The following is a 45,425-nucleotide window of genomic DNA, read 5'->3' as shown; positions in this document are numbered from 1 at the left end:
TCTATAGGGTACATTTTATTGCGGCAATCCTTTTTTCTTTTTGATGTATTTTATTTAGACTAGGAAAAGATTATTAAAATGCTCACTAATTGACCCAACACAAATAATAAAAAGACATATTAGTTTCTTTATTTAGTAAAATAGTTTACAATTTAGTAGTTGAATTGTAATTTAAGTAATATACATAAAATTAAATGACCATAGATCGCTGAGTTTTGGTTGAGTGTTTCTTCTATATTTAGAGAGACAGTTCAATTTTAAGCGGGGGAACCAATTTTTGTACAAATTGTACTTTGGGGTGAATCCTTTTTAGGTAGGGCTACTTTTTAGGTCCGAATCCGACAGCTAACCTCGTAGGCGTGTAGGGAGAAGGTTTCCAAAATGATGTCTTAATAAGGCACTGGAGATTTTCCCGGTGTCTTTTTTGTGTTCATTTTTGATAAACGAAGAAGTAAGTGGGGGTTATGAAGTGCTAGAAATGTATATATTTGGTGGGATTCTTATTGTAACTATGCTAATAGCAGTATTTATGACTCGTAAGGATTCTGTAGTAGATGAGGAAAACGGAAAATATAGATGTGGGAAGTCAGGTAATAAGAAGAGAATCGTTAGAGAGAGAAAATCAGGTAAAGTCGTAAGAATAGATTGATTAGTATTGCCTGTAGTTCACGAATTTAATTAAGTTGAAATAAAATTTAATCATAACTTTAGAGAGTGGTCAACTATGCCATTCTCTTTTTTATTTAGTTTAGGTTTCTTAATTCATATTTAGTTCATAATGAATTTATATAATATGTACATAATTATTTGTAAATGTAAGCAGGTGGATTTATTGAATCATGTAAACGTATTAGTTGTCGATGATGATGCAAATATTAGAGAGTTAATCTCTATTTTTTTAAGTGGTGAAGGCTATACGGTTATCGAGGCTGAAAATGGTCAAGAAGCATTAACGTTACTAGAAGAAAATAATATTCAAATAGTAGTAGTTGATGTGATGATGCCTGAGGTAGATGGGTATGAGCTGACAAAAGAAGTTAAAAAGTATTATGATATTCCAATTTTAATGGTGACAGCAAAAGGTGAATCTCAGGATAAACTAAAGGGATTTGATCTTGGGATAGATGATTATGTTGTAAAACCATTTGATCCTTTGGAAATCGTAGCCCGAGTAAAAGCGCTATTAAGAAGATTTCAATTACTATCTGATAAAAATATTTTTGTAGGTAATTTAACGATTCATCAAGATAAATATGAAATTTCTGCGAATGATCAGTCGATTACGTTACCGTTAAAAGAATTCGAATTATTGTTAAAGCTTGCAAGTCAAGCTGGAAGAATATTTACTAGAAATGATTTGATTGAGCAAATATGGGGACTTGATTATGAAGGAGATGAACGCACAGTTGATGTGCATATAAAGAGAGTACGTGAGAGACTTAGAGAGTTAAAGGCTACAGTTGAAATCGTAACAATAAGAGGTTTAGGCTATAAATTAGAGGTTAATCACACATGAAAAGCATGTATACAAGATTAGTTTTAATCTTTATTTCTGTTATTATGTTGAGTTTAGTTATCACTTTTTTTATCTCTTCAAAATATTTTATTAAACATGTTGAAACAGAAGTACAAAGTGATCTAATAGATGTTGGAGAAAATTTTATTTCGATCTACCAAAAGCAGGATAATCAAAATGGGGTAGATGCAACTCTCCAGATTCTTAGTAAAAATTTTTATCTATCACTGTATGATGAGTCCGGAAATATCGTTTTGAAAAATACAGCATTAAAAAAGAAAAATGTAAAAAAGGAACAAGTATTAAACGTACTAAACAAAAATACTGTTCAAACAAAAGGTTATCTTATAGGTCTACCTTTTAAAAAAGATGGTCATCAATATGCTTTATTTATTCACCCAAATATTGATCGTGGATTCTTTAAAATGCGGAGGGTATTATTTTTTAGTTTGCTTACAACCTTAATAATTGGATCAGTAACATTTTTATTTGTTGCGAAGTTATTAGTAAAGCCAGTAAAAGAGCTAATTCGTGCCACAAAGGAACTGGCTAAAGGTAACTACGGGGTTCAAGTAAAGACTAAACGTAAGGATGAAATTGGATTACTTGCTTCAAACTTTAATGTGATGACGAATAAATTAAACAAGCTAGAAGAGATGCGAAGTGAATTTGTTTCAAATGTTTCTCATGAAATTCAGTCACCGTTAACATCAATTAAGGGATTTGCAAAGGTTTTAAGGAATAAGCAATTAACTGAAGAGAAAAAGGAGCATTATATATCTATTATTGAGGCAGAGAGTGAACGTCTTTCGATGATGAGTGAAAGATTATTAAAGCTAGCTTCATTAGATTCTGAGCAACATCCATTCCAGCCTTCTACCTACAAATTAGATGAACAAATTCGAAAAATTATTTTGGCATTAGAACCACATTGGGAAAGTAAAAAGCTTCAATTAGTTTTAAATTTACCCCAAACTGAAATAGTAGCAGATCGTTTACTACTTGAACAAGTTTGGATTAATTTACTTCAAAATGCGATTAAATTCTCAAATATAGCTGGATATATAAAAATTGATATTTTGGAATTGAATCATAACGTTCACGTTCTCATTAGTGATAGTGGGCTAGGAATTAGTAAGGAAGATGTTGATCGGATATTTGAACGCTTTTATCAAGCTGATCGTTCTAGAAATAAAAAAGGAACGGGGCTTGGTCTTTCGATTGTACAAAAAATTATCGAAATACATCATGGGAAAATAGAGGTTGAAAGTGTTGTCGGCAAAGGAACTAGTTTTACGATTATCCTTCCGAAAAACTTGTTGAATTAAAAAATTCAATTATGTACTTAATTGTTCATAATCTGTTCATAAAGATTTGATAAACTAATCAGTAAATAGAGTTGTAATCAATCGAAAGGGGAAATAAATACATTATGTTTGCAGGTTTAACGAAATTAAGTTTGAAGAACACAATCTCCGTTATTATTTTAAGTGTTCTTGTTTTAATAGGGGGAATATATTCTTCCCAAAAAATACAAATTGAAACATTTCCAGATGTTTCATTTCCAGCTGTTGCAGTACAGGTAATATACCCTGGTGCATCATCTGAGGATATAGAAGCTGAGGTCACTAAACCAATTGAATCAGGTTTAATGAAGCTTGAAAAATATGATCAGTTAACAAGTACTTCAAGTGAAAATATGGCTTCAATTTTTATGATTTATCCATTTGGCACGGATATGGATAAAATTGAAAAAGATGTTGATAATGTGATCAATAAAACAAAGTTACCTGAAAAAGCAGAAGCGACAGTTCAACGTATTGCAATGGATTCTGCTCCAATTTACCAGGTTGCAATTGCAAATAACGGCCAAGTAAAGGATTTACAACAATCGATTGAAAAGGACTTACTTCCTAAAATTAAAAAAATCACTGGTGTTAGTGATGTAAGCCTACAAGGAACAAAGGCTGAAGAAATTCAAATCGTTGTAGATAATAAAAAAGCTGAAGAAAAAGGAATTTCTTTAGATACTATTAAAACGGCAATTCAAGGTCTAGATTATGCAGTACCATTAGGGTCTGTTGAGAATAATGGAAAAACAGTTTCTGTTCGAATGAAAGGTACGTTAAACTCGGTTGATCAAATCAAGAAAACAGTTTTATCTAGTGCAGCTGACCAAAGTACACAAATGGGTGCGATGAATCAAGGAGCACAACTAGGTAATGGCGCAGGACAAGCTCAATCAGTAATGCCCAAAAATGTAACTGTTGCTGACATTGCGGATGTAAAAGTAGTATCAGTTCAAGAGCAAATTTCTAGATATAATGGTAAAGAAAGTTATATTTTATCTGTTTCTCAAACACAAGATTCCAATACAGCGGATGTAGCAACATCTGTTAAAAAAGAAATTAAATCATTTAAGAAAGACAATAATGTCAAAACGCATGTCATTATGGATAACGGTAAAGAAATCGAAAAATCGGTTAGTTCTTTAATTAAAGAAGGTCTATTAGGTGCGCTATTTACAGTTGTTGTTATTCTATTATTCTTAAGAAATATTAGAGCGACAATCATTTCAATTTTATCATTACCAATTTCAATCTTTGCAACTATATCAGTATTAAATTCATTGGGTTATACATTAAACATTATGACTTTAGGTGGTCTAGTTGTTGCGATTGGACGTATTGTTGATGATAGTATCGTTGTAATTGAAAACATATACAGATGGAAACAACAAAAAGGTAATCAATATAAGAAAAAAGAGCTAGCATTATATGCAACTAAAGAAGTAATTGGTGCCATTGCATCATCTACATTTGCAACTGTAGTAGTATTTTTACCTTTAGCATTTGTAAGTGGTATTATAGGAGAATTCTTTAGACCATTTGCTATTTCAGTAGTAGTGTCGATTTTAACTTCTCTAATTGTTGCGATCATTTTAATTCCAACATTAGGTGCAAAATTCTTATCAAAACCATTAAAAGAGCATAGTAATGATACTCGTTTTATGAGAGGTTACGAAAAGTTACTTCGTTCGGCATTAAAACGTAAATGGATCGTGATCTTATTATCAATCGTTTTACTAGCTGGCTCATTATCAATGATTCCTTTATTAGGATTCTCATTTTTACCTGGTAGTGTAAATAAAACACTTCAAGTGACAGCAACCCTTCCATCAAATAGTACGGTGGAACAATCAAATCTAGTTGCAAAAGAATTAGAAAAATACTTTGCAGATTCAGATAAAATTGACAGTGTTCAAGCTACAGTTGGTGGTAAACGTGATTTTATGATGAATATGGATGGTGGCAAAAATAAAGCAATCTTACAAATCAATCTAAAAGACGGAAAGAACATGGATAAAGAACTTTCAAAAATCAACAAAGAAGTTCCATCAATTGTTGATGCGAAAGTAAAAGGTACAACAATCACAGCAAAAGAGCTTTCTCAAGATGGTCCTCCAACAGGGAACAATATTGATGTAAATTTATATTCTGCTAACTTTAATGAGTTAAAAGAAGCAGCATCAAAAATTGAAAAAGAATTAACTAGTGATGATCGCCTGAAAAATGTTTCTAATAATTTAAAAGATGTACAACCTAAATTAGAAGTTACATTAAACGATAAAGCACGCGATGAAAATATTTCAATGTTCCAAGTTATGGGAGCTATTAATGAAAAGATTAACGACGTTGAAATCGGTAATTACGATTTAAACGGAGAAACAAATAAGCTTACTGTGGGTTATAAAAATAAAGCAACTTCAAAAGAAGATATTGAAAAAATTAAAATCATGACTGCAACAGGTCCGAAAGAAATAAAAGATTATGTTACAATTTCACAAAAGGATGCACCTGTTTCAATCAACCATGAAGATGGAAAAATGTATGCATCAGTAAGTGCGGTTGTAAAAGGTAAAGACACAGCGGCAATTACAAAAGAAGTGACAAATCACTTAAATAAAATTGAATTACCAAAAAGCGTTGATATGAAAATCGGCGGCGGTTTAGATATGATTACAGATGGATTCAGTGATTTAGGATTAGCAATGGTAGTTGCTGTTGGACTAGTATTCTTAATCATGAGCATGACATTTGGTGGTTTAAGAACACCATTTGTTATTTTAACATCATTAATCTTTGTACCAGTCGGAGCTTTCTTAGCATTATTTATTAGCAAGCAAACACTATCAATGAGTGCAATGATAGGACTATTAATGTTGATCGGTATTGTAGTAACGAATGCGGTTGTATTGTTAGACCGTGTTGAACATAACCGTAAAAAAGGATTAGAAGTAACTGACGCATTAATTGAGGCTTCAAAGACAAGATTACGTCCAATCCTAATGACAGCATTAGCGACAATTCTTGCATTAGTTCCAATGGCCCTTTCAAATTCAACATCTGGTTTAATTTCGAAAGGATTAGCTGTAACTGTAATTGGTGGTTTAACAACTTCAACATTCTTAACACTAATCATCATTCCAGTTATTTACAAGTTAGTAAGCAAAAAGAAAAAGATTGAAGAATAATTAATGAAGAGTGCCTCACATAAATAGTGGGGCACTCTTTTGTATTTAACTCTGTTATATGAAAATAAAAAAGGCTGCCTAATTAGAGGACAACCTTTAAGAAATACACCTTTTATTATTTAGGCTCGTAATCAAAATGTAATTCATTATTTTCATTTACAATTACGCTTAAATTATAATCTTTAAAATACCATAAATCTGTCTCGTTTATAAAATAGACTACGCTATCAATTGTAATAGATTCTCCGATGTCAACAGGTTGTTCTTTCGTAACACCTAATGAATAGCCTTTATTTATTGTGCTATTTCCACCGTATCGAGCGAAAAAACGAATGGTATCTCCTTCTTTTACATTCATCTCATCTTGAAACCATTTTAATGCATCTTCGGAAATTGTAATTTTCATTTTTACCGACCTTTCTATATCTTATAAAAATATTATAGTATGAATGCGAAAAACTATACAGAAAAGTGATTTTAAAGTTAGTAAAATAAAGAAGAAAACCCTCAATTAGCGTTCAGGTTTTCTTCATTCATTAATGTGGGACAGACATGTTAGACAAACCCTAACTTATTTTTTGAAAAATGATAGAATGTTGTTTTTAAATAAAATAAACAGTGAAATAACGATAAATCCATAATAGACAATTTGTTCAACAAGTGGAGTAGCATCGATAAAGGAGAAAATGCCTTCGGTGAATACTTTGCCACCAAAGAAAACTAATAGAATACCTAGTAAAGTAAAGATCACTTTAATATTTAAATTAATTGTAGTTTTGATAAATAAATAAGCAATTAAGATCGCTGCGAATATTCCTAATAAAATTGATATTATACCAGCAAAGTCGATTGTATGTGCATTTGATAAGACAAATAGAACAAGCTCTAAGCCCTCCCGAATCACGAATACGCTTGCCATTAGAAATAATGAAATACTACTATCTTTAATTTTAACTTCTGATTTTAGTTTATCTGAAATATTCATGCTACTTTGACCACTTAGCCAGTAGATAAAATAGAAGATGAGCAATGCTGCAATTAATTGAATTACACCTTCGATTGTATGTTCAACATTTCCTTCTAGTTCACCGAAAGTTGTAAATATGAAAAATCCAGCAAAAATACTAACAACTACTCCAAGAATGGTACCGTAAACTACTGACTTAATTTTAGAAGGGGAAAAAATGGAATCTTTTACAAATAGAGCGATTGAAATTATTAAAAATATACCACAAGGAAAAGTAATGACATATGGTCAAGTTGCAAAATTAGCAGGAAGTCCTAGAGGAGCTAGACAGGTTGTAAGAATCTTACACTCGATGGGCCAAAAATATCATTTGCCATGGCACAGAGTTATAAATGCTAAAGGAGAAATAGGAATCCATGATGAAGAAGGATTTTTAATGCAAAAGAATCTCCTCCAAAACGAAGGAGTCAAATTTGAAAGTGAGAGGACTATTAACTTGAAGGATTATCAAGTAAATGTAGTTCTTGAGAAAGAAGATGTAGATTTAATTTAGGATGAATGAAAAGCTCATTCTAACGATAGTTTCGATCTTCGCCTAAAAAAACTCGTCAATCGACGAGTTTTCTTTATATGAAAATGTTTTTTATTAAAACATTGTTACGCAAAATATTGTTGTAAATTCGGATAGATGTTGTGTCAAAAAGTGTTGCCTTGGAATACTTTACAATAAAACATTGTTTTGTTATACTCGTGTCAGGAGGAATGTCAAATGAGTGAAGAATTAATTTCCAAAAAAGATTTACTACAACTGACAGGCATATCGTACGGACAGCTTTATAGATGGAAAAGGAAAAACATCATTCCTGAAGAATGGTTTATGAAAAAATCAAGCTTTACTGGACAGGAAACGTTTTTTCCAAAAGAGAAAATTTTGGATCGGATTGAAAAAATAAAAGAGTTGAAGGACGATCAATCATTAGATGATATTGCTAGAGTGTTTTCAAATAATGAAGAAATCGTTGTTGATCGTAGGAATATGACTATATCTTTGGAGCAAATTCCTAAACAAGTCTCACAAATATATCAATCACTTTTCCCAAATACTAAATTAGAGCATTTAAGTACGGTTCAACTTTGTTCCTTACTCTTTGTTAACGAGTGGCTTTCAAATGGAAGTTTAACAATAGATGAAATAAAGCAGTTTTTAAATTTGGTAGAAACTCATAAAAAACAAATTAACATAGATAAAGCAACTGTCATTTATATTCGTAAATTTGGTATGGGTACATGGATTATTGGAAATCAACATGAAACGTTTGTTGATCAAAAAGACTCAATATTAATCAATGCTACTCTCTCTAGCTATTTAAATAAATCGATTAAATAAATTATGAAGGAGAGATTATCGTGAGCGTGCAAACAAAACAAGATGCGATTATTAATGGTTCAGGAACAATTGGTTCTGGCAAATATGATGAAGTTAGAATTAGTGGAAGCGGACGTATACAAGGTGATATTTATTGTCATGAAGTGAAAGTTAGTGGTTCAGCAAAATTCAATGGAAATGTTGAAACTGATTATTTTAATTGCAGTGGGAGCGCTAAATGTCTCAGTGATGTTAATGCAAAAAAAATGAGTGTCAGTGGATCGGCTTCAATTGATGGAAAAGTTTCTGGTGGAGATGTGAATGTTAGCGGTAGCTTTAAAACAAAGGGAGACTTAAATGTTCAAAGTATTAATGTTTCAGGTTCAATGAAAACAACAGGAATCGTAAAGGCAGAAGTAATAACTGTAAAAGGGTCGCTTTCTACGGAAAAAGGTTCTGAATGTGAAGTATTTACTGCTAAAGGTCATTTGTCAATGAATGGTTTATTAAATGCAGAAAACGTAAAGATTACCCATGGAGGTTTAGGATATATACCTCATCATGGATATAGCTATATTCCTGAAATTGGTGGAGAAACGATAGAAATTAGCCGCTTCGATGGCAATAATCTATTTTTACGAGTTTTTTCTAAACTTTTTAGCCATCGATTGAACTTTAAATCAGATGTAATTGAGGGAAGTGCAGTAAAAATTGATTATACGACAGCGAGTGTAGTACGAGGCGATGCAGTAACAATTGGACCAAAATGTGTAATCGACCTTGTAGAATATACAGAAGATGTTCAAATTCATCCTTCAGCAAAGGTAAAGGATGTAAAGAAATTAGAACTATAAGCGGCTAAAAGGGGAGACCTTTAGTTGCTTTTTTTTTGCTTTCTGTAAAAACAAACATTTTATAAATAAAGCTGCAGATAGTAGTAGTTTTTGAAAGTTCTAATAAAGTGTAAGTGTGTTCTTTATTTCTGTTATTGAACATTAGTTAGTTGAATGTTAAGATAATAATGTGCAAACGGTTGCAATGAAATTGTACTTATTTTTATTTGAAGTCTACTTAAAACAGTTAATATTGTAAACGCTTTTATGAATTTGGAGGAGAGAGACTATGACAAAACAAAGTTGGTGGAAGGAAGCGGTTGCTTACCAAATTTATCCACGTAGCTTTATGGATTCAAATGGTGATGGAATTGGTGACTTAAGAGGTGTGATTTCAAAATTAGATTATTTAAAGGAACTTGGTATAGATGTTATTTGGATTTGTCCATTTTACAAATCACCAAATGATGATAATGGGTACGATATCTCAGATTATCAGGACATTATGGATGAGTTTGGCACAATGGCTGATTTTGATGAGCTATTAGAAAATGTACATGAAAGAGGAATGAAATTAATTTTAGATTTAGTAGTCAATCATACAAGTGATGAGCATCCTTGGTTTTTAGAATCTAAAAAATCTAAAGATAATCCTTATAGAGACTACTATATTTGGCGAGAAGGAAAAAAAACAGGATATGAGCCAAATAACTGGGAAAGTATTTTTGGTGGATCTGCATGGGAATATGATGAAGCAACAGATGAATATTTCTTACACTTATTCTCAAGAAAACAGCCAGATCTAAATTGGGAGAACAAAGAAGTAAGACAAAAAATATATGACATGATTAATTGGTGGTTAGATAAAGGAATCGACGGTTTCCGAGTAGACGCGATCAGTCATATAAGAAAACGACCAGGTTTTCCTGATATGCCAAATCCAAAGAAAGAAAAATATGTATCAAGTTTTGATATGCACATGAATCAAGAAGGGATTCACAAATATCTGGATGAACTAAAACGTGAAACATTTGATAAATATGATATCATGACAGTCGGTGAAGCAAATGGCGTCACAACGAAAGATGCACATTTGTGGGTTGGAGAAAAAGAAGGTAAGTTCAATATGATTTTCCAATTCGAAAGTTTGGATCTTTGGAAGAAAACCGATGAATCTGAAACTTCGATCGCCGATTTAAAAGAAGTACTTACGAAATGGCAAACTGGTTTAGAAGGATATGGATGGAATGCATTATTTATAGAAAACCATGATATACCTAGAGCAGTCAGTACATTAGGAAATGATGATGAAGCATTTTGGAAAATTTCAGCAAAAGCTATCGGAGTAATGTATTTCTTTATGCAAGGTACACCATTCATTTACCAAGGGCAAGAAATTGGCATGACAAATGTTCATTACACATCAATCAACGATTATAATGATGTAAGTGCAAAAAATATGTATAATTCAATGATTGAAAATGGTTCGACTGAACAAGATGTTCTAGATATTTTATGGAAAACTGGCCGTGATAATTCTCGTACACCTATGCAATGGAACAGTACAAAGAATGCTGGATTTTCAACAGGTAAACCTTGGCTGAAAACGAATGATAACTTTAATGAAATAAATGTTGAAATCCAAGAAAAAGATGCAGATTCAATTTTATCATTCTATAAAAAGATGATTATATTACGTAAAGAAAATAAGGCATTAGTTTACGCGCCATATGAATATCTAGACGTGAAAAATGAACCTGTTTATGCATACACTCGAAATGGTGAAAAAGAAACATTCTTAGTCATTACTAATTTATCTTCAGAGAAACAAAAATTTATTTTACCGAAAGAACTTACGAAAAAGAATGCACAATTAAGTTTAACTAACATTGAATGTACAGATCATCAATTAGTTGAAAACATGGAATTTAAACCTTTTGAAGCTAGGGTTTATCGCTTAACTTAATATAGTTGTATGGTATTAACTAAACAGACTGTCAAATGACAGTCTGTTTTCTTTTGTTTAGGATGTTCGCTTTCTAAGGGACATATCTGTTTTCATTTCCCTAAAAAATGGCTGTCGAATGATAGTCATTTTTTAATGCATCTATTTGCAAAAATCTACAAGGTTTTATAGTATTACAAACACTTCGACAATTTGTAACACTTTTGTAATGGCTTTCAAAATTGTATTTTGTTAGACTTACAATATCAATGAAGGGGGAGAAAGAGATGAAAAAGCAAGTCCTTATAGCTTTCGTATGCTTACTGAGCATGGTATTTTTTACGACTAAATCACAAGCAGCATCTACATATAACCCATACTCAAAGAAAAATCAAGTTACAAAAATCGCTAAACAATATACTGGAGTACCATATCGTTTTGGTGGTACAACTACTAAAGGTTTTGACTGTTCAGGTTATGTAGGCTTTGTATACAAAAAAGTAGGTACTAAATTACCTCGAACTGCTTCGTCTATGTATACTGTCAGCTCGATTGTTAAAAAACCTGTTCCTGGAGATTTAGTTTTCTTCAAAAATACATACAAAAAAGGTATCAGCCATGTAGGAATTTTCATGGGTAATAATAAATTTATCTCAGCGACTTCAAGTAAGGGAGTAGCTGTTGTGAGTCTTTCTAATTCATATTGGAAGCCGAAATTCGCAGGCTCAGGTAGTGTCATTAAATAAACATAATCATAAATGCAATTTACTTTCTTAAGAATGGTAGATTGCATTTTTTTTGCACTTTAAGAACGTATAAATTAGTAGGGGGATGAGTGTTGCAAATAGGCCACCATCACCGCCAATCGTAAAGTTTTCATAAAATATTCTTTTTTAATAAATAAGTAGATTATATTCCAATGATATAATGACCCTTAACTAAACTAAGGGGCTGGTAATCATCGCATTAGTCTACTTTACTTTTTTTGTATTAGGTCTAGTATTTGGTTCTTTTTTTAATGTTGTTGGGTTAAGAGTACCAATCAGGAAATCGATTATTTCACCGGGATCCTCGTGTTCTAATTGTGGACATAAATTGAGTCCCATCGAATTAATACCAGTATTTTCTTTTTTACTCCAAAGAGGGAAATGTCGAAGTTGCGGGATTCTAATTTCCAAACAATATGTATTCATTGAAATACTAACAGGTATACTATTTGTTTTATCCATCTATGAAGCTGGTTTTCATAAAGATTTAATGATTACGATTTCGATCATATCTTTATTAATCATTATTGTTGTTACGGATGTTAACTATATGATAATTCCTAATCGTATTCTACTATTCTTTTTATTCATTTTTAGTATTGAGCGAATCTTAATTCCATTAGATCCTTGGTGGAGCAGTATAGTAGGGGCGATCGGAGCATTCGCGGTTTTACTTTTAATTAATGTGATTACTAGAGGTGGTATGGGAGGAGGAGACATAAAGTTATTTAGTGTGCTAGGAATCATTTTAGGTTGGGAACTTACTTTTATTACATTTATGCTTGCATGTTTTTCAGGTAGTATTTACGGGTTAGTTGTCATATTGTCTGGAAAATTAAAGCGGCAAAATCCAATTCCTTTTGGTCCATTCATCGCGATTGGTGGATTAGTTAGTTCTTTTTATTCTGAAAATCTATTAGAACTCTACGATATTATTTTTCGTTAAGCAATAAAAAGGCTATTTAATTGAAAGTTCTTCAACTAAATAACCATTGTTATTCTTATGAGAATAATTTCTCTTCTACACTTTTAATAACTGAATTCCAGTATTTTTTGTCCTCAACGAAGTTTGTTCGAATCGCTTTAAAGACAGCAGTTTGTTTTTCTTGGAAGTTTGGATCATCTTTATCTGGAAGTTCTTTTTTCATTTCAACTACAATTTCTTCAATCTCCGCAGAACGTGGTCCCCATACGTTTACTTCATCCCCTTTTTCATCCATGAAAACAAAAATCGGAATAGAACGAGATTTACCATTTGTTAAATATTGATCCATTAATTCTAGGTTTTCATCTCGAATTAGGAATCTAGTATCTATATTAGCAAGTTCCATCATTTTCTGAATAACTGGTACATTCAGTAATGCATCGCCACACCAATCTGCAGTTAAAGTTACTACCTTCCAATGACGATTCTTTAATTGTTCAAGTTTTGCTTTTGTACTCTCAGGAATCGTAACTTCATTATAAATTTTTAGAAGTTCTTCTTTATTTACATTCATTGCTTCTACATATTCTTGAAAACTCATGCCTTTTTCGAACCAAGAATTTAATGACATGTCCATTCACTCCTTTAATGTTGATAAATAGTATTATACCCCATTCGCCATAAGAAGGAATGCAATAAGACTTGCAGAATAAATATACAGTATATGTTTTATATGCAGTTTAAGCAGGAGGGAAAAAAATGAGTGCGCAAATTGAGATTTCAAAAAATCGGAAGCGCTTTCCAAAGTGGATTAAAGTTACATCAACGATTCTAATTGTTATTGTCTTAATCGTTGCGGGAACCGGCCTGTACTTAACAAAAAAATCATTACCAAGCATTAAAGGAAATTTAAGGATTAGTGGATTAAGCCATAAAGTAGAAGTAGTAAGGGATGAAAAAGGAGTACCTCATATTAGTGCGAAAAATTTGCATGATTTGTATGTTGCGCAAGGCTTTGTAACTGCACAAGATCGATTATTTCAAATGGATTTAAGTAGGAGACAAGCGTCCGGGCAATTAAGTGAAATAATTGGTGATGCTACAGTAGAGCGCGACTCATATTTTCGAACGCTTGGTTTAAGAAGAGCTGCTGAAGCTTCTTACAGCAAATATAATAAAAATGGACAAAATGTATTAAATTGGTATGCAGAAGGAGTAAATGCGTACATAAGATCCGCAATAAAGGAAAATAAACTACCAGTTGAATTTAAAATTTTACAATATAAACCTTCTAAATGGACGGCAATTGACTCACTAGTAATTGGTAAGTATATGGCTTTTGATTTAGGTGGTCACTGGAATGAACAAGCATTTCGTTATTACGCTATGAATAAATTTCCAAAGGATAAGGCTTTAGAGCTATTTCCAGCAAATAATGATCTAGATCCGTATATTATTCCGAGTAATACTTCAAAAATAGACGTAGAAAAAAGCTTTGCAAGTGCAATTATTCCACCTGTTTGGAATGGAAGTAATAATTGGGTTGTTAGTGGCTCTAAAACCAAGTCCGGTAAACCATTATTAGCAGATGATCCTCATTTAGGATTAGCGACACCGGCAATTTGGTATGAAACACAATTAAAATCTGGTGATATGAATGTAAGTGGTGTCATTTTTGCAGGGGTGCCGGGAATCATTGTGGGTCATAATGAACATATTGCCTGGGGAGTAACAAACGTAGGCCCGGATGTGCAAGATTTATATATTGAAAAGCGAAATCCAAATAAGCCTGACGAATTTTTATATGATGGTAAATGGGAAAAGGCACAGGTTATAAATGAAACGATCAAAATTAAAGGTAAAAAGAATAAGGTTTTACCTGTTATGATAACGAGACATGGTCCGGTTATTTCGGAATTTGCAAGTGATGCCGGTAAAGATACTGTATTCTCTTTACAATGGACAGCACTACAACCGACAACGGAGCTAGAAGCCGTTCTAAAATTTGACGTTGCAAAAGATTGGAATTCGTTTAAAGAAGGATTGGCTTTATTTGAAGCTCCTGCGCAAAATTTCGTATTTGCATCGGATGATGGAACAATTGCTTACCGAGCGAATGGAAAAATTCCAATCCGTAAAAAAGGTGATGGTCTAATACCAGTACCAGGTTGGACGAGTGAATACGGTTGGAAAGGATTTATTCCATACGATGAACTACCAACGAGCGTTAATCCAAAGGAAGGATTCATTTCATCTGCAAATAATAAAGTAGTTGATGAAACATATCCATACCATATTTCAAACTCATGGGCACAACCTTACCGTCAATTACGCATTCAGGAAGTATTAAAAACGAATGATAAATTGACTGTTAAAGATATGCAAAAGCTACAAATGGACGAAATGAACTTACAGGCGAAGGAGCATGCACCGAAGTTTATAAAGTCAATAAAACAAAATAAAAACCAATTATCAACTGTTGAAAAAACAGCTTTAAAGGAACTTGAAAAATGGAATTTTATAGATGATAAAGATGAAGCTTCTCCTCTTATATTCCAAATGTGGATGGCTCAAATAAATAAGGCATTATTCAATCAACAAATCTCTAGTGATATGATGGATTTATTTGGAGACCGCAAAGTCGTAGTCGATCAAATGCTACGTGACAGCTTTAACGGGAAGAAAGTGATCTGGGTAGATGAACAAGGGGGAATTGATAAACTATTATTAAAAACCTTCAAAACAACCATTAAAAAAATTAGCAAAACAGACGGTGACAATGCAGCAAAATGGAAATGGGGTGATCACCATAAAGTTGCTTTCGAACACCCATTATCCAGTATTAAAATCTTAAGCTATTTCTTTAATGCAAGAGATCCAATCCCAGTAGGAGGTAGTTCAACTACAGTTAAAGCAGCAGGATATGATGCCCATGGGATCGTAGACCATGGTGCATCATGGAGAACTGTCGTAGACTTTGCAGATTTAAGTAAATCAGTAAACGTAGTCGGTCCAGGACAATCTGGAAGCCTCGGAAGCAAATGGTATAGTGACCAAATGGAAGATTGGGCAAATGGAACATATCATACTACTTCTTTGAAAAGTGTTGAAGGTGTAAAACAAATATTGGAACCTGGAAAAGCAAAGAAGAAGTAGAAAAGCAAGAAGCATGAGACAGACCTATAGAAGAAGGTCTGTTCAGACTATTGACAAACGCTCGCTTTCTTCGTTGCTTCGCCTGCCTGCGGTGCTCATTACCGTCTAGGGTAACTCCGCTCCTCACCAGGCTTCGCGCCTCGAAAGACAAGCGCTTGCAATCAGTCTGAAAATCAGATTTTTTGTACTCTTTGTCTACACACTGGACAGACCTATAGAAGAAGATCTGTTTTCTTTGTTTGAGGAGTGGTTTTTATAGCGGTTTTTAAACACCTTTTTTCACACGCAATCCTAATTTCTTCCTTTTCGTCATCTCTTATAATAAAATATTTAAATAGATTTTCCTAAACTAATTGAAAAAGGGGGGGCTGTGAAAATGGATGGAATGGGTTTAGTTCTCGAAGGTGGAGGAATGAGAGGGATTTATACTGCCGGTGTTCTTGATTATTTCTTGGAACAAAATATAGAAATTCCTTATGTAATAGGAGTTTCTGCGGGTGCTTGTATGGGAACTTCTTATCTATCAAAACAACATGGTCGTAATAAGCGAGTAAATACGGAATTTTTACAGCATCCAGATTATATATCTTTTAAAAATTTAATTCGCAATAAGCAACTTTTTGGTATGGACTTATTATTTGATATTATTCCTAATGAGTTAGATCCCTTTGATTTTGAATCTTTTTATAAAGCTGAGCAAAAGTTTGTAGTTGGTACGACAGATTGTATTACAGGGGAACCTGTTTATTTTGATAAAGATCAAATTGTAGAATCAACAGATATGTTAAATATAATACGGGCATCTAGTTCGTTACCATTAATGGCTCCAATCATTCAGTTTAATGATCATTTCTTAATGGATGGTGGCATTGCAGATCCGATTCCAATCGGTAAATCTGAAGCCGATGGTAATCGTAAAAATATAGTTGTTTTAACGAGAAATGCTGGTTATCGTAAAAAACCTTCAAAAGGAACTTGGTATTTGCAAAAAAAGTATAAAAATTATCCTGGACTTGTTCAGGCCGTACTAAAAAGATATGAAGTTTATAATAAACAGTTAGAATATATTGAGGAGCAAGAAAAATTAGGAAATATATTTGTCATTCGTCCTATTCAAAAGTTAAAAGTTAGCCGAATCGAACGAAATAAAGCGCGTTTATTAGAGCTTTATAAAGAAGGTTATGAAGATGCTAAGCGACTTCGTGAGCAAATTTTAGGTTTTATATCGTATGAAAAAACGACCTGTTAAATCAGGTCGTTTAAGTGTATAGAAAATTAAACTATTTTTTACTAATTCAAAAACGTTCGTCATTCTAAGTACGGGGGCTAAACAACTAAGAAAGGGAACGTTTGCATCAGTTTGATCAACCTGTTAAATTCAGGTTGTTTTTTTATGGGGGAGGGAGAAAATAGATTAATCCTTATTATTTTTATTGTTATTATTCATCATGTTTTTCATCATCATTTCAAACATTACCATATCGACACCTAAACATGGATTCATACATCCACAGTTACTTTTTCTTCTATGACAACAACATCTGCAATTGCAGTGACAATCATGAATATGACAATCACAACGATCTCGATGGCAATCATCACAATCACATTTTCGTCTACAATTACTTGAGTTCATGTTGACTTGATCTTGGTTGTTCCACATCGTAGAACACCTCCTTGTATAATCTACATAACAAAGTATGCATAGATGTCCCATCAAGGAAAGGCTAGTACCTAAATAAAAAATAAAAAAGCACATTAATCTTTTTAAGGATTATGTGCTTTAAGAAAATTATTATTAATGTGGGAAGAAAATCAATTGGATTAGGAATAAAACGCCAAATAGATAAATAACTGGTTTAACAGTTTTTGCTTTCCCTTTAACGATTTTTAATAATGGGTAGGAAATAAACCCAAGTGCAATCCCTGTAGCAATACTTGATGTAAGTGGCATTGTGATAATAACTAGAAATGCAGGGAATGCTTCTTCAAAGTGATCCCACTCAATATGACGAACACTACCCATCATTAAACAACCTACTACGATTAAAGATGGAGATGTAATTGCTGCTACACCAGAAAGTGAATTAACAAGTGGGCTAAAGAATGCTGCAAAAACAAATAGTAATGCAACAACAAGTGCCGTTAAACCTGTTCTACCCCCAGCTGCAACACCTGCAGAAGATTCGATATAAGCTGATGTAGGAGAAGTACCAAACATTGCTCCAATTGTCGTACCGAATGAATCTGAAAGCATCGCACGACCTGTACGTTTTTCATCTTTCTTATTTAATAAACCAGCCTGAGAAGCTACACCTAAGAAAGTACCTGTCGTATCAAAAATTGTCACTAATAAGAATGAAAAGACAACCGAATATAGTCCATAATGAATGACATCTGAAGCTGCTGTTATTGGATTAGCAACAATGATCTGTTCAGGCAATTTTGGGAAAGAAAAAATACTTCCTTTAATATGCAATTTTTCAGCAAAACCAGCAATGATTGCTGTTGAAGCCATTCCGAAGAATAGAGCTCCATTTACATTTAATGCAAATAAGATAACCGTAATTGCAATTCCGACTAGAGTAAGAACTACTTCAGGAGAATGAAGATCACCTAATCCAACTAGATTACTTTTATTCGCAACGATAATACCTGAAAGACGTAAACCTATAAAAGCGATAAATAAACCAATTCCAACACTAATGGCATGTTTTAATGTATTTGGAATTGCATCAATTAAATGCGTTCTAAATTTCGTTAAAGATAGAATGATGAATAGGATACCTGTAATAAATACAGCTGAGAAAGCTAATTGATAGGAAATACCATGTGCCTTTGAAACAACTGAATAGGCAAAGTATGCATTCATTCCCATTCCGGGAGCAATTGCAATTGGGTAGTTTCCGAACAATGCCATACATAGTGTCCCGACTAAAGTCGCTATGATTGTTGCAGTAAATGCTTGGTCAAATGGAACGCCAGCCCCGGATAATATGATAGGATTAACAATTATTATGTAAGCCATTGTTAAAAAAGTAGTAAAGCCAGCTATAATTTCTGTTTTTATCGAAGTGTTAGCTTCTTTTAATTTAAACATAAACGTTCTCCTTGTTAAAAAATACGAATGATTAACTCAACAGTTATTAATAATATTCGTTTTATTGTGAAAGTGCAATAGTTTTTTAGAATTTTACATCTTTTAACAAATTCACTTCTGTTTAGTATTCCTTAAAGTATAGTTTGGGTATGCTAAATCTGAATTATTTATAAGGAGGATGTAGAAATGAATAATCAGAAACAGTTTCCGACTAAATTTATTCCGCAACATCAAAATAAGCAACCAGGTATCGAAAAAGAAATGACTCCAATACCGATATCAGATGATCCTAACTACAAACCAAGTGGTAAATTAAAGGATAAAGTAGCCATTATTACTGGAGGAGATAGTGGGATTGGAAGAGCTGTTTCCATCCTTTTTGCAAAAGAAGGGGCATCAGTTTTTATTCCGTATTTGGATGAGGATGTTGATGCACAAGATACAAAGAAATATATAAATGATTTCGGTGGAAATTGTGAAATAATGAGATGTGACATTCGAACAGAGGAAGTTTGTAAACAAATCGTTCAAAATGCAATTCAAACCTTTGGCAAAATTAATATTTTAGTGAACAATGCTGCTGTTCAATATCCACAAAAGAATTTGGAAGACATTACTGAAGAACAATTAAAAAGAACATTTGAAACGAATATTTTTTCAATGTTCTATTTATCAAAAGCTTGCCTTCCACATTTGAAGCAAGGAGACTCTATTATAAATACTGCGTCAATAACTGCATATAAAGGACATGATCAATTATTGGATTACTCAGCAACGAAAGGAGCGATTGTCACATTTACTCGTTCGCTTTCTACAAATCTTGCTCAAAAAGGAATTCGTGTTAATGGTGTAGCTCCCGGGCCAATTTGGACACCATTAATCCCAGCAAGTTTTGACGAACAAGAAGTTGCGAAGTTTGGCAGTACAACTCCAATGAAACGGGCTGGACAACCAGTAGAGCTTGCACCAGCATATCTTTATCTAGCTAGCAATGAAGCTTCCTATATTACAGGACAAATAATTCATGTTAATGGTGGAGTAATTGTGAACGGATAAACTAATAAAATGGTGCCATATATCCAAAAATTGAATATGGCACCATTTCATTAATACTTAGGTCGAAACGTGTGACAGCAAGTTTCACCACTATGTACAGCAGAAGTAGTTATTTCACCGTCTAAAACGGCATTTTGAATCGTTAAATCAAAGTCATTTGAGTATTCATATGCTTCAGTTTGAACAAGAATTGAGTCTGCTTGGCAAAAGTTTCCTTGCCCCCAAAAATTACAATTTGCAACACTACATCTAATTTCTGGCATGAACTCGCCCTCCTTTTGTTTTATTTTCTACATACTTTTCAATCTCATTCAGATTAAACATGGTACATGATAGAAATTTTTCTGAGAATATTGTAAACTTTTATCAAGAAAGAAGGAGTTAGGAAGATTTTTATCGAAATATATTCAGATTAAGTATAGGAGGAGAACAATATGAATTGGAAAACAACTTATGAAAAATGGATTCAATCACCGACATTAGATCAAGAACTTAAAGAACAATTAATTAAACTTGAGAATAATCAGCTTATACTTAAGGAAAGTTTCTATCAAAATTTAGAATTTGGAACTGGTGGTATGCGCGGGGAAATCGGACCTGGAACGAATCGTATGAACATCTATACTATTCGTAAAGCCTCTGCTGGTTTTGCAAAATATATTGAAAGCTTTGGAGAAGAAGCAAAAAACCGTGGAGTTGCAATTGCTTTCGATTCTCGTCATAAAAGTCCTGAGTTTGCAATGGAAGCAGCAAAAACACTTGCGACACATGGTATTAAAGCGTATGTATTTAATGAATTACGTCCTACACCAGAATTATCATTTGCAGTACGTGAGTTAAACTGCTTCGGTGGTATTGTCATTACGGCAAGTCATAATCCACCTGAATATAACGGATTTAAAGTTTATGGTGATGACGGTGGTCAATTACCTCCAGCTGCTGCTGATCAAGTAATTGAATACGTTAATTCGTTTGAAAATGAGTTAGAAATTGAAGTATCTTCTGAAAAAGAATTGGTTGAAAAAGGATTAATACATAGATTAGATGAAAAAATGGACAAATTATATGTTGAGCAACTAAAAACAGTGGTTGTTAACAACGAATTAGTTCAAAAACATGGTAAGGATTTAAAAATTGTCTTTACACCTTTACATGGTACAGCATTAGTACCTGCAACAATGTCATTAAAAGCAGTTGGCTTTGAAAATGTAACAATTGTTGAAGAACAAGCAAAAGCAGATTCGAATTTTACAACTGTAAAATCACCGAATCCTGAAGAACACGCAGCGTTTGAATATGCTATTCGTTACGGTAAAGAGATTGATGCAGATGTATTAATTGCAACTGATCCTGATGCTGACCGTTTAGGAATCGCTACGAAAAATGAAAACGGCGAATATGTAGTCCTAACTGGAAACCAAACAGGAGCATTAATGCTGCATTATTTATTAAGTCAACAAGATATACCTAAAAATGCACTATTACTTAAAACAATCGTTACATCAGAATTTGGACAAGTGATCGCATCAAAATTCGGTGTTAAAACAATCGATACACTTACTGGATTTAAGTTTATTGGTGAAAAAATTAAAGAATATGAACAAACGAACGAATACTCATTCTTATTTGGATATGAGGAAAGCTATGGTTATTTAATTAAACCATTTGTTCGTGATAAAGATGCAATCCAAGCAACAGTACTTGCTGCTGAAATAGCTACTTATTACAAAACAAAAGGTATGACTTTATATGAAGGACTAAATAGCTTATATGAGCAATATGGCTATTACTTAGAAGGATTAAAATCATTAACATTAAAAGGGATTGAAGGTACAGAAAAAATCCAATCGATTTTAACAAATTACCGTCAAAACCCTCCTGTTGATATAAATGGCCTAAAAGTTGTTACGGTTGAGGATTATAAACTTCAAGAAAAAACAACGTTAGAAACAGGAGAAAAAGAACAAATTCTTCTACCGAAATCAAATGTATTAAAGTATCAACTTGAAGACGGATCATGGGTATGCTTACGTCCATCTGGAACTGAACCAAAAATCAAGTTTTACTTTGGAATTGTTGGACAATCCCGTCAAGATAGCATCCAAAAATTGGATCGTTTACAACAAGCATTTATGGAAAAAATTGAAGTATTAGTCTAAAAAAGAGCGACTATTTAGTCGCTCTTTTCATTTATTTTAGTTAAACCTCTAATGATGAAATAAAAGATTGTTCCTCGACGCTTTCTTCCCTAGTGGCATGCTCAATATGTTGGAACATACCTTTAAGTTTTTCATCGATGATCGCTAAGTCCCTCTCGTATTTAAAGGCATGTAGAAAATGTTCGATACGTTTTGAAAAAAGCTCATCTTTCGTATTTACCATTAACACGAGAAGCTTATCCCATTGACAACAATAAGTGTAATACAATGCTAAATCATAATCGGATTGTACTTGCATTGTGAACCTCCTTTTTAGAGGGTACACATAGTTTATGGCGAAAAAAATTAATTAGCCATGAGAGAATTTAACAAAAGGTTACGGTAGAGGTTAGGTAAAAAAAGGATGGTTAAGTACAGAAACGATAGGGTAAAAAGAAAGTATTAGGTTGTGATTTTTTACAATTAGTTTGGGATTACAGATAAAATTTTTTTCAAGACTTAAGAATAATTTTATAAGAAACAGGGATAATATGATTAAAATCATAAGAAGCAATACTAGGGAAACTATGTACTCCAAACTGAATTATGATTTTGCTTATTCAAAAATAAAGAAATAAATAGAATAAAGTTATATCGAACGAGTCGAAAAAATAACATAAACTAACGTATGAATTTTTTTCATACGTTTATTTGCGTTTAAGATTTCAAAAAAATCCGAATTGGGCATATGAATATAGTATAGAAGTGAGTATTTTTACATTAATTCAATTTTCAGTTCATAGAATAATATAAGAAGAGGACAGGAGGAGAGTGTGATGAAGGCGAGTGATTATAGAGCGTTAGAATATGCTATTGACGAAATAACAGAGATTGCGAGAGGATTTGGGCTAGACTTTTACCCAATGCGCTATGAAATCTGTCCTGCAGATATCATTTATACATTTGGCGCATACGGTATGCCTACAAGATTCTCCCACTGGAGCTTTGGAAAACAATTTTATAAAATGAAGCTTCATTATGATTTAGGGTTAAGCAAAATTTATGAATTGGTAATCAACTCTGATCCATGTTATGCGTTTTTATTAGATACAAACTCTCTCGTTCAAAATAAATTAATCGTTGCACACGTTTTAGCTCATTGTGACTTCTTTAAAAATAATATTCGTTTCTCAAACACGAAAAGAGATATGGTTGAAAGTATGGCAGCTACTGCTGAACGAATAAAACACTATGAACATATATACGGAAAACAAGAAGTAGAAAATTTCCTAGATGCAGTACTCTCAATTCAAGAGCATATTGACCCATCATTAATGCGGCCAAAACTGGCTTATGATTTAGAAACTGATTTCCCAATAAAAGAGAAAAAAAGAGTTACACCTTATGATGACTTATGGAATATGGATCAAAGTAAAGAAAAGAAAAATGACGCCAACCTGATCCCAATTAAACGAAAACAATTCCCACCTCAACCCGAAAAAGATATCCTATTATTTATCGAAGAATACTCAAGAGAACTAGAAGAATGGCAACGTGATATCCTGACTATGTTACGAGAGGAAATGCTTTACTTCTGGCCACAACTTGAAACGAAAATTATGAATGAAGGCTGGGCAAGTTATTGGCACATAAGAATAATGCGAGAACTAAATCTCGATTCAAATGAAGCAATCGAATACGCAAAGCTTAATGCAGGAGTAGTTCAGCCATCAAAAACAAGCATTAACCCGTATTATTTAGGACTAAGAATGTTTGAAGATATTGAAGAACGATATAATAACCCAAGCAAAGAGATGAGAGAGTTAGGTGTTAAACCTGGCAGCGGAAGAGAAAAAATGTTTGAAGTACGAGAGTTAGAGTCTGATAGTTCATTTATACGAAACTACTTAACGAAGGATCTTGTCATGCGTGAAGATATGTATTTATTCCAGCGACAAGGTAAGGAATATAAAGTTACTGATAAGGCATGGGAAAATGTACGAGATCAACTTGTAGTTAGTCGAGTAAATGGTGGATTCCCTTATATTGTAGTTCAAGAAGGGGATTATTTAAAAAATGGGGAGCTTTATTTGAAGCATTCCTATGAACATATGGAACTTGATGTGAAGTATGTTGAAAAGGTTATGCCGTATATTCATCAGTTGTGGGGTAGAGGGGTTCATTTGGAGACGAATATTGAGAATAAGTCTGTTTTGTTTAGTTATGATGGGAAGAATATTCATCGGAAGTATATTTAATACCATCTCTTTAGAGGTGGTATTTTTTCACCAAATACAAAGCTATAGTCATGCTTGATTTGTATGTAGTGCCTCCATAAAACGTTCAGCACTTTTAGAAAGTTGGCGATCCTTTGCCAGATAAATGTAGGGTCCGATTGGATGGGAAAAAAGAAAAGGTTGCGGAAGCAACCTTTTCTTTTTGATTGTTTAATTAAAGGATAGGACATAAAACTTAGATATTCCAGCCTTTTTCAAAAGCATAAAATTCTAGTATTTTTTTGTATTTTTCACCATATTTCTCTACAAGTTCTGTCTGAAAATCTTTTTCAATATGTTGCATGATTAGATCATGGTAAAAAGCAGTTTTTAACATTCCAACTACTGATGGATGGTCAGTCTCTAAGGCAGTGAGTCTTGTTGAATTTCCAAATCCACCGATTAAAGCTTTTTTTGAATCGCATAAGATGGAAAAATTTCTTAAATTAGAAATGCTCCAATCGTCACTTCGAATATGGACAAAAATGTTCTTAAGCGATGTTTGACATTCTCCAATTGTAATAAGTATCACGTTGACACCTCTATTTTCAGCATCAAGTAGGTCTTCTTCAACCCAATGTAAATCCTCTGACCATATGTCTATTACAATGAAATCTTTTGCGTTGGCAATTATTCGACGAATAGTTGTACTAAGTTGCTTATCTCCTTGCCAATTATAAAAAGAAGGTGCAATTATAGGGGGAGACTTTAGTTGGTTTACTAATACTTTTGTTACTTGTTCAAATTCTGTTTGTAAATGTTTCGTTAATTGTTCTATGGGGACAGCATCGTATTTAGCTGGATCTCCTTCTATGCATCGACAAGCACCTTTGTCCGTTAATGATCTCAAAGCAGAATAAACATTAGTACGTGAAACTGACACTCTTTTAGCTACTTCATAACCCGATATTCCAGGCTCTTCATGTAATGCCAAATAGCAACGTGCTTCAAGGTCAGATAATCCTATTTTTTTTAAAAGTTCGACCATATGTACCTCCTTTTACAATTATTATATTTATCTTTTTGTTGTTAATTGTAGATGAGTATATATAAATACTACTAGATTGAACAAAATAATCAAGCTATACAGCAATTCATAATTTTTAAATTTTTAATCTGTTTATGAATGATACATGATTGAATAGATATGATTAAGTTATAGTGGTACCAAAAAATACTTCTATTTTAAAATTAATATTGATAATATTCTGAAAAATAACTATAATAATTTAACAAGAGTAGTATCGTGTAATACTACTTATTTTGTTGAAGTGGTTTTTAATTTGTTTTACAAACTAAGAAATAGGAGGCGAGATGTAAGTTCAATAAGTTAAACATTAGTTATCCAAAAAAATGGAGGCGTTTACATGTCAGTTGATAATCGGATTGAAAAAACAAAAAAGATACGATTGACTTATGGTGAGGATCAATGGCAATATGGAGAATTACGTATCCCTGATGGACCAGGACCACATCCAGTAGTTGTTGTTATTCATGGAGGATTTTGGAAATCGATATTTGGGGCAGATTTAATGGATGCCGTTGCAGAAGACCTTACAAAATGTGGACTAGCAACTTGGAATATTGAATATAGAAGGGTAGGCAACATTGGAGGTGCATATCCTGGCACATTAAATGATGTTGCCAATGCTACAGACTTTTTAGTAACAATAGCGGAAGAATATTCTTTAGATTTAAAAAAAGTGGTTGCAATGGGTCACTCTGCTGGAGGACAGCTTGCTTTTTGGTTAGCGGGCCGTAATCATCTACATGAAGATAGTATATTAAAAACGTCCAGTGACCCTCTATTACTTAAAGGAGTAGTCAGTTTAGGTGGCATAATTGACTTAGAACTTATGAATAACTTGATCAATTACAAACAACAAATGGTAAAAAATATGAAAATTGATAACCCAGTAACTGACTTTGTAGGTGGTACGCCAAATGAAGTACCTGAAAGATATGCTGAAGTTTCACCAGTTCAATTGCTTCCTTTAAATATTCCCCAAATATTGATTCATGGTGATTTAGATGTAAATGTTCCAGTAAAATTAAGTGCCCTATATAAAGAACTTGCCGAAAAAGCAGGTGATCAAGTTAAGATGATTACGTTTCCTAATGTAGAACACTTTGAAATTATTGATCCAGATTCAAAAGTATGGGACAGCATTGTTAATGAGGTTAGGAATTTATTGAAAGATTAAAAAAAATAAAAGCCAATAAAGGAAGGGAAGTAAAAATATATGTCAAATGCAGTAAGGAAAGTATGGGGATATCGATACGTTATTTTGTTTATCGTTTGGCTACTATATATAATCAATTACTTTGACCGTGTGGCTGTGTTAACTTTCTTACCATTTATACAAAAAGATATGAACTTAACGCCAGTACAAGTTGGACAAATCGCTTCCGCCTTCTTTTTCGCGTATGCGGTTGGACAAGTTACTTCTGGATTTTTAGCAGATAAATTCGGACCAAAAAAGGTCATGAATGTTGCCATAATTGTTTTTACATTAGTAAGTGTAGTGACTGGATTTGTCAAAAATTTTACCCAGTTTATTGCTTTACGAATAGGTTTAGGGCTAGGAGAAGCACATCATTTTCCCCCTTCGGCTAAAGCAATTAGTAATTGGTTCCCATATTCAGATCGCGGTAAAGCCCTTTCAATTTTTAATACTTCCAATTATGTTGGCTTAGCACTTGTACCTATTATCTTAACTAATCTCTCTGCTTCTTTATTTGACGGTCAGTGGAGACCGGTATTTTTTACACTAGCTATTCCTGGTGTAATTGGTATATTACTACTTTGGTTGTTCTTTAAAGATACACCAGAAGAAATGTATAAAAAAGGCAGAATAAGTAAAAGTGAATTAGATTTTATTAATCAGAATAAAGGGGCAACTCTACAAGTAACTACGAAGGAAAAAGTTAACCACAAGATTTACTTGAAAGATCGTACCTTCTATGTGATTTGCCTGATGATGTTTTGTCAGATCGGTATTCTTTGGGGATTCACAACGTGGCTTAGCACTTTTTTAGTCCAACAACACAACTTTAATATTAAGGAAATGGGGTTTGTCTCATCATTACCTCCAATAATTAGTATCATCAGTATTTTAATGGGAGGTTGGTTGATGGATAAATTTAATAAAATGAAACCAATTGCTCTGATTGCTTATATTGGATGTATCCCTGTGCTTTGGATGCTCGGATCAGTTAATAAGGGAAATACACCTATGCTATTAATTTTGCTATTGGCGTCAGGATTTTTTGTAGCATTTAACTCTGGTTCTTTAACAGCTGCGCTTCAAAAAAGATACCCTAGTGGAGTGGTCGGTAGTGTAACGGGAATAGTTAATGGTTGTGGTCAGTTGGGGGCATTTGTAACCCCGTTAGTAGCCGGTTATCTAATAACAGTTCGTACAGGTGGAAGTTTTGATTTCACTAAAGTATTTATATTTTTCTCAGTACTTGCAGCGATAGCAGCAGTTAGTGCTCTATTCCTAAAAGAAAAACCAGTTCAAACCAGTGAAATAGTTAAAAACGCTGTAAATAATCAGATTGTATGAAATAAATCTTAGTTTAACAAATGGCTAAAGTAGAGGTGAAATAGCCTATTATGCAATTAATTAATAAAGGAATTGAAAAAATGAAAGGATATGGCATTTATCAAGTAACAATTCCACTACCTTTTTGGAATGATAATGTTCATTGTTACTTAGCCTGTAGAGAAGGAAAGTGGACAATAATCGATACGGCAATGAATCGCAATGAAACTCGCTTGGCCTGGGAAGCTGCGTTTAATAAATACAGTATTGAACCACTTCGAGATGTTGAGCGTATCTTGATAACCCATCATCACCCTGATCATTTTGAATATGCAAGAGAATTACAACAGCAGACTGGAGCGAATGTTTTTCTAAGTGAGAAAGAACAAGCAATCGCACAGAATAATCTAGATGTGGAATCACTTTCAAGATTTTATTTATCAGCAGGCGTGCCACAGGAACTAGTAAAGCAATTACAACCTGTGAACACATCAGCTAATAGATTTCCGAAGAACGTGTGTACCATAGAAACAAATAGGCTTTATCCAATTGGTGAGCTTCTTTTTGAAGCTATACCAATGCCTGGTCATTCGGATGGGCACATCTGTTTTTATAATAGTGAAGAACAGATTCTTCTGTCAGGAGATCATTTGACTAGAGAAACTATACCTTATATCTCATATCATGGCTACGGAAATCAAAATCCATTAAGTATCTATCTTGAGACATTAAAATCAATGCAATTAATGGGAATTTCATTAGTTCTACCAGGACATGGTCCCATTTTTATGGATGCACAAGAGCGAATTAACGAACTACTAAATCATTATGAAGATCGAATTGGTTTTGTACTCGAGCAGATTACAGGAGAGATGAGTGCGTACCAAGTATCAAATAGTTTATTTCCAATAGCTTCAAGTGTACTAGATAAGTGGATTGCACTCGGAGAGACTAATGCCTATTTAAGTTATTTAGTTGCAAAAGGTGAAATAAGTGAGTATAAAGATGGGCTTCAAAATAAATACGTAAGAAAGTAAATTATTTATGGATACTCTATATTTCTCTTAAATAAAGAAGAACATTTTAAGTTCTTTGAGAAAAACAAGGTTGGGCAAGTTATTGGCATATCCGTATCATGCGCGAACTAAACCTAGACTCAAACGAAGCAATCGAATACGCAAAACTAAACGCAGGTGTTGTACAGCCATCAAAAACAAGCATTAACCCGTAATATTTAGACTAAGAATGTTTGAAGATATTGAAGAGCGATATAATAATCCAAGCAAAGAAATGAGAGAGTTAGGTGTTAAACCTGGCAGCGGTCGAGAAAAAATGTTTGAAGTACGAGAGTTAGAGTCTGATAGTTCATTTATACGAAACTACTTAACAAAAGATCTTGTCATGCGTGAAGATATGTATTTATTCCAGCGACAAGGTAAGTAATATAAAGTTACGGATAAAGCGTGGGAAAATGTACGAGATCATTTGTTAGTAGGGTTAACGGTGGATTCCCTTATATTGTTGTTCAAGAAGGCGATTATTTAAAAAATGGGGAGCTTTATTTGAAGCATTCCTATGAACATATGGAACTTGATGTGAAGTATGTTGAGAAGGTAATGCCTTATATTCATCAATTGTGGGGTAGGGGAGTTCATTTAGAGACGAATATTGAGAATGTACTGACCCCATAAAGTTAGACTGGTAATTTTAATTAGGCAGCCTGTTGGGCATGAACTCGGTATTTTATCGGGCTCATGCCTTTTAATTTAGCCTTAATTCGTTTGTTGTTATAGTAATCTATATATTTAGCTAGTTCTTGTTTAAAGTGTGCGATGCTTTTAAATTCCTTAAGATAGAGTAGTTCAGATTTCATGATACTAAAGAAACTTTCTATTACTGCGTTATCGTAACAGTTTCCTTTTCGAGACATACTCTGTGTGATGCCATGCTCAATAAGGGCACTACGATACCGTTTCATTTGATAGTGCCACCCTTGATCTGAATGAATAAGCTATGTATCAGAAACTTTTAATCGTTCAAAAGACTGTTCTAACATAGTTGAAACAAGTGAATAGGTCGGTCTTGAACCGATTGTATAAGTAATTATTTCACCATTATATAAGTCCAACATAGGTGACAAATATAGCTTTTCTCCAAATAATTTAAATTCGGTTATGTCTGTAACCCATTTCTCATTTGGCTTAGATGCTTGAAAATTTCGATTTAAAATATTAGGAGCTGTTTTACCCACTTTGCCTTTGTAAGAGCGATATTTCTTTACCTTCACTAGTGATTTTATTCCCATTATTTTCATGAGACGTTGAACTTTTTTATGATTTACTGTATATCCTCGATTTGTAAGCTCATCTCGTATTTTACGATAGCCATAAATACCTTCGTGTTCATCGTAAATAGCTTTTATTAACACTTTTAGCTCTGCATCTGGATCTGGACGATCTAAATTTTTCACCCAATAATAATACGTACTACGTGGGATGTCTGCGAGTTGTAGAAGGGACTTTACCGAAAATTCATGCCTTAATTCGTAAACGTTCATTCTCAGCTCTTAAAGCTTCAATTGATCCTTTATCTACTTCCTTATTACTACTAGTGTTTGAATTATTTTTAGACAATGGTGGACGCCCCTTCTTCTTTAATTCAAGGGCATCTGTACCGATTATTTCTAACTGCCTTTTCCACTGAAAAAGAGTAGAAGGAGTAGGAATGTTAAAAATTGCAGCTGTTTCTCTGATCGATGTTCCTTGTTCGTTCATATAGTTAAGTACATCTAGTTTAAACTGCAAATCGTATGAAGTATATCTTTTTTGAAAACCTTGTTCACCATGATACTGAAATTTTTGTAACCATGTTTGAAAAACAGAATGGTGAACTCCGATAGAATTTGAAATCTCTGTTTGAGATTCATTCCCTTCCAAGTAACGTTTTACGGCAAATATTTTCTCATCAATAGTAAATTTTGTCATAAAAAATGCACCTCCAAAAGTTAGACTATGTCTAACTTTTGGGGTGCACTTCTATATCACGTGTTTTTTTCTTAAATAGATAAACTGACACCATTCGGTTTAGGCAATTTTTTTACGTCGTTTAAATACAAGATAGTGTCTTTTTTGTATTAAAATTTTTTCACATGTAATCGGTTCTTTTTTCAACTTATTTTTTTCTATCTCATTTAGGTAAGGTACGAGAATTAGAATCTGACAGCTCATTCATCCGAAACTATTTAACGAAAGAGCTTGTTATGCGTGAAGATATGTATCTATTCCAGCGACAAGGTAAGAAATATAAAGATACCGATAAGGCATGGGAAAATGTAAGAGATCAACTTGTTGTTAGTCGAGTAAATGGAGGTATCCCATATATCGTTGTTCAAGAGGGCGATTATTTAAAAAACGGTGAGCTTTATTTGAAACATTCCTATGAACATATGGAACTTGATGTGAAGTATGTTGAGAAGGTAATGCCTTATATTCATCAATTGTGGGGTAGAGGGGGCTATTACCTTTACTTAACTAATAGTTAATTATCGTTAATTATTATGTATTTTACATTAATGAAAAGAAAAAATAGAATGAAATAAATACTAATAATTTCAATTTACAGAATTTTCGGTCTTCTAATCAAACAGGTTGATTAATATTTTGGGTATTTAATTATTTACTTTTATAAGATTTTTAATTTGGAAGTAGACTTGATGATTCTCAATAGGCCATATGAGAACTGTATTTTATATTGCGCCTACTGATTTTCAATAATATGAAAAATAATTTTTAAAGAAAGGAAGGAGAAACACATGCGTGAAGTAGTAATTGTCGAAGCGGTAAGAACACCAATAGGGAAACATAAAGGGGCTTTAAGTGCTACTCATCCTCAAGAGTTAGCCGCACATACATTAAAGGAGCTTATTAAAAGAACTGGAATTTCTCCAAAGCTTGTCGAAGATGTGATTTTTGGTGTCGGAATGCAAGTTGGGCAACAATCATTTGACCTTGCTAGAGTAGCTGCGTTAATCGCAGATTTTCCAATTGAAGTACCTGGAGTTGTGGTAGAACGTCAATGTGGATCAGGTCAACAAGCAATCCATTTTGCAGCACAGGCAATATTAAGTGGTGATATGGATGTTGTTATTGCTGGCGGTGTTGAAAGTATGACACATGTTTTACCAATGGCGATTTCAGATCATAGTCAGGAGTACTTTAAAAGATATGAGGTCATTCATCAGGGTGTATCAGCTGAACGTGTTGCCGATAAATGGGGCATTAGTCGTACACAATTAGATGAATTTTCTATAGAAAGCCACAGAAAAGCAGTTTATGCACAAAAAGAAGGCCGCTTTGAAAGAGAGATCGCTCCTATCGAAGTTACGCTTCCAGATGGTACAACAGCAATTGTTTCCGTTGATGAAGGACCAAGAGGGGATACTAGTTTAGAAAAATTAGCAAAGCTTAAACCTGTTTTCCAAGAAAATGGAAAAATTCATGCCGGAAATTCTAGTCAAATAAGTGATGGGGCGGCTGCTGTATTAATTATGTCCCGTGATAAAGCTGAAGAATTAGAATTAAAACCTCGCGCTCGTATTATTTCACGGAGTGTTGTTGGTTCTGATCCAACATTAATGTTGACAGGTCCAATTGCAGCATCTAAAAAAGCTTTGGAAAAAGCAGGACTTACTCTCGAAGATATGGATTTATATGAAGTGAATGAAGCATTTGCTCCTGTTCCATTGGTGTGGGCACAAGAACTTGGTGCTGATTTGAACAAGCTAAATGTAAACGGTGGGGCGGTTGCTCTTGGACATCCAATTGGCGGTACAGGTGCTCGTATCATGACTACCTTACTTCATGAACTTGAACGTTCATGTGGAAGATATGGCTTAATGTCGATTTGTGAAGGTCACGGACAAGCTAATGCAACAATTATTGAGAGATTATAAATTTTTACAAAATTTAATAATTAAGGAGTGTTGAAAATGGAATTGAAAAATAGTGTAGTAGTTGTTACAGGTGGAGCTTCAGGACTTGGAGAAGCGACAGTAAGAAATACAGTAGCAAATGGTGGAAAGGCTCTTATTATTGACCTAAACGATGATAAAGCAACCAATTTAGTTGAAGAACTTGGATCAGATAATGTGCTTTATGTAAAAACAAATGTAGCAAATGAATCAGATGTTCAATCTGCATTAGATCAAGCGGTTGAAAAATTCGGTAAGATTACTGCAGCTATCAATTGTGCTGGAATTGGAATTGGGGAAAAAACTGTTGGAAAAAATGGTCCTCATTCACTTGAGCAATTTAAAAAAGTTATTAATGTAAACTTAGTCGGTTCATTTAATGTGATTCGATTGGCAGCTGAAAAGATGGCTCAAAACGAGCCAAATGAAAGCGGAGAAAGAGGAGTAATCGTCAACACTGCTTCTGTTGCAGCATTTGAAGGACAAATTGGTCAAGCTGCCTACAGTGCTTCTAAAGGCGGCGTTGTAGGCATGACACTTCCAATCGCTCGTGACCTGGCAAGCTACGGGGTTCGCGTTCTAACGATTGCACCGGGCATTTTCAAAACTCCAATCCTTGATGGTGCTCCTGAAGAACTATTAAATTCTCTTGGTGCAATGGTTCCATTCCCTAAACGTTTAGGGCGTCCAAGTGAATTCGCTCATCTTGTCCAAACTATCATCGAAAATCCAATGTTAAACGGTGAAGTCATTCGTATAGACGGTGCGATTCGCATGCAGCCAAAATAATAGAATAAGAGTTTTCTTGCAATTTTTTATCAAAATCTTTTAGAGGTGATACTAATGGCACTCATTAAAGTTGAAAAGCAAGACAGCATAGCGATTGTAATGATTGACAACCCACCTATGAACACATTGAGTGAAGCAGTTATTCAAGAATTAGGGGAACAATTCGCAAACCTAAATAATGATCTTGAGGTATTGGCAATTATTGTTACAGGTGCTGGGGAAAAGGCATTTATGGCAGGAGGAGACATAAAAGGGTTCCCTGAAAAAATTGGAAATCCTAATTTAATCCCAAGTTTTTCAAAGACACATGAGGTATTAAATAGCATTGATTTCTCTCCAAAACCTACGATTGCCGTATTAAATGGTTATACACTTGGCGGTGGATGTGAACTTGCACTAACTTGTGACATCCGTATATCAGAAGAGCAGGCATTAATTGGAGTACCTGAATCAACGCTTGGATTATTCCCTGGTGGAGGAGGGACACAGCGCTTACCACGACTTATTGGTGAAGCCAAAGCAAAGGAGTTAATGTTTACAGGTGAACATATTACCGCAGAAGAGGCTTTGCGAATCGGTTTAGTAAATAGAGTTGTCCCAAGGGGTGAAGGATTACAAGCTGGTCTTCAGCTAGCAAAGAAAATATGCAAAAACTCACCTACTGCAGTGAGAAATATAAAAAGGGCGGTAGATGAAGGCATTGAATTACCGTTTAATAAGGCTCTCGAAAAAGAGGCAGAATTGTTTCAAGAACTTTTCCTGACAGAGGACGTTAGAGAAGGTGTACAAGCATTTTTGGAAAAAAGGCGCCCTCAGTTCCAAGGGAAATAATATGAATCTACAGGTTATTGCATTGTAAGTTATATTCAAGAAAAATTAAAAGTTAGGCGGTGGTTCGCATTATTAGCAAAGATATGATAATTGCTTAATGTTGGTTAATTCATCGTCTGATTTTTTCGAAAACTCAGTTTTCAAATTGAAAAGTATTTGTCATAATTCCTACAATTATTTTCCGAATGTCTACTAATAAAATAGTGGACTATCTAGGAATTAAGAACTATTAATAACAACGCAATATTCTTTTGTTGAATTATAAAAATTAAAAAGAGGTTATTAAGGAAAATCACTGGGTAACTTAGTTAAGTGATCAGGTCTATTTCTGCTAAGCACCAGAAAATGAAATACAGTAGATTCATACAAAAAAAGCATGATTTGGAAATATCTGAGAAGAAGCAATTGAATGCAAATCATATACAAAAGAGGGGTAAGATAGATGGCAAAAACATTGACGGGAAAAACTAATATTACTCATAAAAGTTATTTGAAAGAAGAACACCATATATTCAGAAAAGCATTTGCAAAATTTTTAGAAAAGGAAGCAGCTCCTTTCATAGAAAAATGGGAAGAAGATCGATCAGTACCTTTAACATTTTTGAAAAAAATGGGGGAACAAGGATATTTATGCCCTTGGGTAAGTGAAGAATACGGAGGATTAAATGCAGATTTTGGTTATTCAGTCGTAATCAATGAAGAGTTAAATAAATTAGGGTTAGGTGCTGGTGGTGCTTCTGGCCTACATAGTGATATTGTTATGCCATACATTGAAAGCTATGGCACGGAAGAGCAGAAAAAACGTTGGTTACCTGGGGCCGTTTCAGGAGAAATTATATCAGGAGTTGCTATGACAGAACCAGGTACGGGGTCTGATTTAGCTTCAATTAAGACAACTGCTGTAAGGAAAGGGGACTATTTTGTCATAAACGGTGAGAAAACGTTTATTTCAAATGGTATTGTAGGGAATCTGTTTGTTGTTGCATGTAAAACAGATCCACATGCAGTTCCAGGCTATAAGGGAATTAGTTTAATAGTCGTTGAGGAAGGTACTCCAGGCTTTAAGAGAGGAAAGAAATTGAAAAAGATAGGATTGCATTCACAGGATACAGCCGAGCTTATATTTGAAGATGCGATTGTCCCAGTCGAAAATCTACTAGGAGATGAGAATAAAGGGTTTTATTATTTAATGTCTAAGCTTCAACAGGAACGACTATTAGTGTCGATTTCAGCTATTATTGGTGCTGAAAGAATGTTAGAAATTACATTAGACTATGTTAAAGAGCGTAAAGCATTTGGAAAATCAATCAGTTCCTTCCAAAACACACAATTTAAACTTGCTGAGCTTGCAACAGAGATCCAAATTGGACGTACGTTTTTGGATAATGTAATTGAGAAGCACATCGCTAAAGAGAATATTATTACTGAAATGTCCATGGCAAAATGGTGGACAACAGCATTGGCAAAGAAAACAGCCTCAGAATGTATGCAGCTTCACGGGGGCTATGGATATATGGAAGAGTACGAGATTGCTAGATGGTACAGAGATGTAGCAGTACTATCGATCTTTGCAGGTACTAACGAGATTATGAAAGGAATTATTGCTAACAACTTAGGATTAAATTAGTAAAGTATAAGAGGTTCAAATTGAAACTACAATTGAATGCATTAGTCTTGAACAAAACGGCTCAGTATTGGAGAACATTTAAATTACTCACTGCAACTTGTAGCTATGGCCCAAGATTATTTAGACACTCCCCTTTACAAGTTCAAAGGAAAGGGTGAATTTTTAGTCAAACTAATTCCGAAATTTGAGTACTATTAAATTCTGAAATATTACGATAGAAGATTGATAGAAAACAAGTTATGAGGATGGAGAGAAGTATATGACATTGCTTAAAGGATTAAAGATTTTGGATTTTTCTACTTTGCTTCCTGGTCCATATGCAACTATGATGCTAGCAGACCTTGGAGCTGAAGTTTTACGTGTGGAATCAGCTACAAGGCCCGATCTGTTGCGAGATGGGGTCCCACGAGATGGAAAAGATTCTGTAAATCATGGTTATATCAATCGTTCTAAAAAATCGATTACATTAGATCTAAAGAAAGCGGATGCAATTGAAATTATTAAAAAATTAGTTTTAGAATATGACATCGTATTAGAACAATTTCGTCCAGGTGTAATGGAACGATTAGGGCTAGGTTATGACACTTTAAAAGAAGTTAACCCAAAATTAATTTACTGCTCTATAACAGGTTATGGGCAAACTGGTCCGTACCGTAATCGCCCCGGACATGATAATAATTATTTGTCTATTTCCGGCATAGCAAGTTATTCAGGTCGTCAAAAAGGAGGACCTGCACCTACGGGAATTCAAATTGCGGATGTAGCTGGCGGCTCCTTGCATGGGATTATTGGAATCTTATCTGCTGTTATCTATAGAGGACGTACGGGTGAAGGTCAATGGATTGATATCAGTATGACGGATTGTAGTTTTGCCTTGAATGCTACTGTTGCAGCTGGTTATTTGATGGGGGGAATTAATCCTGAGCTTGAGAAGACGATGTTAAATGGTGGTACCTTCTATGACTATTATGAAACAAAAGATGGCCGGTATTTTTCTGTAGGAAGCATTGAGCCAAAATTCCGTAAGCTTTTATGCGAAGGAATTGGACGCACAGACTTACTTGAACTTAGCTTTAGCGAGAAGCCGGATGATATTCATGCCTTTAAGAAGGAAGTACAGACTGCTTTCCTTGAGAAAACATTTACTCAGTGGCAAACGATCTTCGGTAAAATCGAGGCTTGCGTGGAACCGGTCCTTACGTTTGCCGAGGCCTGTGAGCATCCGCAAATTGCGGGTCGCGGAATGATTGTAGAAGTTCCTAAGTCAAATAGGGGCTATCAAAAACAAATTGCCTGCCCGATTAAGTCAACTGTCTTTAAACCCGAGTATAAACATATCGGAGTCGAACTGGGTGAGAATAACAAAGAAATATTAATACCTCTTGAACAACTACAGAAATAACCTCAAAACAAATGAATCATCCTATTTTAATATAAGATCATAAAATATTTCGTCAAACGTCAATGATTAAAAAAAGTTCTAAGCAAAAAAAACTTGTTTTTTTGGAAGAGAATGGTGAAAGTAGATTTTTGTGGCCGCGGAGAAATGAATACGCTTTCACTAGAATGCCATTCTGGTTTGAAAACAAATGTGTGAAGCTATGGTATTTTGAATAACACCATTATATAGCGTTTAAGTTAAAACAATCATTCAATAAAAGAGTAGTGTTTGTGTACTAATGAATGGGAGATGTTAGCATGAATAAAGAGTTAGATGCCAATACGATATTAGTAGGTGGAATGGACGAATTGAACTGGGAGGCAATTAGAAAATATTTGCAAAAACATATAGATGGGATCCCGGATCAACCATTGACAGTTAGGCAGTTTCAGGCAGGAGCATCCAATCTCACCTACTTGATTCAATGCGGAGACTGGGAGGCGGTTATGCGCCGGCCTCCTTCTGGTCCGCTTCCACCAAAAGCCCATGACATGGGGAGAGAGTCGAAAATTATGTCCCGACTCTATCCGTTTTTTTCGTATGTACCTAAACCATATGTAATTTGTGAAGACGAAAGTATCATCGGGGTACCATTTTATGTGATGGAACGAAAGAACGGGTTGGTTCTGGATAAGGAATTCCCAAAGGGGAAAAGCTTTTCTGATGATGACTGCAAACAGGTGTCTTATTTGGCGGTAGATACTCTGGCGGAACTGCACTCGGTCGATATTAAAGAATCGAAGTTAGATGAATTTGGCCGTCCAGAAAGATTCGTGGAAAGGCAAATACATAGCTGGATTAAACGTTTCCAACTTTGCAAAACGGAAGAAATCTCACCATTTGACCAGATTTCCAAATGGTTGATCGAGAATATTCCTCCCTCAAGTGATGCTGTTCTTATTCATAACGACTACAAATTAAACAACATGCTGATTTCGAATGATCTTCAAAGAGTAGAAGCAGTGGTTGATTGGGAATTGGCAGCGATTGCGGATCCTTTATTTGATTTAGGAACAACACTTGGATATTGGATTCAACATGATGATCCGGAGTTAATCAAGCTGGGGATACCAAGTATTACAGCCCATTCAAGTTTTATTAGTCGAAGAGAGTTTGTCGAACGTTATGCAAAGAAAACAAAGCGTGATGTCTCAAATATCCACTTCTATTTAACCTTTTCTTATTTCAGGATAGCGATTGCTATGCAACAAATGTATTATCGGTGGAAAATAGGAGCCACTAAAGACGAGAGATTCGCCACCTTCAATCATACAGTTAAAGTTTTTATGGAGCATGCAAATGAACATTCACAGCAAAAAAGCGATTTTAGCTTGTAGTAACTAAACACTTTTTTAGTTTGAAATGTACGTGTACATAAATAGGAAAGTTCTACTTTGAACAACTTGTTCTATATACAAAAGATGAAAGAAAGGAAGGGGGATTTTGAAATGGTCGAAATAAATGAAAAAACAAGATTGTTAAGGGAAAAATTGCTTACTTTCATGGAAGAAGTTGTGTATCCGAATGAGAGGATTTATGAAGAACAACTAAATGAGGGCATCACCCGTTGGAAAACGGTCCCTATTATGGAAGAAATGAAATCAAAAGCAAAAAAGGCGGGTTTGTGGAATCTCTTCTTGCCGGATAGTGAACACGGTGCTGGATTAACGAACCTCGAGTACGCTCCATTATGTGAAGTTATGGGGCGCTCTGTCATAGCTCCAGAAGTCTTTAATTGCAGCGCTCCTGATACAGGGAATATGGAACTGCTTCATCGTTATGGCAACGAGGAGCAAAAAAAACAATGGTTACTTCCGTTGTTGAATGGCGAGATTCGATCGGCTTTTGCTATGACTGAACCAGATGTAGCCTCTTCAGATGCTACGAATATTGCTACACGGATAGAGAGAGATGGAGACGATTATGTAATTAATGGTAAAAAATGGTTTATTTCCGGTGCGATGAATCCAGCTTGCAAAGTTATGATTGTTATGGGGAAAAGCAATCCAAATGCAGATAAGTATAATCAACAATCGATGATTCTTGTCCCTATGGATACTCCAGGTGTAAAGATTCAACGTAGTCTTCCTGTTTTTGGTTACGATGATGCTCCATACGGACATGCTATCGTGGAATTCAACAATGCACGTATACCTGCATCTAATTTAATTCTCGGTGAGGGTCGAGGGTTTGAAATTGCCCAAGGTCGCCTTGGCCCAGGGCGAATTCACCACTGCATGAGGCTTATTGGACAGGCGGAGCGTGGACTTGAACTAATGTGTAAACGGTCTATCGACCGTATTGCTTTCGGAAAGCAACTAGTTCAACAAGGTACTCTTCGTCAGTGGATTGCTGAATCTAGGATGGAAATAGATCAGGCTCGTTTGCTTACATTGACTGCCGCACATAAGATGGATACGGTTGGTAACAAAGAGGCGAAGCTTGAAATTGCCATGATCAAAGTGGTTGGCCCGAAGGTAGCGACAAAGATACTAGATCGAGCTATTCATGTTCACGGAGCAGGCGGATTTAGCGATGTTTTCCCGCTTGCACAACTTTGGCAAGCTGCACGAATTGTTCGCATGGCAGACGGACCAGACGAAGTGCACGCAGAAACAGTGACGAAACTGGAATTAAAAAAATTTCAAAAGTAGGCTTTTCAACAGATTTAGAAGTTTAAGAGTAAGCAAAGAACTTTAAACGAAGGAGAATTGAAGATGAGTCATTATGATTTTAGTGGACAAACTGTACTGATAACAGGAGGTAGCCGTGGACTTGGTGCACAAATGGCGTTTGATTTTGCAAGAAACGGCGCAAACATTGTCATTTCTGGGAGAAATAAGGAAAAAGCAGAAGAAACCGCGCATGAGATAAGTAAGCTGGGAGTAAAAGTATTGCCCATACCGGGTGATGTTGCACAATTAGATGATATTGACCTCTTGTTTGATGCAACAGTGAAAGAATTCGGCAGACTTGATGTCTCTATTCAAAATGCAGGCATCAATTTTACCAAATCTTCGATAGAAGTAACGGAAGAAGAATTTGACGATATTTATGATGTGAATGTAAAGGGCCTTTTTTTCTGCTGTACAAAAGCTGCCAAAATAATGATTCCCCAGAACAAAGGGAAAATCATCAACCTGTCCTCAACTGGTGGTGTGAAGCCCTATAAGCGGATTGTTCCTTATGCTGGTAGTAAGGCAGCTGTTATTCATATGACACGGGGATTGGCATCAGAGTGGGCCCGTTATAATCTGAATGTGAACTCGATTGCACCAGGTTTGATTGCGACAGACATTAATGAAGGTGAACGAAAAAACTCCATTTGGCTGGAGAAAATGCTGAAGACCATTCCCCTAAGAAGAATGGGGGAACCGAGCGATATTTCTAATATATCCCTATACTTGGCATCAAATCTTTCCGATTATGTGACGGGACAAACGTTTTTTATTGAAGGAGGTGTTTTAACGGAATAATTGACTTGGGAAGTGCTTGTTCTATGGGAATAAATTAATGATATTCCTGTGTATTGAAGATGAAAAGTGCACATTTGTACCATTCCTAAAAGAAAGGTAGATGAAAAATGGATATTGGGAATCTACATGAACGCTTACCACTGTATGCAAAAAACAAACCAAACGAAATAGCTGTTGTATACGGGGAAACAACGCGGACATTTTTGGAACTATCTGAAAGAGTAAATGCGCTAGCCAATTCACTTATTGAGGCGGGGGTAAAAAAAGGTTCTCACGTTGTATTGTACATGAGAAACCGATTAGAAATGCTGGAAGTTTTTTATGCACTATCAACGGCTGGTGCGGTTGCAGTACCTATCAATTACATGATTGAAGGGAATGATTTACGCACATTAGTGAATAGTTCGGATGCTACTCATGCCATTGTAGAGGTGGAAAAGCTAGAAGCTTTTGAAACGATATTAGATGTTCTTCACACTATTAACTCAAGTTCAACGATTATCGTCGGTGGAACCCCTCCAAATACAACTTACCTGGATTACGAGGATTTAATTAATCGCGGATCAATTGAGCCTCCTAATATTGAAGTGAATGGGACAGACGTTGCGGCAATGATTTATTCATCTGGGACTACGTCTTTACCAAAAGGTATTTTGTTTACACATGAAAAAATAATTTACCGGACATTAATTGGGGCAAATGAATGGAAAATAAATCATGGTGATACTGTATTAATTTCTGTTCCAATGTACCATAGTGTTGGGCATTTATTTTCATTTTTTTTAGGATTATGTGAATCAAAGCTTGTCATTGCTAGAGATTTTGATCCGAAACATACATTATCGTTGATTCAGGAAGAAAAGGTAACGTTTTCGTTTTTTGTACCTACACAATATATCATGATGTTGCAGGTTCCAGATTTTGAAAAATTTGATCTATCTTCTTTGCGGATGTTACTTTCTGCAGCGGCACCGCTTGCTGAATCTGTTAAAAAGCGAATTGTAGAGAAGTTCCAGACGAATTTATCGGAATTTTTCGGATGTTCAGAAACAAGTGCTTTTATTATTCTTCGTCCTGATGATGTTATTTGTAAAACAAGCAGTGTTGGACAGCAGTGTGCCTTTTATCAAGTTCGGCTTGTTGATGATGAAGGAATAGATGTAGGTGTGGGGCAAGAAGGAGAGTTTGTCGTTCGAGGTGCCGGATTATTTAGTGAGTATTATAAATTGCCGGAAGAAATGGAAAAATCATTTTTACCAGGCGGTTGGTTCAAAACTGGGGATATGGCCAAAGTGGATGATGAGGGATTTTACTACTTGTTGGATCGCAAAAAAGATATGATTATTAGCGGTGGAGTAAATATTTATCCGAAAGATATTGAAGAAGTTCTTTTTACACATCCATCCGTTCTGGACGCAGCAGTTATCGGCATTGAGGATGAGAAGTGGGGGGAAGCAGTAAAAGCATTTATCGTACTAAAGCCAGAATCAGAAATTGACGAAAAGCAATTGATAGATTATTGCAATGAAAGACTAGCAAAATATCAGAACATTAAAGTGCTTGAAGTGGTTCCTTCACTTCCGAGAAACCCTTCTGGGAAAATATTAAAAAGAGAACTGCGGATGAAAGGGCTTAAGACTAACAATCAAACTATCTTCTGAATACTTTTTTCTAATTACATTATCTATAACTAAGGAGTTATTTTGAGTGTTCCATTATCTGGAAATTGTTAAGGGTGAACCGTTAGTGTTGATACATGGATTAAGAAGTATAAAAGAAATGTGGAGAAATCAATTTTTCCTTTCAGAATCTTATTGGTGGATTATACGATAAATTTTTGCCGGTAATATTGGCTAGACAGATACACCTCATGACATTAGGCAAAGCAAAATTAGTCATTTTTGATAAATGTGGACATGCACCAGTTATAGAATGCAAGGAAAAGTAAAATGAACTATTACTAGAATTTTTAAATAAGCAGAGTTTAGTCCATAATTGAGTAATCTGATGAATATAAGTAAATAAGCCTCACTGGTACCAGTGAGGCTTATTTACTTATATTCAAATTTAGCTGTAGCTGTTTGTTTTACCCTAAAAGTTTGAAATGGATTGTCTTGTCTTAACGTCGGTAGCGAGACATTCAGTTTATTTGCTACTTTAGACAATGAACCTGTTTTCATAACTTCAACAACTTACTCTAGTTATTAATAGAAGCTCATGGAAGTCCAGTTTTAACTATAAGTTAACTATTCTTAACTAAGGTCTAATTTAAGTTACAACTTACTTGTTCTATACTAAATAAGGGATAATACATTAATCTTTCCAAATACTCCCTATAGATAAAATGCATCAAATTATGAGGTGAAAGAAAGTGAAAGCTTGGTTATTTGAAAACGTTGGAGAAAAAATGAAGTTGGTTGACTTGCCTAATCCGAAAGCTAAACCCGGGTGGGTTGTCATCAATGTTGAGGCTGCTGGAATGTGTCATTCTGACGTAGGAATAGTGGATGGTACAATGGCTTATGCTGTTGACCATAGACCCATCGTGCTTGGTCACGAAGTTGCTGGCACTATCGCAGAAATCGGAGAAGGCGTCGTCGGATTTAAAGTTGGCGATCGAGTTGGTGTTGCTCTAAGGCAAGGGCACGATGAGGATGATGTCGGATTAGGTACTGGGACTGCAAAAGGGCCCCGCGGCGGCAGCGCGCCTGGTCTGCATGTAGATGGAGGTTATGCAGAACAAACGGTTGTTCGTGCATCTCGTCTAATTCCGTTGCCCGACAGTGTACCATTCGAGATGGGAGCCATTGCTACCGACGCTATTACTACCGCCTATAGTGCAGTTATGACAGCTGGTAAAGTAAAGGCTGATGATGTTGTCGGTATAATTGGACTCGGAGGTCTAGGGATGAACGGGCTTCGTACTGCTGCCTTTGCTGGTGCGACGGTATATGGTGTAGATGTTAATGAAGGGCAGTTTCAGGAAGCCATTAAAAATGGCGCAGCGGGTTGTTTTAAAGATGTTTCAGAACTAACTGCCATGAAACCATCAGTAATTATTGATTTTGCCGGATTCGGTACCACAACAGCTGATGCTATTAAAGCCGTTGCGAAACACGGACGGGTCGTTCAAGTTGGGCTTGGAAAAATCGAGTCAACAATTAGTACGAATGTACTTGTTACGAAACAAATTCAGTTAGTTGGATCGTCAGGCGGGACACAAGAAGATCTTAAAAGAGTTTACGATTTGATCGTTAAAGGTGTGTATAAGCCAGAGCTTACTGAAGTTCCTTTTAGCGAATTAGACGAAGTATTAGAACAATTCGCGCAAGGAAATACGCGAGGTCGTATTTTTACCAGACCAAACAAATAAATCCTAAACCTATAAGTACTATCCATAATAACGAACACATGGTTAGCACTATAGGATTGTTTAAAAAAGAATCATTAAAGAGTATTGAAAAACTAATAGAATTTCCGACCTGTATAGAGATAATCCATACAGGTTTTTTATTTTTGGGAATTCTTACTAATGGATTAAAAGAAATATAGTCAAAATAAATTAAGAGTCTGGTAGAGGAATTAACGGTCAAATCTTCAATGTGAAGGAATGTTTTAAGTATTAAAAGTTAGTAATTACAAGCATAACGAAATCATTCTAACGTTTAGGTATAAGAGTTAGATTAATTTCGGTACTTTCGAAAAGAACTAGTTGAATATGGATTTAGTTTTAATTGAAAGTTAATAGATGTTGATTATCATGTATTTTACTCCAAAAGTAAAAAAAAATAAAATGGAGTAAATATGATTTGTTTTTACATTTTTTTTAACTTCAGTTTAATAAATCAATTAGAAGATTTAAAAAACAGTGGATATCTTAAATCATATAAAAAGGTGTAATAATTAAATAACCTTATTCCTAAATACTATATAGCAAAGATTATTTAATTATTTTGTTTTTATTCTATAAAATTTTTATGAATTTAATATATTTAAGCATCAATGTTATATGACATGCCACCTTTTTTAGGTGGTTTCAGACTGTAGACAAACTCGATGAAATTTGAGTTTGTCTACAGTTACAAATGCTGACTCTTGTTAATTCTCATTTTCAAACTCCCCATAAGTAACTTTAATTTTGGTAAGAAGGAATTAAATGTAGATC

Annotated in this window: 35 protein-coding genes, 3 pseudogenes and 1 riboswitch; of the genes and pseudogenes, 30 read left to right on the top strand and 8 right to left on the bottom strand. The window is 34.5% G+C overall.

Annotation, left to right across the window (positions count from 1 at the left end; all coding sequences use genetic code 11):
• Positions 1 to 238: 238 nt before the first annotated feature.
• Positions 239 to 374: riboswitch (cyclic di-AMP (ydaO/yuaA leader) on the top strand.
• Positions 375 to 415: 41 nt separating this feature from the next.
• The 4 genes from CN925_RS12645 (at position 416) to CN925_RS12630 (ending at position 6,050) form a co-directional block, all read left to right on the top strand.
• On the top strand, positions 416 to 649 hold the full coding sequence (locus tag CN925_RS12645; RefSeq protein WP_098846579.1) for a hypothetical protein: 234 nt from the start codon (positions 416 to 418) through the stop codon (positions 647 to 649).
• Positions 650 to 832: 183 nt separating this feature from the next.
• A complete protein-coding gene (locus CN925_RS12640) occupies positions 833 to 1,516 on the top strand; it encodes a response regulator transcription factor (protein WP_286138338.1) in 684 nt (227 codons plus the stop codon).
• A complete protein-coding gene (locus tag CN925_RS12635; RefSeq protein WP_098846577.1) occupies positions 1,513 to 2,844 on the top strand; it encodes a HAMP domain-containing sensor histidine kinase in 1,332 nt (443 codons plus the stop codon). Before CN925_RS12640 ends, CN925_RS12635 begins: the two co-directional genes overlap by 4 nt.
• Before the next feature lie 104 nt (positions 2,845 to 2,948).
• The gene (locus CN925_RS12630) at positions 2,949 to 6,050 is read left to right on the top strand and encodes an efflux RND transporter permease subunit (protein ID WP_098846576.1); all 3,102 of its coding nucleotides are present in this window, start codon (positions 2,949 to 2,951) and stop codon (positions 6,048 to 6,050) included.
• Between the two features lie 115 nt (positions 6,051 to 6,165).
• Here CN925_RS12630 and CN925_RS12625 read toward each other — a convergent pair whose 3' ends face one another.
• Positions 6,166 to 6,456, bottom strand: a complete 291-nt coding sequence (locus CN925_RS12625) for a HesB/YadR/YfhF family protein (protein ID WP_098846575.1) — start codon at positions 6,454 to 6,456, stop codon at positions 6,166 to 6,168.
• Between the two features lie 165 nt (positions 6,457 to 6,621).
• Positions 6,622 to 7,218, bottom strand: coding sequence for an FTR1 family protein (locus tag CN925_RS12620; RefSeq protein ID WP_286138339.1), 597 nt, complete (start codon positions 7,216 to 7,218; stop codon positions 6,622 to 6,624).
• Positions 7,219 to 7,234: 16 nt separating this feature from the next.
• On the opposite strand from CN925_RS12620, the gene CN925_RS12615 reads away from it, so the two are divergent.
• The 6 genes from CN925_RS12615 (at position 7,235) to CN925_RS12590 (ending at position 12,874) form a co-directional block, all read left to right on the top strand.
• Complete coding sequence (locus CN925_RS12615) at positions 7,235 to 7,570, top strand: MGMT family protein (protein ID WP_098846573.1); 336 nt, start codon at positions 7,235 to 7,237, stop codon at positions 7,568 to 7,570.
• Between the two features lie 216 nt (positions 7,571 to 7,786).
• Positions 7,787 to 8,404 carry a DUF4004 family protein gene (locus CN925_RS12610; RefSeq protein ID WP_098846572.1) on the top strand — a complete coding sequence of 206 codons (618 nt, stop codon included), beginning with the start codon at positions 7,787 to 7,789 and terminating at the stop codon, positions 8,402 to 8,404.
• 20 nt (positions 8,405 to 8,424) lie between these two features.
• The gene (locus CN925_RS12605) at positions 8,425 to 9,237 is read left to right on the top strand and encodes a polymer-forming cytoskeletal protein (protein ID WP_180232948.1); all 813 of its coding nucleotides are present in this window, start codon (positions 8,425 to 8,427) and stop codon (positions 9,235 to 9,237) included.
• Between the two features lie 268 nt (positions 9,238 to 9,505).
• Positions 9,506 to 11,182, top strand: coding sequence for a glycoside hydrolase family 13 protein (locus tag CN925_RS12600; protein ID WP_098846570.1), 1,677 nt, complete (start codon positions 9,506 to 9,508; stop codon positions 11,180 to 11,182).
• A 266-nt stretch (positions 11,183 to 11,448) separates the two neighbouring features.
• Positions 11,449 to 11,907 (top strand): C40 family peptidase, encoded by a 459-nt coding sequence (locus CN925_RS12595; RefSeq protein ID WP_098846569.1) that lies wholly within the window; start codon positions 11,449 to 11,451, stop codon positions 11,905 to 11,907.
• Between the two features lie 205 nt (positions 11,908 to 12,112).
• A complete protein-coding gene (locus CN925_RS12590; RefSeq protein WP_353616071.1) occupies positions 12,113 to 12,874 on the top strand; it encodes a prepilin peptidase in 762 nt (253 codons plus the stop codon).
• Positions 12,875 to 12,929: 55 nt separating this feature from the next.
• Here CN925_RS12590 and CN925_RS12585 read toward each other — a convergent pair whose 3' ends face one another.
• The gene (locus CN925_RS12585; RefSeq protein ID WP_098846567.1) at positions 12,930 to 13,484 is read right to left on the bottom strand and encodes a thioredoxin family protein; all 555 of its coding nucleotides are present in this window, start codon (positions 13,482 to 13,484) and stop codon (positions 12,930 to 12,932) included.
• Between the two features lie 128 nt (positions 13,485 to 13,612).
• On the opposite strand from CN925_RS12585, the gene CN925_RS12580 reads away from it, so the two are divergent.
• Positions 13,613 to 16,009, top strand: coding sequence for a penicillin acylase family protein (locus CN925_RS12580; RefSeq protein WP_098846566.1), 2,397 nt, complete (start codon positions 13,613 to 13,615; stop codon positions 16,007 to 16,009).
• A 376-nt stretch (positions 16,010 to 16,385) separates the two neighbouring features.
• Positions 16,386 to 17,258: a patatin-like phospholipase family protein gene (locus CN925_RS12575; RefSeq protein WP_098846565.1), complete on the top strand. Its 873-nt coding sequence runs from the start codon at positions 16,386 to 16,388 to the stop codon at positions 17,256 to 17,258.
• Positions 17,259 to 17,807: 549 nt separating this feature from the next.
• Here CN925_RS12575 and CN925_RS12565 read toward each other — a convergent pair.
• On the bottom strand, positions 17,808 to 19,109 hold the full coding sequence (locus tag CN925_RS12565; protein WP_098846563.1) for an NCS2 family permease: 1,302 nt from the start codon (positions 19,107 to 19,109) through the stop codon (positions 17,808 to 17,810).
• Between the two features lie 186 nt (positions 19,110 to 19,295).
• Between CN925_RS12565 and CN925_RS12560 the strand changes: the two genes are divergently transcribed.
• Positions 19,296 to 20,165, top strand: coding sequence for an SDR family oxidoreductase (locus tag CN925_RS12560; protein ID WP_098846562.1), 870 nt, complete (start codon positions 19,296 to 19,298; stop codon positions 20,163 to 20,165).
• Between the two features lie 50 nt (positions 20,166 to 20,215).
• On the opposite strand, the gene CN925_RS12555 is transcribed toward CN925_RS12560, so the two are convergent.
• On the bottom strand, positions 20,216 to 20,428 hold the full coding sequence (locus CN925_RS12555) for a DUF1540 domain-containing protein (RefSeq protein ID WP_056471273.1): 213 nt from the start codon (positions 20,426 to 20,428) through the stop codon (positions 20,216 to 20,218).
• A 171-nt stretch (positions 20,429 to 20,599) separates the two neighbouring features.
• On the opposite strand from CN925_RS12555, the gene CN925_RS12550 reads away from it, so the two are divergent.
• Positions 20,600 to 22,324, top strand: coding sequence for a phospho-sugar mutase (locus CN925_RS12550; protein ID WP_098846561.1), 1,725 nt, complete (start codon positions 20,600 to 20,602; stop codon positions 22,322 to 22,324).
• Positions 22,325 to 22,364: 40 nt separating this feature from the next.
• Here the strand turns inward: CN925_RS12550 and CN925_RS12545 are convergent, their stop codons facing one another.
• On the bottom strand, positions 22,365 to 22,622 hold the full coding sequence (locus tag CN925_RS12545; RefSeq protein ID WP_098846560.1) for a YhdB family protein: 258 nt from the start codon (positions 22,620 to 22,622) through the stop codon (positions 22,365 to 22,367).
• Between the two features lie 517 nt (positions 22,623 to 23,139).
• On the opposite strand from CN925_RS12545, the gene CN925_RS12540 reads away from it, so the two are divergent.
• Positions 23,140 to 24,561, top strand: coding sequence for a SpoVR family protein (locus CN925_RS12540; RefSeq protein ID WP_098846559.1), 1,422 nt, complete (start codon positions 23,140 to 23,142; stop codon positions 24,559 to 24,561).
• 214 nt (positions 24,562 to 24,775) lie between these two features.
• Here the strand turns inward: CN925_RS12540 and CN925_RS12535 are convergent, their stop codons facing one another.
• Positions 24,776 to 25,567: a TrmB family transcriptional regulator gene (locus tag CN925_RS12535; RefSeq protein WP_098846558.1), complete on the bottom strand. Its 792-nt coding sequence runs from the start codon at positions 25,565 to 25,567 to the stop codon at positions 24,776 to 24,778.
• Positions 25,568 to 25,946: 379 nt separating this feature from the next.
• Here CN925_RS12535 and CN925_RS12530 point away from each other — a divergent pair, with 379 nt between their 5' ends.
• The 4 genes and pseudogenes from CN925_RS12530 to CN925_RS12515 form a co-directional block, all read left to right on the top strand.
• Positions 25,947 to 26,783 (top strand): alpha/beta hydrolase family protein, encoded by an 837-nt coding sequence (locus CN925_RS12530; RefSeq protein WP_098846557.1) that lies wholly within the window; start codon positions 25,947 to 25,949, stop codon positions 26,781 to 26,783.
• A gap of 39 nt (positions 26,784 to 26,822) precedes the next feature.
• Positions 26,823 to 28,148 carry an MFS transporter gene (locus tag CN925_RS12525; protein WP_098846556.1) on the top strand — a complete coding sequence of 442 codons (1,326 nt, stop codon included), beginning with the start codon at positions 26,823 to 26,825 and terminating at the stop codon, positions 28,146 to 28,148.
• Between the two features lie 50 nt (positions 28,149 to 28,198).
• Entirely contained in the window at positions 28,199 to 29,164 is a 966-nt protein-coding gene (locus tag CN925_RS12520) for an MBL fold metallo-hydrolase (protein WP_098846555.1), read from the top strand.
• A gap of 65 nt (positions 29,165 to 29,229) precedes the next feature.
• A pseudogene (locus tag CN925_RS12515) lies at positions 29,230 to 29,818 on the top strand (SpoVR family protein); the annotation flags it as partial.
• A 20-nt stretch (positions 29,819 to 29,838) separates the two neighbouring features.
• Here the strand turns inward: CN925_RS12515 and CN925_RS12510 are convergent.
• Positions 29,839 to 31,111, bottom strand: a pseudogene (locus CN925_RS12510) (IS3 family transposase).
• A gap of 212 nt (positions 31,112 to 31,323) precedes the next feature.
• On the opposite strand from CN925_RS12510, the pseudogene CN925_RS12505 reads away from it, so the two are divergent.
• From CN925_RS12505 to CN925_RS12455, 11 genes and pseudogenes are all read left to right on the top strand, one after another.
• Positions 31,324 to 31,635: pseudogene (locus CN925_RS12505) on the top strand (SpoVR family protein); the annotation flags it as partial.
• Between the two features lie 303 nt (positions 31,636 to 31,938).
• Positions 31,939 to 33,078: a thiolase family protein gene (locus tag CN925_RS12500; protein ID WP_098846553.1), complete on the top strand. Its 1,140-nt coding sequence runs from the start codon at positions 31,939 to 31,941 to the stop codon at positions 33,076 to 33,078.
• A 36-nt stretch (positions 33,079 to 33,114) separates the two neighbouring features.
• A complete protein-coding gene (locus CN925_RS12495) occupies positions 33,115 to 33,885 on the top strand; it encodes a 3-hydroxyacyl-CoA dehydrogenase (protein ID WP_098846552.1) in 771 nt (256 codons plus the stop codon).
• Positions 33,886 to 33,939: 54 nt separating this feature from the next.
• Positions 33,940 to 34,716 (top strand): enoyl-CoA hydratase/isomerase family protein, encoded by a 777-nt coding sequence (locus CN925_RS12490; protein WP_180232947.1) that lies wholly within the window; start codon positions 33,940 to 33,942, stop codon positions 34,714 to 34,716.
• 442 nt (positions 34,717 to 35,158) lie between these two features.
• Positions 35,159 to 36,343: an acyl-CoA dehydrogenase family protein gene (locus CN925_RS12485; RefSeq protein ID WP_098846551.1), complete on the top strand. Its 1,185-nt coding sequence runs from the start codon at positions 35,159 to 35,161 to the stop codon at positions 36,341 to 36,343.
• Between the two features lie 259 nt (positions 36,344 to 36,602).
• The gene (locus CN925_RS12480; RefSeq protein WP_098846550.1) at positions 36,603 to 37,745 is read left to right on the top strand and encodes a CaiB/BaiF CoA transferase family protein; all 1,143 of its coding nucleotides are present in this window, start codon (positions 36,603 to 36,605) and stop codon (positions 37,743 to 37,745) included.
• A gap of 296 nt (positions 37,746 to 38,041) precedes the next feature.
• A complete protein-coding gene (locus tag CN925_RS12475; RefSeq protein WP_286138337.1) occupies positions 38,042 to 39,121 on the top strand; it encodes a phosphotransferase family protein in 1,080 nt (359 codons plus the stop codon).
• 111 nt (positions 39,122 to 39,232) lie between these two features.
• Positions 39,233 to 40,438, top strand: coding sequence for an acyl-CoA dehydrogenase family protein (locus CN925_RS12470; protein ID WP_098846548.1), 1,206 nt, complete (start codon positions 39,233 to 39,235; stop codon positions 40,436 to 40,438).
• Positions 40,439 to 40,501: 63 nt separating this feature from the next.
• Positions 40,502 to 41,260 (top strand): SDR family NAD(P)-dependent oxidoreductase, encoded by a 759-nt coding sequence (locus CN925_RS12465; RefSeq protein ID WP_098846547.1) that lies wholly within the window; start codon positions 40,502 to 40,504, stop codon positions 41,258 to 41,260.
• 107 nt (positions 41,261 to 41,367) lie between these two features.
• Entirely contained in the window at positions 41,368 to 42,921 is a 1,554-nt protein-coding gene (locus CN925_RS12460) for a class I adenylate-forming enzyme family protein (RefSeq protein WP_098846546.1), read from the top strand.
• A 710-nt stretch (positions 42,922 to 43,631) separates the two neighbouring features.
• Positions 43,632 to 44,633 (top strand): zinc-binding dehydrogenase, encoded by a 1,002-nt coding sequence (locus CN925_RS12455; RefSeq protein ID WP_218937231.1) that lies wholly within the window; start codon positions 43,632 to 43,634, stop codon positions 44,631 to 44,633.
• Positions 44,634 to 45,425 lie beyond the last annotated feature (792 nt).

Origin of the sequence: Bacillus sp. AFS055030, from assembly GCF_002574545.1 — a bacterium.
Lineage (GTDB): Bacteria > Bacillota > Bacilli > Bacillales > Bacillaceae_G > Gottfriedia.
Note: the sequence above shows the minus strand (reverse complement) of the source record. Positions and strands in the feature narration are given on the sequence as shown.

Coding starts and splice junctions, on each gene's coding strand:
- CN925_RS12625 (WP_098846575.1), bottom strand. CDS start 6,456: ATGAAAATTACAATTTCCGAAGATGCATTAAAATGGTTTCAAGATGAG.
- CN925_RS12490 (WP_180232947.1), top strand. CDS start 33,940: ATGGCACTCATTAAAGTTGAAAAGCAAGACAGCATAGCGATTGTAATG.
- CN925_RS12535 (WP_098846558.1), bottom strand. CDS start 25,567: ATGGTCGAACTTTTAAAAAAAATAGGATTATCTGACCTTGAAGCACGT.
- CN925_RS12555 (WP_056471273.1), bottom strand. CDS start 20,428: ATGCCAGAAATTAGATGTAGTGTTGCAAATTGTAATTTTTGGGGGCAA.
- CN925_RS12470 (WP_098846548.1), top strand. CDS start 39,233: ATGGTCGAAATAAATGAAAAAACAAGATTGTTAAGGGAAAAATTGCTT.
- CN925_RS12500 (WP_098846553.1), top strand. CDS start 31,939: ATGCGTGAAGTAGTAATTGTCGAAGCGGTAAGAACACCAATAGGGAAA.
- CN925_RS12565 (WP_098846563.1), bottom strand. CDS start 19,109: ATGTTTAAATTAAAAGAAGCTAACACTTCGATAAAAACAGAAATTATA.
- CN925_RS12465 (WP_098846547.1), top strand. CDS start 40,502: ATGAGTCATTATGATTTTAGTGGACAAACTGTACTGATAACAGGAGGT.
- CN925_RS12600 (WP_098846570.1), top strand. CDS start 9,506: ATGACAAAACAAAGTTGGTGGAAGGAAGCGGTTGCTTACCAAATTTAT.
- CN925_RS12615 (WP_098846573.1), top strand. CDS start 7,235: ATGGAATCTTTTACAAATAGAGCGATTGAAATTATTAAAAATATACCA.
- CN925_RS12580 (WP_098846566.1), top strand. CDS start 13,613: ATGAGTGCGCAAATTGAGATTTCAAAAAATCGGAAGCGCTTTCCAAAG.
- CN925_RS12495 (WP_098846552.1), top strand. CDS start 33,115: ATGGAATTGAAAAATAGTGTAGTAGTTGTTACAGGTGGAGCTTCAGGA.
- CN925_RS12475 (WP_286138337.1), top strand. CDS start 38,042: ATGAATAAAGAGTTAGATGCCAATACGATATTAGTAGGTGGAATGGAC.
- CN925_RS12550 (WP_098846561.1), top strand. CDS start 20,600: ATGAATTGGAAAACAACTTATGAAAAATGGATTCAATCACCGACATTA.
- CN925_RS12525 (WP_098846556.1), top strand. CDS start 26,823: ATGTCAAATGCAGTAAGGAAAGTATGGGGATATCGATACGTTATTTTG.
- CN925_RS12630 (WP_098846576.1), top strand. CDS start 2,949: ATGTTTGCAGGTTTAACGAAATTAAGTTTGAAGAACACAATCTCCGTT.
- CN925_RS12610 (WP_098846572.1), top strand. CDS start 7,787: ATGAGTGAAGAATTAATTTCCAAAAAAGATTTACTACAACTGACAGGC.
- CN925_RS12585 (WP_098846567.1), bottom strand. CDS start 13,484: ATGTCATTAAATTCTTGGTTCGAAAAAGGCATGAGTTTTCAAGAATAT.
- CN925_RS12575 (WP_098846565.1), top strand. CDS start 16,386: ATGGATGGAATGGGTTTAGTTCTCGAAGGTGGAGGAATGAGAGGGATT.
- CN925_RS12560 (WP_098846562.1), top strand. CDS start 19,296: ATGAATAATCAGAAACAGTTTCCGACTAAATTTATTCCGCAACATCAA.
- CN925_RS12520 (WP_098846555.1), top strand. CDS start 28,199: ATGCAATTAATTAATAAAGGAATTGAAAAAATGAAAGGATATGGCATT.
- CN925_RS12635 (WP_098846577.1), top strand. CDS start 1,513: ATGAAAAGCATGTATACAAGATTAGTTTTAATCTTTATTTCTGTTATT.
- CN925_RS12485 (WP_098846551.1), top strand. CDS start 35,159: ATGGCAAAAACATTGACGGGAAAAACTAATATTACTCATAAAAGTTAT.
- CN925_RS12530 (WP_098846557.1), top strand. CDS start 25,947: ATGTCAGTTGATAATCGGATTGAAAAAACAAAAAAGATACGATTGACT.
- CN925_RS12480 (WP_098846550.1), top strand. CDS start 36,603: ATGACATTGCTTAAAGGATTAAAGATTTTGGATTTTTCTACTTTGCTT.
- CN925_RS12460 (WP_098846546.1), top strand. CDS start 41,368: ATGGATATTGGGAATCTACATGAACGCTTACCACTGTATGCAAAAAAC.
- CN925_RS12595 (WP_098846569.1), top strand. CDS start 11,449: ATGAAAAAGCAAGTCCTTATAGCTTTCGTATGCTTACTGAGCATGGTA.
- CN925_RS12545 (WP_098846560.1), bottom strand. CDS start 22,622: ATGCAAGTACAATCCGATTATGATTTAGCATTGTATTACACTTATTGT.
- CN925_RS12540 (WP_098846559.1), top strand. CDS start 23,140: ATGAAGGCGAGTGATTATAGAGCGTTAGAATATGCTATTGACGAAATA.